This window comes from Halomonas alkaliantarctica (assembly GCF_029854215.1).
Classification (GTDB): Bacteria; Pseudomonadota; Gammaproteobacteria; order Pseudomonadales; family Halomonadaceae; genus Vreelandella; species Vreelandella alkaliantarctica_A.
This window is the reverse complement of record NZ_CP122961.1, coordinates 747,234-804,904: the sequence shown is the minus strand read 5'-3', so window position 1 is coordinate 804,904 and position 57,671 is coordinate 747,234. Positions and strand designations below refer to the sequence as shown.

The 57,671-nt window shown below is 55.7% G+C and carries 49 protein-coding genes and 3 tRNA genes (2 of these 52 cut by a window edge); 14 read left to right on the top strand and 38 right to left on the bottom strand.

All coding sequences use genetic code 11. The features are described 5' to 3' along the window. The 5 genes from QEN58_RS03655 to guaB form a co-directional block, all read right to left on the bottom strand. Nucleotides 1-1,509 carry the 5' portion of a DUF6883 domain-containing protein gene (locus tag QEN58_RS03655; protein ID WP_280105802.1) on the bottom strand. 48 nt of this gene lie to the left of the window's left edge, so the window shows 1,509 of its 1,557 coding nt (coding positions 1-1,509); its start codon is at nt 1,507-1,509; the stop codon falls past the left edge of the window. 368 nt (nt 1,510-1,877) lie between these two features. Beyond that, nucleotides 1,878-2,819: a sce7725 family protein gene (locus QEN58_RS03650; protein WP_280105801.1), complete on the bottom strand. Its 942-nt coding sequence runs from the start codon at nt 2,817-2,819 to the stop codon at nt 1,878-1,880. Nucleotides 2,820-2,838: 19 nt separating this feature from the next. Next, nucleotides 2,839-3,720 (bottom strand): sce7726 family protein, encoded by an 882-nt coding sequence (locus QEN58_RS03645; RefSeq protein WP_280105800.1) that lies wholly within the window; start codon nt 3,718-3,720, stop codon nt 2,839-2,841. An 89-nt stretch (nt 3,721-3,809) separates the two neighbouring features. Next, entirely contained in the window at nt 3,810-5,387 is a 1,578-nt protein-coding gene (guaA, locus tag QEN58_RS03640; RefSeq protein ID WP_280105799.1) for a glutamine-hydrolyzing GMP synthase, read from the bottom strand. Between the two features lie 94 nt (nt 5,388-5,481). Further along, nucleotides 5,482-6,951: an IMP dehydrogenase gene (gene guaB, locus QEN58_RS03635; protein ID WP_280105798.1), complete on the bottom strand. Its 1,470-nt coding sequence runs from the start codon at nt 6,949-6,951 to the stop codon at nt 5,482-5,484. 221 nt (nt 6,952-7,172) lie between these two features. Between guaB and xseA the strand changes: the two genes are divergently transcribed. Together xseA and QEN58_RS03625 are read left to right on the top strand one after the other, a co-directional pair. Next, on the top strand, nt 7,173-8,513 hold the full coding sequence (gene xseA / locus QEN58_RS03630; protein ID WP_280105797.1) for an exodeoxyribonuclease VII large subunit: 1,341 nt from the start codon (nt 7,173-7,175) through the stop codon (nt 8,511-8,513). A 44-nt stretch (nt 8,514-8,557) separates the two neighbouring features. Next, nucleotides 8,558-9,433 carry a hypothetical protein gene (locus tag QEN58_RS03625; protein WP_280105796.1) on the top strand — a complete coding sequence of 292 codons (876 nt, stop codon included), beginning with the start codon at nt 8,558-8,560 and terminating at the stop codon, nt 9,431-9,433. Between the two features lie 176 nt (nt 9,434-9,609). On the opposite strand, the gene QEN58_RS03620 is transcribed toward QEN58_RS03625, so the two are convergent. Further along, nucleotides 9,610-9,798, bottom strand: coding sequence for a hypothetical protein (locus tag QEN58_RS03620; protein WP_280105795.1), 189 nt, complete (start codon nt 9,796-9,798; stop codon nt 9,610-9,612). A gap of 388 nt (nt 9,799-10,186) precedes the next feature. Between QEN58_RS03620 and QEN58_RS03615 the strand changes: the two genes are divergently transcribed. Further along, the gene (locus QEN58_RS03615; protein ID WP_280105794.1) at nt 10,187-11,041 is read left to right on the top strand and encodes an SDR family oxidoreductase; all 855 of its coding nucleotides are present in this window, start codon (nt 10,187-10,189) and stop codon (nt 11,039-11,041) included. 92 nt (nt 11,042-11,133) lie between these two features. On the opposite strand, the gene QEN58_RS03610 is transcribed toward QEN58_RS03615, so the two are convergent. After that, nucleotides 11,134-12,021, bottom strand: coding sequence for a MurR/RpiR family transcriptional regulator (locus QEN58_RS03610; protein ID WP_280105793.1), 888 nt, complete (start codon nt 12,019-12,021; stop codon nt 11,134-11,136). A gap of 162 nt (nt 12,022-12,183) precedes the next feature. Here QEN58_RS03610 and QEN58_RS03605 point away from each other — a divergent pair, with 162 nt between their 5' ends. Beyond that, the gene (locus QEN58_RS03605; RefSeq protein WP_280105792.1) at nt 12,184-13,509 is read left to right on the top strand and encodes an aspartate aminotransferase family protein; all 1,326 of its coding nucleotides are present in this window, start codon (nt 12,184-12,186) and stop codon (nt 13,507-13,509) included. A 46-nt stretch (nt 13,510-13,555) separates the two neighbouring features. Next, nucleotides 13,556-14,122, top strand: a complete 567-nt coding sequence (locus QEN58_RS03600; RefSeq protein ID WP_280105791.1) for a carboxymuconolactone decarboxylase family protein — start codon at nt 13,556-13,558, stop codon at nt 14,120-14,122. A 37-nt stretch (nt 14,123-14,159) separates the two neighbouring features. On the opposite strand, the gene argA is transcribed toward QEN58_RS03600, so the two are convergent. From argA to QEN58_RS03585, 3 genes are all read right to left on the bottom strand, one after another. Further along, a complete protein-coding gene (gene argA / locus QEN58_RS03595; protein ID WP_280106892.1) occupies nt 14,160-15,473 on the bottom strand; it encodes an amino-acid N-acetyltransferase in 1,314 nt (437 codons plus the stop codon). A 217-nt stretch (nt 15,474-15,690) separates the two neighbouring features. Then, on the bottom strand, nt 15,691-16,956 hold the full coding sequence (locus QEN58_RS03590) for an inorganic phosphate transporter (protein ID WP_280105790.1): 1,266 nt from the start codon (nt 16,954-16,956) through the stop codon (nt 15,691-15,693). Nucleotides 16,957-16,966: 10 nt separating this feature from the next. Continuing rightward, on the bottom strand, nt 16,967-17,647 hold the full coding sequence (locus QEN58_RS03585) for a TIGR00153 family protein (protein ID WP_280105789.1): 681 nt from the start codon (nt 17,645-17,647) through the stop codon (nt 16,967-16,969). Nucleotides 17,648-17,784: 137 nt separating this feature from the next. Here QEN58_RS03585 and QEN58_RS03580 point away from each other — a divergent pair, with 137 nt between their 5' ends. Together QEN58_RS03580 and QEN58_RS03575 are read left to right on the top strand one after the other, a co-directional pair. Further along, on the top strand, nt 17,785-18,684 hold the full coding sequence (locus QEN58_RS03580; protein WP_280105788.1) for a CYTH domain-containing protein: 900 nt from the start codon (nt 17,785-17,787) through the stop codon (nt 18,682-18,684). Between the two features lie 51 nt (nt 18,685-18,735). Then, complete coding sequence (locus tag QEN58_RS03575; protein ID WP_280105787.1) at nt 18,736-19,638, top strand: ion transporter; 903 nt, start codon at nt 18,736-18,738, stop codon at nt 19,636-19,638. Between the two features lie 13 nt (nt 19,639-19,651). Here QEN58_RS03575 and QEN58_RS03570 read toward each other — a convergent pair whose 3' ends face one another. Together QEN58_RS03570 and QEN58_RS03565 are read right to left on the bottom strand one after the other, a co-directional pair. Next, nucleotides 19,652-20,275: an L-threonylcarbamoyladenylate synthase gene (locus tag QEN58_RS03570; protein ID WP_280105786.1), complete on the bottom strand. Its 624-nt coding sequence runs from the start codon at nt 20,273-20,275 to the stop codon at nt 19,652-19,654. Between the two features lie 71 nt (nt 20,276-20,346). Continuing rightward, on the bottom strand, nt 20,347-21,267 hold the full coding sequence (locus QEN58_RS03565; RefSeq protein WP_280105785.1) for a PHP domain-containing protein: 921 nt from the start codon (nt 21,265-21,267) through the stop codon (nt 20,347-20,349). 144 nt (nt 21,268-21,411) lie between these two features. Here QEN58_RS03565 and QEN58_RS03560 point away from each other — a divergent pair, with 144 nt between their 5' ends. Together QEN58_RS03560 and mnmC are read left to right on the top strand one after the other, a co-directional pair. After that, nucleotides 21,412-21,711: a YciI family protein gene (locus QEN58_RS03560; RefSeq protein ID WP_280105784.1), complete on the top strand. Its 300-nt coding sequence runs from the start codon at nt 21,412-21,414 to the stop codon at nt 21,709-21,711. Between the two features lie 158 nt (nt 21,712-21,869). Then, complete coding sequence (gene mnmC / locus QEN58_RS03555; protein WP_280105783.1) at nt 21,870-23,903, top strand: bifunctional tRNA (5-methylaminomethyl-2-thiouridine)(34)-methyltransferase MnmC2/FAD-dependent 5-carboxymethylaminomethyl-2-thiouridine(34) oxidoreductase MnmC1; 2,034 nt, start codon at nt 21,870-21,872, stop codon at nt 23,901-23,903. Nucleotides 23,904-23,912: 9 nt separating this feature from the next. Here mnmC and QEN58_RS03550 read toward each other — a convergent pair whose 3' ends face one another. The 13 genes from QEN58_RS03550 to ccmA form a co-directional block, all read right to left on the bottom strand. Further along, complete coding sequence (locus tag QEN58_RS03550) at nt 23,913-24,188, bottom strand: YheU family protein (RefSeq protein WP_280105782.1); 276 nt, start codon at nt 24,186-24,188, stop codon at nt 23,913-23,915. Then, nucleotides 24,185-26,209, bottom strand: a complete 2,025-nt coding sequence (gene ligA / locus QEN58_RS03545) for an NAD-dependent DNA ligase LigA (protein WP_280105781.1) — start codon at nt 26,207-26,209, stop codon at nt 24,185-24,187. Before ligA ends, QEN58_RS03550 begins: the two co-directional genes overlap by 4 nt. Nucleotides 26,210-26,375: 166 nt before the next feature. Continuing rightward, nucleotides 26,376-28,244, bottom strand: a complete 1,869-nt coding sequence (zipA, locus tag QEN58_RS03540) for a cell division protein ZipA (RefSeq protein WP_280105780.1) — start codon at nt 28,242-28,244, stop codon at nt 26,376-26,378. A gap of 579 nt (nt 28,245-28,823) precedes the next feature. Beyond that, nucleotides 28,824-32,318, bottom strand: a complete 3,495-nt coding sequence (gene smc / locus QEN58_RS03535) for a chromosome segregation protein SMC (RefSeq protein ID WP_280105779.1) — start codon at nt 32,316-32,318, stop codon at nt 28,824-28,826. Between the two features lie 24 nt (nt 32,319-32,342). Beyond that, nucleotides 32,343-33,581: a c-type cytochrome biogenesis protein CcmI gene (gene ccmI / locus QEN58_RS03530; RefSeq protein ID WP_280105778.1), complete on the bottom strand. Its 1,239-nt coding sequence runs from the start codon at nt 33,579-33,581 to the stop codon at nt 32,343-32,345. Next, nucleotides 33,578-34,048 carry a cytochrome c-type biogenesis protein gene (locus QEN58_RS03525; RefSeq protein WP_280105777.1) on the bottom strand — a complete coding sequence of 157 codons (471 nt, stop codon included), beginning with the start codon at nt 34,046-34,048 and terminating at the stop codon, nt 33,578-33,580. The genes ccmI and QEN58_RS03525 overlap by 4 nt, the downstream gene beginning before the upstream one ends. After that, nucleotides 34,039-34,566, bottom strand: coding sequence for a DsbE family thiol:disulfide interchange protein (locus QEN58_RS03520; RefSeq protein WP_280105776.1), 528 nt, complete (start codon nt 34,564-34,566; stop codon nt 34,039-34,041). Before QEN58_RS03520 ends, QEN58_RS03525 begins: the two co-directional genes overlap by 10 nt. Then, on the bottom strand, nt 34,563-36,584 hold the full coding sequence (locus QEN58_RS03515) for a heme lyase CcmF/NrfE family subunit (protein ID WP_280105775.1): 2,022 nt from the start codon (nt 36,582-36,584) through the stop codon (nt 34,563-34,565). Before QEN58_RS03515 ends, QEN58_RS03520 begins: the two co-directional genes overlap by 4 nt. A 26-nt stretch (nt 36,585-36,610) precedes the next feature. Next, nucleotides 36,611-37,120, bottom strand: a complete 510-nt coding sequence (gene ccmE, locus QEN58_RS03510) for a cytochrome c maturation protein CcmE (protein WP_280105774.1) — start codon at nt 37,118-37,120, stop codon at nt 36,611-36,613. Next, nucleotides 37,117-37,308, bottom strand: a complete 192-nt coding sequence (gene ccmD, locus QEN58_RS03505; protein WP_280105773.1) for a heme exporter protein CcmD — start codon at nt 37,306-37,308, stop codon at nt 37,117-37,119. Before ccmD ends, ccmE begins: the two co-directional genes overlap by 4 nt. Next, on the bottom strand, nt 37,308-38,075 hold the full coding sequence (locus tag QEN58_RS03500) for a heme ABC transporter permease (RefSeq protein WP_280105772.1): 768 nt from the start codon (nt 38,073-38,075) through the stop codon (nt 37,308-37,310). The genes ccmD and QEN58_RS03500 overlap by 1 nt, the downstream gene beginning before the upstream one ends. 14 nt (nt 38,076-38,089) lie before the next feature. Then, nucleotides 38,090-38,782 carry a heme exporter protein CcmB gene (gene ccmB / locus QEN58_RS03495; protein ID WP_425270304.1) on the bottom strand — a complete coding sequence of 231 codons (693 nt, stop codon included), beginning with the start codon at nt 38,780-38,782 and terminating at the stop codon, nt 38,090-38,092. Nucleotides 38,783-38,872: 90 nt separating this feature from the next. Further along, a complete protein-coding gene (ccmA, locus tag QEN58_RS03490; RefSeq protein ID WP_280105770.1) occupies nt 38,873-39,493 on the bottom strand; it encodes a cytochrome c biogenesis heme-transporting ATPase CcmA in 621 nt (206 codons plus the stop codon). A gap of 197 nt (nt 39,494-39,690) precedes the next feature. Here ccmA and QEN58_RS03485 point away from each other — a divergent pair, with 197 nt between their 5' ends. Beyond that, nucleotides 39,691-40,095, top strand: coding sequence for a LexA family protein (locus QEN58_RS03485; RefSeq protein ID WP_280105769.1), 405 nt, complete (start codon nt 39,691-39,693; stop codon nt 40,093-40,095). Beyond that, nucleotides 40,095-40,712: an IMPACT family protein gene (locus QEN58_RS03480; RefSeq protein WP_280105768.1), complete on the top strand. Its 618-nt coding sequence runs from the start codon at nt 40,095-40,097 to the stop codon at nt 40,710-40,712. The genes QEN58_RS03485 and QEN58_RS03480 overlap by 1 nt, the downstream gene beginning before the upstream one ends. Before the next feature lie 90 nt (nt 40,713-40,802). Here QEN58_RS03480 and QEN58_RS03475 read toward each other — a convergent pair whose 3' ends face one another. The 3 genes from QEN58_RS03475 to QEN58_RS03465 all read right to left on the bottom strand — a co-directional run bounded on the left by QEN58_RS03475 (nt 40,803) and on the right by QEN58_RS03465 (nt 44,306). Continuing rightward, a complete protein-coding gene (locus QEN58_RS03475; RefSeq protein ID WP_280105767.1) occupies nt 40,803-42,125 on the bottom strand; it encodes a sodium ion-translocating decarboxylase subunit beta in 1,323 nt (440 codons plus the stop codon). A 10-nt stretch (nt 42,126-42,135) separates the two neighbouring features. Continuing rightward, nucleotides 42,136-43,956: a sodium-extruding oxaloacetate decarboxylase subunit alpha gene (gene oadA, locus QEN58_RS03470; RefSeq protein ID WP_280105766.1), complete on the bottom strand. Its 1,821-nt coding sequence runs from the start codon at nt 43,954-43,956 to the stop codon at nt 42,136-42,138. Between the two features lie 92 nt (nt 43,957-44,048). Further along, the gene (locus QEN58_RS03465) at nt 44,049-44,306 is read right to left on the bottom strand and encodes an OadG family protein (RefSeq protein WP_280105765.1); all 258 of its coding nucleotides are present in this window, start codon (nt 44,304-44,306) and stop codon (nt 44,049-44,051) included. Between the two features lie 161 nt (nt 44,307-44,467). Here QEN58_RS03465 and QEN58_RS03460 point away from each other — a divergent pair, with 161 nt between their 5' ends. After that, complete coding sequence (locus QEN58_RS03460) at nt 44,468-45,466, top strand: tRNA dihydrouridine synthase (RefSeq protein ID WP_280105764.1); 999 nt, start codon at nt 44,468-44,470, stop codon at nt 45,464-45,466. A gap of 171 nt (nt 45,467-45,637) precedes the next feature. Here QEN58_RS03460 and QEN58_RS03455 read toward each other — a convergent pair. The 9 genes from QEN58_RS03455 to QEN58_RS03415 form a co-directional block, all read right to left on the bottom strand. Beyond that, nucleotides 45,638-45,714 (bottom strand) — tRNA-Arg (locus QEN58_RS03455). A gap of 83 nt (nt 45,715-45,797) precedes the next feature. Continuing rightward, a tRNA-Arg gene (locus QEN58_RS03450) sits at nt 45,798-45,874 on the bottom strand. Nucleotides 45,875-45,922: 48 nt separating this feature from the next. Then, nucleotides 45,923-46,015: transfer RNA gene (locus QEN58_RS03445), tRNA-Ser, on the bottom strand. 133 nt (nt 46,016-46,148) lie between these two features. Further along, the gene (csrA, locus tag QEN58_RS03440) at nt 46,149-46,337 is read right to left on the bottom strand and encodes a carbon storage regulator CsrA (RefSeq protein ID WP_240717140.1); all 189 of its coding nucleotides are present in this window, start codon (nt 46,335-46,337) and stop codon (nt 46,149-46,151) included. Nucleotides 46,338-46,531: 194 nt separating this feature from the next. Beyond that, nucleotides 46,532-47,782 (bottom strand): aspartate kinase, encoded by a 1,251-nt coding sequence (locus QEN58_RS03435; protein ID WP_280105763.1) that lies wholly within the window; start codon nt 47,780-47,782, stop codon nt 46,532-46,534. Nucleotides 47,783-47,867: 85 nt separating this feature from the next. Beyond that, nucleotides 47,868-50,477: an alanine--tRNA ligase gene (gene alaS / locus QEN58_RS03430; protein ID WP_280105762.1), complete on the bottom strand. Its 2,610-nt coding sequence runs from the start codon at nt 50,475-50,477 to the stop codon at nt 47,868-47,870. Between the two features lie 214 nt (nt 50,478-50,691). Further along, nucleotides 50,692-51,156 (bottom strand): regulatory protein RecX, encoded by a 465-nt coding sequence (locus QEN58_RS03425; RefSeq protein ID WP_280105761.1) that lies wholly within the window; start codon nt 51,154-51,156, stop codon nt 50,692-50,694. Nucleotides 51,157-51,210: 54 nt separating this feature from the next. Beyond that, a complete protein-coding gene (gene recA, locus QEN58_RS03420) occupies nt 51,211-52,284 on the bottom strand; it encodes a recombinase RecA (protein ID WP_280105760.1) in 1,074 nt (357 codons plus the stop codon). Between the two features lie 100 nt (nt 52,285-52,384). Next, on the bottom strand, nt 52,385-52,924 hold the full coding sequence (locus QEN58_RS03415; protein WP_280106891.1) for a CinA family protein: 540 nt from the start codon (nt 52,922-52,924) through the stop codon (nt 52,385-52,387). A gap of 83 nt (nt 52,925-53,007) precedes the next feature. Here QEN58_RS03415 and mutS point away from each other — a divergent pair, with 83 nt between their 5' ends. Next, entirely contained in the window at nt 53,008-55,569 is a 2,562-nt protein-coding gene (gene mutS, locus QEN58_RS03410; protein ID WP_280105759.1) for a DNA mismatch repair protein MutS, read from the top strand. A gap of 319 nt (nt 55,570-55,888) precedes the next feature. Next, on the top strand, nt 55,889-56,212 hold the full coding sequence (gene fdxA, locus QEN58_RS03405) for a ferredoxin FdxA (RefSeq protein ID WP_007111508.1): 324 nt from the start codon (nt 55,889-55,891) through the stop codon (nt 56,210-56,212). A 529-nt stretch (nt 56,213-56,741) separates the two neighbouring features. On the opposite strand, the gene eno is transcribed toward fdxA, so the two are convergent. After that, nucleotides 56,742-57,671 carry the 3' portion of a phosphopyruvate hydratase gene (gene eno / locus QEN58_RS03400; RefSeq protein WP_280105758.1) on the bottom strand. Its footprint extends 360 nt past the window's final position, so 930 of the gene's 1,290 nt are visible here — the last part of the coding sequence; the start codon falls outside the window, past its right edge; it ends in the stop codon at nt 56,742-56,744.

The window sequence follows — 57,671 nt, the reverse complement described above, 5'->3', positions numbered from 1 at the left end:
CACGCGCGCGAAAGCATCGGCATACGCCATGGCAGATTCAGCGGACTGGGCAATACGTTCAGCAGAAATTACATAACCAGATTTATAATGGCTGTAACCTCGCCCATTATTTCTGAGCCACCGCGCAAAAGACTTTCGCCCGTCCTCAAGAACGATAGAAGCTCCGCCACAATCACCTTCCATATAAACCTGGTTTTCGACCACGAGCGGCTTAGGAATACATGCATTCATAGCCTCTAACCCGGATGCATGCGCAAGGTCGTAAAGCGTTTTCCAGCGTTCATTACCTTTCAGGTTATCGGAAAGCAGCGGAGGGATACTAGCCTTCTTTTCAAGTTCAGGATTTTTCTTGCCAGGATAGGCGGTAACAAACGAGGCTCGCTCACCGAGCCGCACAATCCAGATTGTTTCGATAGTCGCTGTCTCTCCATTCTTACCGATGACAGGCAAATTCGCCTTAAAGCGAACCCCGTATTCATCAATGCCCACATCTTCATAGATGACATTACGAAGAGCGTCTACAAGCTGGCAGTGAAGATAGGTCTTATCTGATTTAATAATTCTTAGATGGTCTTCAAAAAACTTTGCCTTACCTCCATTTTTCTTGTGGTCAGGATTGAGCAGATAGGCCACAATCTTACTGGCCTGAATATTGACTTCTTCTAAAGCATCAGGTAGCTGAGAAATATCCCATTCAAACTCTCGGTTCAGATCGCATAGTGATCTGCTAAAGCTTAAGTCATGCATGACCTTCTGATGAACATCAAGCGCCATTCGCTGCTCCATCCGCATTTTGCTAACTAGGCCACGGGCACTTAGGCCTGAGGGAAGAGCTAGCGGAGGTGCAGCATTATCGAACTGATCATAGGGAACGATGCCCAGCCCTGAAGGAGAAAATTCCTCGGCACCAATGAAAAAAGCATCGTCAGTTCCAGGATAACCGCCTTCTACATACACACGCCCACCACGAAGAAACGCGTCCTTAAACATAGCCTCAATAAACAGGTAGCAGTGAAGCGGATTGCCTAGATCAGGTGAAACAGCACCTATATAAAGCGGATGGGAGCGTAGCTTCTGATCCATCTTTGAGGCGATATTCTGTGCAAGCATCGGCACGAACGTGGCATCTAGTGAACGTCGACCTACTTTTTCCCAAAAGCTCTCACGATCTACCGTATGCCACCGTTCAAGGCACGTCTCGACAAAATCTCCGACGAGAGTAGCATAAAGATCCAAGTCAGGATGCTTGGTTAGGCTCGTCTGAAAAGTTACCGCGCTATTAGGTTTTTGATTCTTGGCCGACTCGATTTTAATCGTTCCAGGCTTATAGCAAAGCTGTTGCAGCAGCACACCACCACGATAAATCCGTGTTTCCACTTTACCCTTTGGGTCGGCAATCTTCAGCGCGCGAAGAAATGCCTCATCTAGCCACTCCTCTATCTCTTCAGAGCCAAGAGGTGCAGCGAACAGAAAAGCAACAGGGGTTGTTTCGTGTGAATTTACAGACACTCTATACCACCTTTTTTGCTGTGCATGCCTTACAAGCCATTTCTACGTTTAAGAACCACAACCTCTAAGGTACTCATGGCAATCGTAACCATGTGGATTGAACGAGTGAAAGCAACGTAGTGCTACATGCGCGAACCTATCTTGTCTTCAATAGACTACTTACTCAATAGCCAAGTCGAAGCGCATTTAAATATTGACCATTAAAAAAGCGTCGACTACAAGCATTACCGTGCAACTTTCACTTCTAACCAAACTAATCTAACCGACACAGACTTCCATCTTCAAGCCAACCAAAGAAAAGCAATAGATATTGCCTTTTTGACTTACATAAAAGCAACAACTTATAAAAAATTTGTTTATTTACACATTTAAACAAAAGCCACTCTTCCATTTGAAATAATTCGATCAATCATTTCCACATGATGTTTTATGGAGCACTTTTTCGGAAACCCTAATGCCTTATAAGAACCAGAAACGTAATTGTTCACATAGTCATAAACACCTGAAGTGTTAAATGGTTGTGAAGGTGGGTTTCCTACATATTGCATAAGCTTGCCTAGTGCATCCCAATACATATCCTCAGTAGAAGACCCAGGCGCAGAGGATGATACAAAATGGTTGCAAATAATGTTTTTGCTTCTTTCTTCAGTCAAATGCAAAGCCACATGGGCTGGATTCCCGCCTCCTTTAGCATAATAGTCCCCAACGGATGCACAATCTCCAAAGCCATTAAATCCTAAAGAATTATAGTTGTAGACAAGATCATCAAAATTAGATTGCGCTGGATAATCACCATTAACGTTTTGGCGAGAAAAACCATCCCTTATTAAAACTCTACTATTTTTCTGGAAACCATTTATAATATGAGAAGGTGCTTCCCCAGAATGAAAAACATGCACTGGGGAAATAAAATTAACAATCTGAGACTGTATTCCTGCCTCATTAAACAAGTGATTCCTGTGTACAAAAACAGTTTGCACGCCGTTAAACATCGAATCAAATACTTTAATATCCTTAATATTTGTAGTAGATGAAACCTCTAGTGCAGGAAAAATAAAACCCGGATTTCGAGTGATTAAATCACCAACAATTCTCAAAACTTCCTGAGACTGAGGAATAGGATCACCTTGATCAGAATTTACGACAATTGAAACTCTTAATCCACTATCAAGAATAGACTTAATTCTATTTTCAAATGCATACAATGTCACTGGCTTGAATATTGGCACTACTAAAGGACTAAGGTTTACGGCTAAATCTCTAAACGCCAACACTTCATTTTGTTTTGATCTAAGGTATGGCCAATACATATAAACCCCTTGAATTGAATTATATTATAATAGGCTTGTCGAATCTATCTATCAAACTTAACCAATCGCACTTTCTTATCTTATACTCATAAAAAGCAGCAATTAGCGAGTCTGGTATAAAATCAACAATACTAGGCTTAACATTATTTTCAACCCTATCACTTAGAACAGACAATAATGCCGTATGCATCTTTATGGGTGACTCTTTCGAAAAAAGATCTCTTATTCTTTTGCATCTTTCAAATTTTGAAAAACTTAATATATCTAGCTCAAGCGAACAAGCTAAACTTTCGTATTCCTTTTTTTTCAAAAGATCAAACATACTTGCACTATCAAGCAAGCCAAAAAAATCTTTCGACTCCCTTACTACACTGACAGTTTTATTCTTGGTGAGTACGTTAATACCCACGCTCTCTGGAACATAGTCTGCCACTTTACTTTTATGTTTCGAATCAACCACTAATACCACATTTGAGAAACACCGATAATATGCCTGAACCTGATCACGTAAGCGAGAAAGGCTATCTAATTCTGTCTTGATTTCATATACCACAGCTTTTTTATTTTTATTAACAAATATAGCATCAGCTCTTGCACCAGCTATTTTCACCTCTGGAATCCAAATTGTTGTCTTAGGGCTATAAGTGCCATATATCTTCTTTTTTATCATTGTGTTTTTGTAGACGTATTCGCTTCTTCTATGGTTTAAGAGAATACAGTATACGCAGTCAAAAAAATCTCTTAACCCCATTTTCTTATCAACGATATATTGTCTAGATAATACATTAAAAATATAGTTATTGTTTTCGGTACTGCCATACCAGGCTGTCTCATTTATATTTCTAGAAGAGAAAACGCTTGAACATGCTTTTAAGAAAGCCGTATCTTCATAATAGGCCATATCGTTCACCATGAATCAATAGCCTCACAATCACATCAAAATTAATTAAAAGCAAGGGCTGCCCCCTTGCTTTTTAAATTTAGGCAAACTCACTCCCACTCAATAGTAGCAGGCGGCTTACTACTAACGTCATAAGTCACCCGCGAAACCCCTTCCAACTCATTGATAATCCGGTTGGAGACCTTCTCCAGCAGCTCGTAGGGCAGGTGCGCCCAGCGGGCGGTCATGAAGTCGATGGTTTCTACCGCGCGTAGTGCGATGACCCATTCGTAACGGCGGCCGTCGCCTACTACGCCTACGGATTTCACCGGCAGGAACACGGCGAAGGCTTGGCTGGTTTTTTCGTACCAGCCGGAAGCGCGTAGCTCTTCGATGAAGATGGCGTCGGCATCGCGGAGGATGTCAGCGTAGTCTTTCTTTACTTCACCCAGAATACGCACGCCCAGGCCGGGGCCAGGGAACGGGTGGCGGTAAACCATATCGTAGGGCAGGCCGAGCTCCAGGCCAAGTTTGCGCACTTCGTCTTTAAACAGTTCGCGCAGCGGCTCGACCAGCTTGAGCTTCATGGTTTCCGGCAGGCCACCCACGTTGTGGTGAGATTTGATCACGTGTGCTTTGCCGGTTTTAGAGGCGGCGGATTCGATCACGTCCGGGTAGATGGTGCCCTGGGCCAGGAAGTCGACGCCGTCGATCTTGCTGGCCTCTTCATCGAACACGTCGATGAAGGTGTTGCCGATGATCTTACGCTTGGCTTCCGGGTCTTTCTCGCCCTTTAGCTTGCCGAGGAAAAGGTCTTCGGCGTCTACGCGGATCACCTTCACGCCCATGTGCTTGGCGAAGGTCTCCATGACCTGGTCGCCTTCCGCTTTACGCAGCAGGCCGTTGTCGACGAATACGCAGGTCAGCTGGGTGCCAATGGCTTTGTGCAGCAGCGCGGCAACCACAGAGGAATCCACACCGCCGGAGAGGCCGAGCAGTACGTGGCGGTCGCCCACTTGCTCGCGCACGCGCTGTACCTGGTCTTCGATGATTTGCGCAGGTGTCCACAGCTTTTCGGCTTTACAGATATCCAGCACGAAGTGCTCAAGAATCCGCTGGCCCTGCAGGGTGTGGGTCACTTCCGGGTGGAACTGTACGCCGTAAAACTGCTTCTCTTCCCAAGCCATGGCGGCAATCGGGCAGCTCGGTGTAGAGGCGGTCACGGTGAACTCGGCGGGCGCTTCAGCCACCTTGTCACCGTGGCTCATCCATACGTCCAGCAGGGCTTTGCCGCTTTTAGCGTCTACGTGGTCTTTGATGTCTTTGAACAGGGCATTGTTTTCGTCAATCTGAATCTGCGCGTAGCCGAATTCACGCTGGTTGGAGCCTTCTACCTTACCGCCCAACTGCTCGGCCATGGTCTGCATGCCGTAGCAGATACCAAACACCGGCAGGCCCATTTCAAACACGCACTGGGGCGCGCGCGGGGAGTCCAGTTCCGTCACGGATTCTGGGCCACCGGCCATGATAATGCCGTTCGGGTTGTACTCGCGGATCTCTTCTTCGGTGATATCAAACGCGCGGACTTCGGAGTAAACACCGATCTCGCGAACGCGGCGGGCGATCAGTTGGGTGTATTGCGAACCGAAGTCGAGAATCAAAATCTTATGGGCGTGAATGTCACTCATGGCGGGGTCTCGGTTAAGCGGTGCGGGTGCCGCTGGTAAGGCCAAAAAGCAAGCGGCGAGCAATGCCCGCCGCCGTTTTAACTAAAAGTGCTGGTTAGCTCACCCGGTAGTTGGGGGCTTCCTTGGTGATCTGCACGTTGTGGACGTGGGATTCATTAAAGCCAGCGCCGGTAATCTGTACAAACTCCGGCTTGGTGCGCATTTCCTGAATATCGCGGCAGCCGGTGTAGCCCATGGAAGCGCGCAGACCGCCCATCAGCTGGTGGACGATAGCGCCCATCATGCCTTTATAGGGTACGCGGCCTTCAATGCCTTCCGGCACCAGCTTCTCGGCACCTTCGCTCTTATCCTGGAAGTAGCGGTCGGCACTGCCCTGATTCTGGGACATGGCGCCCATGGAACCCATACCGCGGTAGGCTTTGTAGGTACGGCCTTGGTAAAGTTCGACTTCGCCCGGTGCTTCTTCGGTACCGGCCAGCAGGCCACCGACCATCACGGCGCTCGCGCCAGCGGCAATCGCCTTGGCCAGGTCGCCGGAGAAACGGATGCCGCCGTCGGCAATCAGCGGAATGTCGTACTCTTTGAGCGCTTCGGCCACGTTGGAAACCGCGGTGATTTGCGGTACGCCAACGCCTGCCACGATGCGCGTGGTGCAGATCGAGCCAGGGCCGATACCGACTTTCACGGCGTCCGCACCAGCTTCGGCAAGCGCCCGGGCCGCGCCAGCGGTGGCAATGTTGCCGCCAATCACCTGAATATTGGGGAAGTGCTCTTTGATCCAGCGTACGCGATCAATCACCCCTTTGGAGTGACCGTGGGCGGTATCGACAATGATGACGTCGACACCGGCTTCGGCCAGTGCCGCGACGCGATCCGGCGTTTCCGGGCCGGTACCCACCGCCGCGCCGACTAACAAACGGCCGTCGCTGTCTTTAGCGGCCATTGGGTAGGTGCGGGCTTTTTCGATATCCTGGAAGGTGACCAGGCCGCGCAGGTGGAACTCGTCATCGACGATCAGCATTTTCTCGATACGGTGTTCGCGCATCTTGGCTTTGCTGGTTTCGAGATCGGTGCCTTCCTTGACGGTCACCAGACGCTCGCGGGGAGTCATGATGTCCGCGACGCTGTCACCGTGGTTGGGCTGGAAGCGCATGTCACGCTCGGTCACAATACCCACCAGGGTTTCGCCTTCTACCACCGGGAAACCGGAGAAGCCGTTTTCACGCGCCATGGCGAGCAGGTCTTCGAGCTTGGCTTTGGGGCTAACGGTAACCGGGTCCTTCACAATCACGCTTTCGTGCTTTTTGACCTTACGCACCTCAGCGGCTTGCTGGGTCATGGCCATGCTCTTATGGATGATGCCGATGCCGCCTTCCTGGGCCATCGCAATCGCTAGACGCGCTTCGGTAACGGTGTCCATCGCAGCGGAAAGTAGCGGAATATTGAGCGAAAGATTGCGGGTCAGGCGGGTTTTGAGGCTGACATCCTTGGGAAGAACATCGGAGAAGCCGGGAACGAGGAGTACGTCATCGAACGTTAGTGCTTCTTGGGCCATACGTAGCATAGCGGCAACACCCTGATTGAGAGGAAGTGGGGCGTGAAAGGTTAATCGCCTATTATAGCGTTTTGAGGGGTGTCCCAGCAATGCAGTCAAGCTGTTGTGCTTATACCAAATGCTAATGACGTATGCTGTTAGGCTTAATGGGCTGCTGTTTATTAACGAAAGTCCGCTATTTACTGACACGTTTTAGACACAGCCCGACTTTCTTGAACAAGGCATTTTTTATGCAAGAAGCTGCAAAAGCCCTCACCGTCAGCCAACTCAACCAACGCGCCAAGCAGACCCTTGAGCGCGATGTGGGCGAAGTGTGGGTGGAGGGCGAGCTTTCTAACGTTTCCCGCCCCGCTTCTGGGCATGTCTATTTCACGTTGAAGGATGACCGGGCGCAGATCCGCTGCGCACTGTTTCGACAGCGGGCACGGTTTGTGTCGGCACCCATGCGCGACGGTGATCAGGTCAAGCTGCGCGGGCGGGTGTCGCTGTTCGAGCCCCGCGGCGATTATCAACTGATTGCCGAGGCCGTTCAGGCGGCAGGCCTGGGCGAGCTGCTGGCGGCCTTTGAGCGTTTGAAAGCGCAGTTGGAAGGCGAAGGCGTGTTTGCCAACGCCCGGCCGCTACCCTTTCCACCCCGCAAGCTGCTGATTTTAAGCTCGGCCACCGGAGCGGCGATTCGCGATGTGCTGGCAGTGCTGGAAGCGCGCTGGCCGCTGGCGGACGTCACGCTGATTCCGGTGCCGGTGCAAGGCGCCGAAGCCGCCCCGGCGATGATATCGGCGCTGGCACTGCTTAACCGTCAGGCACGACTAGACCCGGAGCGGGACGTGATTTTGATCACCCGCGGCGGCGGTAGCCTGGAAGACCTCTGGGCGTTTAATAATGAGCATCTGGCACGGGCAATTTTTCACTCCCGGCTGCCGGTGATGTCGGCGGTGGGCCACGAGGTGGACATCACCCTGGCGGATTTTGCCGCGGATATGCGCGCGCCTACCCCCTCGGCCGCCGCCGAACGCTTGGTGCCGGATCAAAACACCCTCAAGCGCCAGCTTGAACATCAACACAGCCGTTTGCAGCGGGCTATGCAGGCACGCCTGGAACGCGACAGCCAACGGCTGGATACCCTGCGGGCCAAGCTGCGCCACCCCGGCGAACAGCTCAACCGTCAGCGCCAGCACTTAACCGCTCTCAACCAACGTTTGAATCGCGCCATGCAGCAAGCGCTCGGCCAACAAAAAGCGCAGGTGACGCAGCTGAGCAGGCGTTTAGCCAGCCAGGATATGCGGCGGTTGCATCGTGCGGAAAGTGAACGCGTGAGCCAGTTACAGCGCCGTTTGGCTTCTGCCATGCAGCGCCAGCTAGAGAACCGACAGGCACGCTTGAAAGCCGCAGCGCGGGAGCTCAATGCGGTCAGCCCGCTGGCGGTTTTAGGACGGGGCTATGCGATTGCCCAGGATGAGCAGGGGCAGGTGATTCGCCGCGCGGAAGATACTCAGCCCGGTCAGAAGCTGAAACTGAAGCTTGGCGAAGGCAGGCTCAGCGTGGAAGTTAAGCGACGTCTAAAGACCTAAGTTAAATGGCCGATATCTTCTAACAATGAGGTGAGGATACCGCCATGAAGATAGGATTTTCGTCATTTACACTGATTCAACAGCGCCAAGATAAGCCGCAGTTTTTAACGCCCACCCGCGTCGCCCCGCAAAAGAGCGCGCCTGCTGAAGACGACCCGTTCACAAAGCGGGTTAAAAAGCAGCAGGAGGCTCTGGAGAGTTTAGCGTCGCTACCGACTCCCAAAGAGGCCTCCCAGCAGCAGGCCAGCGATAAAGTAGGCTTTTTGCGCCAGCGGATTGAAATGCTGAAAGCCATGATGGCCTTCGCCTCTCCTGAACAGCTTAAAAACATGGCCAAGGAGCTCAAGAGCATTGCGCGTGAGCTTGCCGGTGCGGCTAAGCTGCTGAACAGCCAAGGGGGCGGTGGTGCCGGCATGACGGCTATCCCCTCTGTGGTTTCGACGACAGCAGTTGCATCGCCAGCAGCTCCAACGGCAGCAGTTCCAACAGCGGTAGCTCAACCCAGCGGAGCCGAATCAGCTGCGGCCCCGACGGGTGGCGATGAGAGTGCCCCGGCAACCGTATCAAGCTACGCCCCAAAAGCCGAGGCCAGCGCACAAACAGCCGAGGAAAAAGCTGAGCAAGAAGCAGAGAAAGCAGCGGGCGAGCCTGAAGGTGATGAATCCACCGAGCTCGGCGTCTTACCTAGCCTGCCCAACCTCATTCAGAATGAAGACGACCGCTCGAAGTCCAATAGCCCTAGCGCAAGTGAACACGCACTACGCGGCGCACTGACTGACGCCCAAAAAGCGCTGCGTGAAGCGGTTAACGAACTTAAGGTTCGGCTGAGAGAAGAAGACAAGGAAGCCCGTAGGGAGCTAAAGAAAGCTGAAGAATCCATGGAAAAAAACGGATCGAGCGGTTGCAGCCTCCTCTTCTGAGGCCCTCTACTCCTCATTGGGACAGTTGTTGCCTACCTCGCTAGGTGACGTTTCCGTTTCAACGCCCTCTATCAACATAGAGGTTTAGCGCTGAAAGAAAAGGCGCTACCGGAAGTAGCGCCTTTGTTGTTTAGCGTTGGCCTAAACAATTCTGCATAGAAACAATGTTGCGTAGCTTATTTCTTGGAACCTTTGCCTGACTTTTTATCGTCATCGGACTCCGGGTTTACATGATGGGTGTCCGGCATCGGGTTGGCTTCATCATGATGGTCGTCCTTCTCTTTAGGGGCTTTTTTATCATCTCCGGGAACTTGAGTCATCGCTTCTTCCTTACCGTTATGGGTGAGCGAAAGGGTTGGAGGCATTTGTGTTGCCTCCTATCCTGGCTGACTTAACTGTAGTGTTTCCTCTTCAACTTGCAATTCACCCCCATGCTGAATCGACAACACAGCCACCTCTACCGTTAATTAAAAAACTAATTAAAACAAAAACTTAAAATTAAAAACGACATTACACCAAGTATATGAGCAAACTTGATAGCATTAATAATCTTTCGCTATCAGGTCTGTAGGTGACCTACCGTTTTATCGCTATGCGTTTGCCCCCAGTTTGCCGTTATTACCACCCTGGTCTACGTTAACAGCGTGAAGGCATTCGAGGATACGAGGGCCTGAGCAGTGGTTAATCAGTGATGTTTTACGATGGCTAACCGTATGTAAAAACCAACGTGTGCCAACAAAGGAGTGACCGCACATGAGTGATCAACACCAACCACCCCAGCATCAGGATAAACAGCCGGGCGACGAACACGCCATGCGCCCTGAGCCTGAATATATCCGTGACAGCTACCGCGGTACCGAAAAGCTGCTGGATAAAGTAGCGATTATTACCGGCGGCGACAGTGGTATCGGTCGGTCAGTGGCCGTGCACTATGCCCGCGAAGGTGCCGACAGTGTGATCGTTCATCTGAAAGAGACCCAAGATGCGGAAGAGACCAAGCGGCTGGTGGAAGCTGAAGGCCGTCGCTGCTTGGTTTTGAAAGGCGATGTGGCAGCGCCAGCGTTTTGCCGTGAAATTGTTAAGCGTACGCTCGACCACTTCGGCAAGATCAATATTGTGGTCAATAACGCTGCCGAGCAGTACGACTGGGACGACATTACCGAGATCCCCGATGATCAACTGCTGCGCACCTTCCAGACCAATATCTTCAGCCACTTCTATCTCACCAAATCAGCCCTGCCGCATCTCAGCGAAGGCGACACTATCATTGCCACCTCATCGATCAATGCCTTTAAGGGCAACGATACGCTGATCGATTACACCGCCACCAAGGGCGCTATTCAGGGTCTGGTGCGCTCGCTGGCGATGTCACTGATGGATCGCGGTATCCGCGTGAACGCCGTAGCACCGGGGCCGGTTTGGACGCCGCTGATTCCCGCCAGCTTTGAGGATGAAAAAGTGGCGTCGTTCGGTGGTCAGGTGCCTATGAAGCGCGCTGGGCAGCCCAGCGAAATGGGGCCTGCGTATGTCTATTTGGCCAGCGAGGAGTCCTCCTATATGAGTGGCCAGACCATGCACCTGAATGGCGGCGTAATCTTAAATACTTAAGCTAACCAGCCGATTAACAGGGCGGCTTAGCGCCGCCCTTTACCCTATTGCGAGCGCACTAGTCAGTAGCCAAACGTTACTGGCTGCGCTTCTCAATCCCGCCGAGGGATAGCCGTCGAGTAGGTATTGAGATGCGAGAGGTGTTCATCCGCTTGCTGCAAAGCGTCTAGCGTCTTAGGCCGGTCGAATTCCGCCAATAAACTGCACAGCACTTCGGAGATGGCTAATGCCGGGGTTAGCGTATGGAAAAAGCTATCGCTTTCCGTGGGGCAAAAAACGGCCTGCTCTGACAGCGCTACCAGCGGCGACACCTCGCTATCGGTGATAGAAACAATGCCCACCCCCTGCTCTTTTGCCAGCTGGGCAAGCTCCAGCGCCCCTGTTGCATAAGGCTTGATGGAGATAACGAGCATGACATCCTCAGGCGTAGCGCGAATTAACGCGTCTCCGCCGGTTCCTCCAGGCCCATCCAGGTGAACCGAACGCTCGCCCAGTAGGGTCATCACATAATGGAAGTGCCAGGCAACGGCATGGCTGGAACGTAATCCCAGCACGTACACCTTTCTCGCTGACCTCAACCTATCGGCTGTCGCTTCCAACCGCCGCAGCGAATCGGGCTCACAGAGCTTCGCAAGCTGGGCACTCAGCCCTTGAAGCATATGCAAGGCGGTATCGCTTGCTCCCCTTTCACTGCCTTCATTGACCCGCTGGCGAACCTTGGCCGCAAAGCCATCCCCTCCCTGACGTAAAGCCGCCGCATGCTGCGCCCGGAGTTCGTCGTACCCTGCTAACCCCAAGAACTTGGCCAGCCGAGTCATGGTGGCGGGCTGCACACCCGCCAGGCGCGCCACCTCGCGCATGGACACCAGCGCCACTTCCTCCGGGTGCTCCAGCACGTAGCGAGCGGCCTGTTGCAGCTGCGCAGACATGGCATCGTACTGGGCAATCATCTGCTCTCTCAGCGAATCGCTCGGCTGCATAGTGGTTGGCTCTGTGAAGAAATAAGGGTTGGTTGTGTGAATAAATGATCCGCGTGTTTCACACTATATTAAAATGATTTATTTGTTGCAAACATCTTTATGAGTGTGCCAATCTCCTTGTTATATAAATTTCTAACCGTTTGATAATGAGGGTCATGGGCTATGACGCGTATTCTTCACCGCAGTATCGGCGGGGCCCTGCCTCATGCCGCGTCGGCACAGGGCGTCTATATCACCGATACCAAGGGGCGTCGCTATCTGGATGGTTCGGGAGGCGCTGCGGTCACCAGCGTAGGGCACGGCCACCCGGAAGTGCTGGCTGCCATGCGCGCACAGATCGATAGCCTCTGTTACGCCCACACCTCCTTCTTCACTACCGATGCCGCCGAGGCGCTTGCCGAAAAACTGGTGGCTTTAGCGCCCGAAGGGCTGGATTACGTCTACCTGGTGTCGGGTGGGTCGGAGGCCGTTGAAGCGGCACTAAAAATGGCCCGGCAGTACTTTGTCGAGATTAATCAGCCCCAGCGGCGGCACATCATTGCCAGACGCCAAAGCTACCACGGCAATACCATTGGCGCGTTGGCCACCGGTGGCAATGCCATGCGGCGCCAGCAGTTTCAGCCCATCCTGCCCGAAACCCACCATGTATCGCCCTGCTATTCATATCGCGACAAGGCCACCGATGAGACGCCCGAGGCCTACGCTGCACGGCTTGCCGAGGAGCTTGAGGCGAAGATTCTGGAACTTGGCCCTGAAGAAGTCATGGCCTTCGTTGCCGAACCCGTGGTCGGCGCTACCTTAGGGGCGGTCGCCTCTGAGGCGGATTACTTCAAACGCGTTCGGGCTATTTGTGATAAGTACGGCGTACTACTGATTCTGGACGAAGTGATGTGCGGCATGGGAAGAACCGGCACCGTCTTCGCCTGCGAACAGGATGGGGTAACGCCGGATATCGTTACGATCGCCAAGGGCTTGGGCGGCGGCTATCAACCTATCGGCGCGGTGATGCTATCGGCCAACATCTATGCCAGTTTCGCCAATGGGTCTGGGCTGTTTCAGCATGGACATACCTATTTGGGCCACCCTGTGGCCGCTGCGGCCGCTAACAAAGTGGTTGAGATCATTGCACGGCCGGAGACGCTGGCTAACGTAAACACCATGGGCATGAGACTGCAGAGCGGCCTGGAAGCGGCGCTCGGCGCATCGCCCTATGTGGGCGATATTCGCGGCAGAGGCTTGTTTCGCGGTATCGAGCTGGTGGCGGATAGGGAAAGCAAAACGCCTTTCGATCCGACTAGAAAGATTTACGCCAAGATCAAGCGGCAGGCCATGGCGCGTGGCCTGATCAGCTACCCAATGGGCGGCACTATTGATGGTATTCACGGCGACCACATCTTGCTGGCACCGCCTTATATCATTGCGCCAGACGAAGTAGACCTGATCATTGAGCGTATTGCCGAGGCCATAACCGCCGCCATCGCCGAGTAATGACACAATAAACGACTATCTGAATAATGATCTGAATGGAGCCCCCATGACCCCTTCTCCCTGCCCGCCTATTTCCGACACCGACTGGCCTAAAGAGATCGCTGATTTACGCGAAGGCTTTGCGGGCGCACTCAACGTTTATCGCACCATGGCCCACCACCCGGCCCTGCTTAGCGCATGGGCACCCTTGCGCCAACACGTTGTTAAGGAGAATGCGTTAGGCCCGGAACTGACCGAAGTGGTGATTTTACGCGCGGGCCTGCGTATGGGGTCAGCCTACGAGTGGGCGCACCATGTTAGTCGTGCACGCGCACTGGGATTTTCTGAGCATCGGATTAATGCAATTCGCGGTAACCCAGAAGGCGTTGACGGTTTGATCGTTAACGCCGTGGATGCGTTATTCGATAAGCGCATGTTGGCCCAGGAGCAGGAGGCAGAACTTGCCGAGGCGATCGGGCGCGCGGCGGTGATCGACCTGATCGCTATGGTGGGTTTCTATTCGGTGTTGGGCTATCTGCTTAAAACCTACGACACGCCAATCGACGACGCTATCCAGCAAGAGGCGCAAGCAATGCCCGCGCTGTTTTCAATAGCGCCGGGTTCCAGCTCATAAAACAGTCGTGCTAACGGTTACCCCTTTTAAAAGCGCATTACGCTAATTGCTTAACCAACACCTTCGATTTACGGGCATGGTTGTAGGTTTCGCGTTTCAGCGGGGGTAGGTCTTCCAGGCTGGCGGCGCGGAAGCCGCGCTCGACAAACCAGTGGGCGGTGTGGGTGGTCAGCACGAACATTTCGTTTAACCCGCGCTGACGGGCGCGGCGCTCCATGGCTTCCACCAAGCGCTCGCCGCGCTCGCCGCCGCGGTAGCTGTCGTGCACCGCCACACAGGCGAGTTCGGCAATACTAGTGTCGGTAAACACATGCAGCGCGGCGCAGCCGATCACCATGCCGTCGCGCTCGATCACCATGTAGTCATCGATTTCGTGTTCCAGGCGCTCCCTTGAGCGTGCGACCAACATGCCCCGCCGCTCTAGCGGCTCCAGCAGTTCCAACAGCCCCGCCACATCGTTCAACGTCGCCGGGCGCAGCTGTTCGTAGCGGTGCTGGGTAATCATGGTGCCCACGCCGTCGCGAGTGAACAGCTCGCCCAGCAGGGCATCATGGTTGTGCCAGGAGAGCAGGTGCGTGCGTGCCACGCCTTCCCGTGCCGCAGTGCAGGCGGCCTGCAAGTGACGGGCTAACTCACTGCCCGGTGCAGCATGGGTTAAACGCGGCTCTGCTTCCGCTGGCGAGAGCTGGCGCAGCAGCGCGCCGTGCTCATCTTCCAAGCCTTCGGACTCACCGAGCAGAATCAGCTTGTCGGCTTTCAGCGCCACGGCGGCGTGTTGGGCGACTTCCGAGGCGTCCAGATCGAACACTTCGCCGGTACTGGAGAAGCCCAGTGGCGGCAGCAGCACCAGCGAGCCTTTTTCCAATAGGCCTTCAATGGCGCTGGCCCGCACCCGGCGCACTTCACCACTATGGTCGAAATCAACGCCTTCACGCACTCCAAGTGGCTTGGCAGTGACCAGATTACCGGAGATAACGCTTAGCTCAACACCGTGCAGCGGCGTGCTGGGCAGGCCTAGCGAAAGCCGCGCTTCCAGCCACAGCCGCTGGTGGGCGGCCACCTGCTCTACATGGGCCATCACGTCGCGGTCGGCGACCCAGCGGCCATCGATACGCGTGGGCTCTACGCCTGCGGCAGTTAGCGCTTCATGCACCTGGGGGCGAATGCCAAAGACCACGACCAGGCGCACGCCTAGCGTATGCAGCAGCGCCAAATCTTGAATCAGTTGCTCCCCTCGGCCAGATGCCATCGCTTCGCCCTCAATTAAGATGACAAAGGTTCGCCCCCGGTGAGCATTAATGTAGGGGGAGGCGTTACGAAACCAATCAACAAAGGGGAAGCGCGTATCCAAGGGCCGCTCTCCGGCAGCAGGTGAAAGAAACATCAGACGTTTACCACGTCCAATGGGCTACTTTACCAGAGCACAAAAAACAGCGGCACCTTCTAATGCAAATCTGCTCAATCTAATGCAGATAAACATGAAGATGCCGCTGTGATTTTATCGCTTAGGTCGTTCTAGTTCTTAATGCGTTCGAGCGTTGGCGTACTGCTTGATTGCTAGCTATTTATTAGCCGAACATGCCTTTGAACATAAAGAAGAACAAAATCGCAAGACCCGCACCGGCAGGCAAGGTGATCAGCCAAGATGCCGCAATCGTACCGATAACCCGCAGGTTGAGGGCGGCCATCCCGCGCGCGAGGCCGACGCCTAAAATCGCCCCTACCAGCGTATGGGTCGTGGAAATCGGCAGACCGGTGCCTGAAGCCAGTACGACCGTCGTGGCCGCCGCCAGGGTAGCAGCGAAACCGCGGCTCGGCGTAAGTTCGGTAATGCCCGTACCTACCGTGGCGATAACTTTATGACCGTAGGTAACAAGGCCTACCACGATGCCGCTGCCGCCAAGTACCAGCACCCACCAGGGCACCAGCGCAGAGCTGCCAATTTCACCGCCGGTTTGGACCACGCTGATCACTGCCGCTAGCGGGCCAACCGCATTGGCCACATCGTTTGAACCGTGGGCAAAAGCCATGGCGCAGGCAGTGAAAATCATCAGCACGCCAAACACGCGCTCTACGTTGGCATAGCCGAAGTGATCATTTGTGTTGTGCTCGAACTTGATACGCCGCTGCATCACCAAACCAATGCCCATAATCACCAGCCCCAGCAAAATCGATAGCAGCAGGCTCTTATTAAAGGACAGGTCCAGCCCCACATGGGACAACCCTTTGGTCAGCGTGACCATCGAAACGATGAAACCTACCAGAAACACATAGCCCGGTACGTAGCGTTTAGCGGCCGTAAACGGATTGGCATCTTCAAAAATCAGATGATGCACCGATTTAAACAGCACAAAGCCGATCGTACCCGCCAGCAAAGGAGAAACGACCCAGCTAGCGGCAATCGTGCCCACCGCGCCCCAGTCGACCGTTGCAGGGCCTAACCCCGCGACCGCGAAGCCAACAATCGCGCCGACAATCGAGTGGGTAGTAGAAACGGGCCAGCCTTTCATGGACGCTACCAGCAGCCATGTACCCGCAGCCAGCAGGGCTGCCAGCATGCCGTATACCAGCAGTTGCGGGTCATCCCGCAGAAGCTCCGGGTCGATAATACCTTTACGGATCGTATTGGTAACTTCGCCGCCAGCCAACCAAGCGCCGAGAAATTCAAAAACAACAGCGATAAGAATGGCTTGTTTGATGGTGATCGCTTTCGACCCCACCGAGGTTCCCATCGCATTGGCTACGTCATTCGCACCAACGCCCCATGCCATAAAGAAGCCGAACAAACAGGCCAGAATAATGAAGATTTCACCGTACTGGGCAATAATCAGCATGTAGGTCCCCTTAGCGGGCAGTCAGGATCTGCAGACGGCTACCCACACGCTCTGCGCGATCAGATAGTTCGCCAACCCATTCAATGATCTTGTAGAGAAAGATCACATCTACTGGCGGTAGCTGGCTCTCAAGCGTGAATAGCTGGCGGCGAATCGTCACCTGCTGATCGTCGGCTTGATGCTCGAGGGTGTGCAGTTCACGGATCATTTTCTGCATCACATCGGAAACGTTTTTTCCAAAGCCCGATTCGAGCAGATCCTTGAGCTCTTCCAGGGCTTGGCGCGCCTGGGCAACACAAGCAACGCTGGTGCGGATGTAATCACGCATTGGCTCGGCCAACTCGTCCGGCACGCGCATTTTACGTCCCAGCATAATGCCGGTAATGTCGCGCACCTTATTGGCGATTTTGTCCTGCACACTGATCAGGTCGAGCAGATCAGAACGCGATACCGGTAGGAACATGGTATTGGGCAGGTTCAGCCGCAGCTCTGTTTTCAGCGTATCGGCGTCATGCTCTAAACGGGTGACGTTTTCGCGCAGTTCGGCCGCTTTGTCCCAGTCATTGGCAAGGGTTGCTTCAAAAAACGGCAGCAGTTGATCGGCGCACTCATTCGCCTTGACGATATGGGCCAATAGCGGCTGGAATGGCGAGCGGCCAAACATCGAAGAAAAAGGATTGGAGGTAACCATAATGCCTTTTAGCCTATTTTCGGGGAGCCGGGAAATGGCGGCGCCAGTATAAAGAGTGCGCCCGCCGCCGTCATGAAAAGTTCACAAATGTAATCAAATATTCATCTAAATGTCACGATAACGAGGTGGCTAGTGTCATGAAACGTCTAACCCCCATGGAAGTGGAACTTAAACTGGCCCTTGCCCCTTCAGGGCCTGCGGCACTTATTCAACACCCGCATCTCGCTTCACACACCGCGCGTAAGCAATCGCTGACCAACACCTACTTTGATACCCCCCAGGGCGATCTGGCCAAGGCACGTATTGCGCTGCGCCTGCGCCAAGTGGACGACCAAGTGCTGCAAACGGTGAAAACCGCAGGCCAGGGCGGCGGTGGGCTATCGCAACGAGAAGAGTGGGAGTGGCAGATTGCCGGTCCAGAACTGGACCTCGCCTCAATCGCCAAGCTTCCCCCTTTTCAAGGTGAGCTAAGCGGTGTACTAGATGCCCTCGCCCCGCAGCTTAGCACCGACTTCACACGGCGAAGCTGGCAGCTAAAGGAGGGTGCAAAAGAACAGGAGAGTCATATCGAGCTGGTATTGGATGAGGGCGAAATTATCAGCGGTGGATACCGCACGCCCATTCGTGAAGCCGAGCTCGAATTAAAAGACGGCGAGCCAGAAGCACTGTGGGCACTGGCATTAACGCTTGCCGAGCAGGTACCGCTGCGGCCCTCGGACAGTAGCAAGGCGTCCCGTGGCAACGCGCTTAGCACCCAGCAGTGGCTGCTACCCGAAGCGCACTCCCCGGCGGAGTGGCTGCACCGTGCCACACTGGCGCTGGATGCCTACCATGACAGCCAACAGGCCAGCTTTCTTGGCAACGCCCAGCAGGCGCTGGCCACCCTCGCCGACCATCCCGCACTGGATGGCACTGCGCGGGGCTATGCCCAAGTGCTTCCCAGCGCGCTTGATAAGCATGGCCAGCCCAACACGGCCTACGGTAAAGCGGCGTTGGCACTGGCCCATCGCTTGACGTACCAAACCGCGCTACGCTAGCGCTTAACGCTCTATTGAGAACGGCATTGAGGCTCACTTCAGGATGATGCAATGAATTTTCACCTAACCCCCGGCGCAGAAGGCCTACGCACCCGCCTGTTTCATATCATATTTGAGTCTGACACGCCGGGGGCAAAAGCCTTTGACATCGCCTTGATCGTGGCGATTCTGATGAGTGTCACGATCATAATGCTGGACAGCATCGAGATTTATGCCGAACGCTATGGTGAAGTATTTTTCTACCTTGAATGGACGTTTACGCTGCTGTTCACCATTGAACTGGCGCTACGTATCTACTGCCTGGAAAAGCCAACGCTCTATCTAAGAAGCTTTTACGGGATCGTCGACTTGATTGCCGTGCTGCCCACATGGCTAGTGCTTTTGGTGCCCGGCGCCCATGGGCTGGTGATTGTTCGTCTTCTGCGGGTACTGCGCATTTTTCGTATTCTGCGCCTGATGGAGTTTGTCGGAGAAGCGCGACTACTGCTGGATGCACTGAAGCGGAGCCTGCGTCAGATTCTGCTATTTTTTAGCGCTATCTTTATGGTCATCACGCTATTCGCGGCGTTGATGTACACCCTTGAGTCCCCCGAGGCGGGCTTTACCAGCATTCCGATGTCGATGTACTGGGCTATCGTCAGCATGACCACCGTCGGTTACGGCGATATCGTGCCCGCCACCGCGCTGGGCAAGGCCATCACCATGATTCTGATGCTACTAGGCTACTCGATTATCGCCGTGCCTACCGGGGTCTTCTCTGCTCAGGTGATTCGCTCGATACGTGAAGAGCGCTACTCCGAAGAAGCATGCCCCGGCTGCGGGCACGAACGCCATGAAAAGCGCGCCCGCTATTGCTTGCGCTGCGGGACCTGGCTGGACGAACACAGCGAAGACCCGCGCAAAAAAGACGAGACACACGAGAAAGACGAAAAAGCAGATCCCGCTTCTGACTAGCTAACGTCTAACCCTATGCCTGGAAGGGCGTGATATCCCCGCGCCCTTCACGGATTATGATGGGGGGCAGTTCGCGCAGATCGATAACGCTGGTGGGGTCTAAATGGCAGGCGCCACCGTCGATAATGGCATCCAGATGCGCGCCAAAACGCTCGCGTATCTCTTCTGGGTCATTCATGGGCCGGTCATCGCCCACGGGGATCAGCGTGACGCTCATCAACGGCTCACCCAATGCGGCCAATAAGGCGTGAGTAATGCGGTGATCCGGCACCCGCACGCCAATCGAGCGACGTTTAGGGTGCAGCAGCAGACGCGGCACTTCAGACGTGGCATCCAGAATGTAGGTGTAAGGCCCTGGGGTGTGGGCTTTCAACAGCCGAAATACGTCGTTATCCACCTTGGCGTAGGTGCCAATTTCCGAGAGATCGGAGCACACCAGGGTGAAGTTGTGTTTATCGTCCAGTGAACGCAGCCATTTGATCTTCTCGATGGCTTTCTTCTCACCCAGGTGGCAGCCAAGGGCGTAGCCCGAATCAGTGGGGTACGCGACCACCCCCCCTTTGCGAATAATCGCAATCGCCTGATCGATGAGGCGCTTTTGGGGGTTTTCCGGGTGAATCTGAAAATATTGGCTCATACGTGACTCCTATTCGTAGACTCTTCTTATACAGCACTCACATAACAAACACAGTGTAAGCGCTGAGCGAGTTACTCTGCAGCTAGCTTTCCTGCAGGCGCATCGCGCAGGTGTACCAATCGCGGGTGCTGCCATATGGGCGGTGCCGCCGTGCGCGGCACTAGGCTCATGCTGCCGGGGGCCGCATGGCTGCCTGGGAAGTGAAAGTCGCTGCCCATGGAGGCGTAAAGGTCGCGCTCCACTAGCTGACGCGCCAGGTCGCGGGTGCTGTCCGGGTTCTGCTGACCGCTGACCAGTTCAACTGCCTGGCCGCCCGCCGCCTGAAAGGTATCCATCAATAGGCCCCGCTTACGCCGGGTTAGGCCGTGGCGCAGTGGATGAGCAATCACGGCCACCCCGCCGGAAGCGACAATCCAGCCCACCGCTTCGCTGATTTCCGGCCAATGGGCTTTAACATCGCCCTTTTTGCCGCTGCCTAAATAGCGTTTGAAGGCACTGGCCCAGTCGGGTACCACGCCTTCAGCCACTAGCGCGCGGGCAAAGTCCGGGCGGCCTAGGGGGCGGTCGCTGCCTGCGTGCAGGCGCGCTTTTTCCAGCGCGTTGGATAAACCGACTTTTTCCAGCCTTTCGGCAATCACTTCAGCACGCTGTATGCGCGCTTCACGCTGCTGTATCAAGCCTTCTACCATCGGCCCCTGTATGCCGCCGGGCATCAGCGCCACGACATGGATATTGATACCCTGCCAGCGTGTGGATAACTCACAGCCGGGGATAAGACACAGCCCGGCTTGCTCCGCCGCGCGGCCCGCCTCCTCAATGCCGTCCATGGTATCGTGATCGGTAAGCGACATGTGCGTCAGCCCGCGCTCGGCACACAGGGTTACCAGCTCGGTGGGCGTTAAAGCGCCATCGGACGCGGTTGAGTGCATGTGCAAATCAACCGGGTAGCGCTGATCGGCATCAAAGGTAGTGGGAAGTCGGGGCATAAGCATGACGCCGTGTGGCCAGTTTGTCAGAATGCGCTTTTCAGCTGTGAATGAACCCTTCTTAATGGGTAAGATATGGTGCGCGCTTATACCAGTGCGGTCAATTAACGGTCACTTTGCATCCTCGTCTTATCAAGGAGTTATACCCCAATGCTGTATGCCATTATGAGTGAAGACGTACCCAATAGCTTAGAGCGTCGCTTGGCGGCTCGGCCAGACCATTTGGCGCGCCTGGAAGCGTTGCGCGATGAAGGCCGCGTGGTACTGGCGGGGCCCCACCCTGCCATCGATACTGAAAATCCTGGCGATGCAGGCTTTTCCGGCAGCCTGGTAGTGGCGGAATTCGACAGCCTGGAAGACGCCAAGGCATGGGCCGACGCCGACCCCTACATGATTGCCGGGGTCTATGCCAAGGTAATTGTTAAGCCGTTCAAAAAAGTTATGCCTTGACGCCAATAGGCGAGTGTGGAGGGCCCATCAGCTTTTTCACAGAGCCTGTGGAAAACTCTGTGCAAACCCGGCGGACGCTTTGCGCTAAGCCAGAGATAACGCCCTCGCCGACAAATTGATCATTTTTTAACCACCTGTTCATCAATACGGATACCTGCGTGACCCAACGTTCAAACGCTTTGCCTTCGCTTGCAGCATTAACAGCGCCAACCCTTACCTGGAACGATGGCGCCCCACACGCTACAGCGTTTGATGACATCTATTTCACCCGTGGCGACGGGCGTGCAGAGACGGAGCATGTATTTCTGGGTGCCAACCACCTACCCGAACGCTTTGCCGCCTGGGAAGCCGCGCGGCCCTTTGTGATTGGCGAAACCGGCTTTGGCACCGGGCTCAATATACTCTGCGCCTGGGCCTGTTTTGAACAACATGCGCCACCCAGTGCACGACTACACCTGTTATCCACAGAGAAGTTTCCCCTTGAGCTAGGCGCCCTTGAACAAGCATTAGCGAGCTGGCCCTCGCTGGCGACTTATGCACAGACACTCTGCGCCCAGTGGCCCGCCGCTGTGAGCGGCATTCACCGCCTGCACTTAACCGATCGCGTCACCCTTGATCTGCATTTTGGCGATACCACTGAGCGCCTGGAGCAGTTGGATGGTCGGGTCGACGCCTGGTTTTTAGACGGTTTTGCGCCGTCTAAAAACCCCGATATGTGGCAGCCTGAATTGTTTAACGCCATGGCCGCGCGTTCTCGCCCCGGGGCAACTTTCGCCACCTTTACCTGCGCAGGCATCGTTAAGCGGGGCCTGAAAGCGGCGGGCTTTAACTGGAAGAAAGTGCCGGGCTATGGCCGCAAGCGGGAAATGCTAGCGGGCAGTATCGAAACCCCGCCTGCGGATCACCGACGCCAGGCCACGCCCTGGTTTACCCCACCGCCTGCGGCTTTCTCAAAGCATGCTGAGAAGCACGCTGCCATGCATGTCGCAATTGTCGGCGCCGGGTTGGCGGGAAGCAGCGTAGCGGCAGCGTTGGCACGGCGGGGCATTAAGGTAACGGTGGTCGAGCGCGAGGCGCCCGGTGCAGGCGGTTCGGGTAATCGCCAGGGCGCGCTGTATGTAAAGCTCGCCGCCGAGACCAACCACCAAAGCCGGGTGTATCTCGCTGGGCTGCTGTATAGCCAGCGCTGGTTGGCGCAACAACACGCCACCCAAGCCTTATGGCAGCCTTGCGGCGTGGTGCAGTTGGCAAGCAGCGATAAAGAGGCCCGCCGCCAGCAGCGTTTTATCGAGCAACACCCGCTGCCAACTGACGTCGTCACTGGCATGGAGAACCCGGCGTTAACCGAGACGGCGGCAATCACCCTCAATGCCCCTCACGGACTTTATTATCCACAGGCGGGCTGGGTAAGGCCTAAGGCGCTGTGTGAGCATTTGCTTAGCCAGCCAGGCGTGAGTGTGCAGCAAGGCGACGTCAGCTCCCTTAACCAGCAAGAGAACGGCTGGCAGCTCAACTTAGCCGATGGACGCATGCTGGAAGCGGATCAAGTGGTGATTGCCAGCGCCCATTTGGCTAACCGCTTTACGCAAACGGCGGAATTACCGCTACAGTCGGTGCGCGGCCAGATAAGCGAGCTAACGCTACCCGATGCGGTGGCGGGCCCTAAACGCGTCGTCTGTGCTGGCGGCTATGTGGCGCCCGCTTTAGATGGCGTGCTGACCTTCGGCGCTAGTTTTGTACCCAACAATGCGACCACTGACGTGACGGATGACGACCATCAGCGCAATATCGATGAGCTGCGTCAGACGCTGCCCGCCTTGGTAGCGGAATTGGAACAGGCAGGTATTGAGCTGAGCCCAGAGAAACTTCAGGGCCGTGCGGCGGTGCGTGCGGCAAGTCCCGACAAGACGCCTTACGCAGGCCCAGTGCCGGTCGCAGAGGCATGGAGGACAGACTATTCACTGCTAAGCAAGGATGCCACCCGCGTGGCGGAGATACCTGGCAGGCACCATCACGGCCTGTGGATATCCACCGCCCACGGCTCGCGAGGCCTCGCCAGTGCGCCGCTGTGTGCCGAGGTAATCGCCTCACGAATCTGCGATGAGCCAATGCCGCTGGAAACGCCGCTGGTCGATCACCTGCACCCTGGGCGGCGGATAATCAGCGCGATTATTCGGGGCGAGAACAAATAGGGTAAAGGCTTAAATATCGCCCTCTTCCTCGTCGTCAGCGACATCGCGCCCAAACGAGCGCCACTGGGCCAGAGTCATCACTTCGGTCATCTCTAGCTCTAGGTCGTGAGCGATGATCAGTTCATTGCGCTCAAGCTGCTTTTTCAGCTCGGCGACCCAGCCGTGCATGCCCTCGCCCGTGGTATCAGTGGTGTCGTAGCCCTGGCGGGTCACAAACGCCTCCAGCAGGGCATTGAGGGTCTCCGGTGGCAGCATTCTGGCGGGGACTTCTATAAAGCGGCTCATTCACTCTGCTCCCACTCTGCCAAACGTTCGATAAAGGTGGCTTCGTCCACGACTTCCACGCCCATCTGTTCGGCTTTGGTAAGTTTGCTGCCCGCCGCTTCACCAGCGACCAGGCAGGTAGTCTTCTTCGATACGCTACCCGCGACCTTGGCACCCAGCGCCTGCAAACGCGCTTTACCCTCGTCACGGGTCATACTCTCCATCGAGCCCGTAAGCACCCAGGTCTGGCCTTCCAGCGGCGTGGGGCCTTGGGTGACTTCCGCCTCCTGCCAGGTAATGCCCGCATCAATCAGCGCGGCAATGGTTTCCTGGTTGTGCGGTTGGCGGAAGAAAGTATGCACATGGGCGGCTACAATCGGGCCGACATCGTTGACCGCTTTCAGCGCTTCCAACTCAGCGGCCTGAATGGCGTCAAGGCTACCAAAGTGGTTAGCGAGATTGGCCGCCGTCGCCTCGCCTACCTCACGAATACCTAAGGCGTAAATAAACCGCGCCAGCGTGGTCGATTTAGCGCTTTCAAGCGCGTTGACCAAGTTGGTGGCTGACTTTTCGCCCATACGCGGCAAGCTTTTAAGCTGCTCAACAGTCAAATGAAACAGCGCTGCCGGGGATTCCACCCAATCCAAATCCACTAGCTGCACGATCAGCTTTTCGCCCAAGCCGTCAATATCCAGCGCTTTGCGACTAGCGAAATGCTTGAGCGCTTCTTTTCGCTGCGCCGCGCAGTAAAGGCCGCCAGAGCAGCGCGCCACCGCTTCACCTTCAATACGCTCGATATCCGAACCGCACACCGGACAGTGTTCGGGGAAAACGATCTCCCTGGCATCCACTGGCCGCAGCTCGGTATGCACGCTCACCACTTGGGGGATCACATCACCGGCCCGGCGAATCGACACCGTATCGCCGATCATTACATCCAAGCGCTTGATCTCATCAGCGTTGTGCAGTGTCGCGTTAGACACCGTCACACCGGCGACGGTGACCGGTTCCAGGCGGGCCACGGGCGTAATCGCTCCGGTACGGCCGACCTGGAACTCCACATCATTAAGCGTGGTGACCTCTTCCTGAGCCGGGAACTTAAACGCCACTGCCCAGCGCGGCGCGCGGGCAACAAAGCCTAGTTCACGCTGGTGGCGCAGATCGTTCACCTTGATCACCACGCCGTCGATATCAAAACCTAAGTCGTCGCGCTTTTCGCCCAACTGCTCACAGTAATCGGCAACCGCCTGCGGGCCTTTGACCACCTTCAACTCTGAACTGGCGCGAAAGCCTAACGTGGACAAACGCTGCATTAATTCGCTGTGCGCAGTATCCCCTAAGTCTGGCTCCAAGCGCGCTGCCTGGTAAGCGTGAAACTCTAGCGGGCGTTTTGCAGTAATGCGGGGATCCAACTGGCGCAGGCTGCCTGCCGCCGCGTTGCGGGGATTGGCAAAGACCTTGCTGCCCTCTTCCCGGGCGCGCTCGTTCAGCGCCTCAAAGCCCGCATGCCGCATTATGACCTCGCCCCGTACTTCTAACAGCGCGGGCACGTTTTTACCCATCAGCTTGAGCGGTACAGAGCGCAACGTGCGCAGGTTAGAGGTAATGCCTTCGCCGGTGCGGCCATCACCCCGGGTCGCACCACTCACCAACATGCCCTGCTCATAAACTAATGAGACGGCCGCACCATCCAACTTTGGCTCGCAGGTAAACTCAAGATCGTCTGCCGTGCATTCGAGGCGTTCGGCCACGCGTTCCGCAAAGGCGAGGATATCGTCACGGCTAAAGGCATTATCCAGCGACAGCATGGGGATAGCGTGAGCCACCGACGGAAAACCATCCGCGGGGGCAGCACCCACGCGCTGGGTAGGGGAATCGGGGGTAATCAATTCCGGATGTTCAGTCTCTAGCTGCTGCAAGCGTTGAAATTTACGATCGTAGTCAGCATCCGTCAGCGTCGGTTCATCCAGCACGTAGTAACGGTAGTTGGCCTCGTCCAGGGCGGCCCGCAGTTGGGTAATCTCTTCCAGAGGTTGACGCATTAAAGTGGGTTCCAGTACTAGCAAAAACGGCAGCGAAAACGCAGAGCCTAAAAAAATAAAACAGAGCGTGTCTAAAAGTAGCGCTTATTGAACAGAAACACCCGCCTTCTGGCAAGAAGGCGGGTGTTTCACAGCAAGTACCGCTTCGACGGTTAGCGGGCGACGATTAGCGTGCCTGCAGTTGGCGATGCAAGCGATGGCGACGCTCAAATTCACGTACCCGCTGACGGGCAAATTCGATCGTTTGTGCTGTCATCACGCTGCGGTTTTCATCTTTGAGTTCACCGCCCATATGGCGTACCACTACCATAGCGGTTTCGACCATCGCCTCAAAAGCAGCGGCGCTATCGATGGCGCCAGGCAATGGCATCAGCAGCGTGATACCGGGCGTCATGAACTCACCCATCTCTTCGATGGGGAAAGTACCCGGCTTAACCACGTTCACCATCGAAAACTGCAGCTCGCTATCGTCGCTCTCGGTTTCAAAGCGGTGGAAAACGCCCATCGCGCTGCTGTAGCGCAAACCACATACCATCATCAGCTCAAGCAGCTTGGTGCCATCAAAGCCTTCTGGATCACGGGACAGAACGCTAATCACCACGACTTCTTCAGCATTGGTTAGCGTTTCTTTGGCGTGTTCACCGCTCACATCGTGTCGCAGCGCTTTTTCTAACGTTGGGTGTACACGGACTCGCTCATCCACCCCACGCTCGTCGGCAGCTGCGTTGTCATAAGCATCAGCCTCGAAACTATCTTCAAAACCATCTTCGTGAGCCGCATATGCAGCGCTTTCGTAGCGACGCGATTCTTCGTCAGCAGCACGCTGCTGAGCAGCAAGCTTTTCTGCGGCTGCCGCATTGGCCGCTGCTTCTTCCTCACGAGCTTGGGCCTGCTCTTGCGCAAGGCGGGCACGCTCTGCATCCGCGGCTTCTTTGGCTTCGCGACGCTGCTCTGCTTCCAGCGCTTTGCGCTCAGCTTTCTGCTGGGCCAAGGCTTTATCACGCACCGCCTTCTCAGCTTTTTTGCGCTGTTTCTCTTTACGCCGTGCGATCAAACGACGCTTCAGCGAGCGCCCCATGCCTTCAAAGTCGACTAAGCGATACTCATCAACTTCGTCATCATCCAACTCGTCGTATTCGCCTGCTGTATCAGAACGCAACTGACGGCGTTTGGGGGAGTGCTCATTGGCATGTTTGGCAAATACGGCATCTTCTGGCTCAGCCCGCAGTACCGGTTCTGGCTCATGTTCTGGCATTTGTTCTTGCTGAGTGCGTGGCTGTGCCGCCATCTCGCTATCTTTTTCACTGGCAGCGGCTTCATTGGCAACTGTTTCATTGGCAGTAAGCGATATGGCATCAGAGGCGGCAGGCTGAGTGGTTTCAGCATTAGCTTCGGTTGCCGATGCACGGGGCATCTCAGCAGAATAAGCTGGCTGCTCGGTGTATGGTTCAGGCTGCTGAGGCACCGCTGTCCTGACCTGCGGGGTCTCTGTTTGCGGAGAGTCGGCGATGGAGATACTTGGCTCGCGGCGCTCATGTTCAGTCGGCGCATTCGCATTGTTGCTAGCATAGCTCGTAGAAGTAGCTGTGGCAGAAGTAACTGGCTGCGCTCTCTTGACCTCTAAGTCGGGCTTAACAGCTACGCTTGGCGATGGCTTGGCAATTGATGCCGCTTTATCTTCTTTATTTGCCTTATCTGATTTGCGCTTGGCCGCTTTAGTAGAGACTGAACGCCTAAACTCAGAAAGCACCCTAGAAGGACCAGGATGCTCTTGACGTTCTAACTTGGGTTTATTACCTAACCCACTATAGTCAGCGGGCTTAACAACTCGAGCACCGCCATTAGGAAGTTCCCAATTGATCTCCGCGGCTTTAGCTGCCTCATCGGGATCATCTAGCGAACTGCCAGAAAGATCTTTCTCCACCTGATCCAGGCGGGGTACACGACGCTGGCGTTGAAGTCTTCGCGCACCATCAATAACGATGAGCGATACCAGCGCCAGCCCTAAAATAATTAGCCACTCTCTTAGTTCCATGTCGAACGTTCCATGGTCGTCTTACCGGTTGCTAAGGCACGGTGTCTAAAAGTCATGCCTGAAAATGGGTAACGGCTATTGAATAATTATCTGCTATCAATAAGACCAAGCATAGCGCGATTACTATGAAAATGGCCAATTTTTGCTGCATTTAACGCGATTTTCACGTGTTGGCAAAATTTCACCACTGTTTAAAGCGAAAATTTCTGACCTTAACTTCAAACAAAAGTGCCACAATCATTAGATCAAATATCTATAAATAGCTTTATAAAGGAATCCTAGAAGCAAGAAAAGCGGTTTTGACAACCGTCTCACCACCAGTGCGTATTCCCTCTATAAGCCGTTTAACCATCTCTAGCGCGCTATTAGTAGGGGTAATATAGTTAAGTTGAACGCTTTAGGACATTTTTTTACGCATTTAACCAACAAAAGATTATCCGCTTGGCTTTTATCGCGCCTGCTTTGCTCAATGCCCTTTTGCTCACAGTGCTCACTACAAACACTCAGACCTCCAATACATTTCCCCTGGGATCAATCAGAAGACTTTCGCTAATTTGCTGGGAGAGATAGCAAGTGGCGTTAGTCAACCAGCGCCGCGGCCTCTTCAATACCCACCGAGACTAACCGTGATACGCCGGGCTCCTGCATGGTGACCCCCATTAAGCGCTCGGCGGCTTCCATGGCAATTTTGTTATGGGTGATATAGATAAACTGAACGTTTTCAGACATCTCTTTCACCAATCTAGCGTAACGCCCCACATTGGCGTCATCCAAGGGGGCATCCACTTCATCCAGCATGCAGAAAGGCGCGGGGTTAAGCTGAAAAATTGCAAATACCAGCGAAAGCGCGGTCAGCGCCTTCTCGCCGCCCGAGAGCAGATGAATAGTGCTGTTCTTTTTACCCGGCGGACGGGCCATGATCGCCACGCCGGTTTCCAACAGGTCATCGCCAGTTAGCGTTAACCATGCGGCACCGCCGCCGAATACGCGAGGGAAAAGGGTTTGTAGACCCGTATTGACCTGGTCAAAGGTTTCTCGGAAACGCACGCGGGTTTCTTGATCAATGCGTTTAATCGCCCTTTCGAGAGTTTCCAGCGCCTCGGTCAACTCAGCGTGCTGCGCTTCCAGATAATTTCGCCGCTCGGCCTGCTGATCGTACTCCTCAATAGCGGCGAGGTTGATTGCCCCCAAGCGGCGAATTTTATCCGTGGTGCTTTCAAGACTTTCCTGCCAACGGCTTTCCGTCGCTTCCTCGGGCAACTGTTCGGCGAGGGTTTCGACGTTATGGCCAAGCTCAGTTAGCTGCTCATCTTGCGTAGCGGCTTTAAGCGCCAGCGCCTGTACATCCATACGCCGCTGTTGGAGCTGCTCGCGGCTCTGTTCCAGGTTACGCTCGTGCTGCTGGCGGGCTAGTTCGTCATTACGCAGCTGTTCTGCCAGTGCCTGGGCCTGCTGACGAGTGGCGTTCAAGCGCCCTTCCTGCTGCTCGCGCTGATGAAGCAGCTCTTCGAGTTCTTCCCCGGCCAGCTCGTCGGGTTCGATCAGCATTTCCCGGGACTCTTCCAGCTCGGCAATACGCAGCGAGAGTCGCTCTTCGGAGTCACTTGAACGCGCCTGCTGGGAGCGCAGGCTATCGCGCTCGGCACTTAAGCGTTCCCGCTCCAACGCCAACGCCTGTTGCTGCGCTTTGAGCGGGGCGTGCTGCTGGGTCAACTGGTCACGCGCTTCACGCTGACGGTTGCGCTGCTCGGCGCTGACTTCCCTCGTTTGCGCCGCATTTTCAAGCTGCTCCATGGCCACATGCCAGCGGGCCCGCTGCTCGTCGATGGTGAGCGCTAACTCCGCTTCATCCTCTTGCAGCTGGGCAAGCTCTTCATCAAGCTCAGTGGCGCGACTTTCAAGATGTTCCAGACGCTGGGCCAGGCTGCGCTCTTTTACCGCCAGCTGTTGCAGAGTGGCGGCGTGGGCGCGCTCCCGTTCGGCCTGCTGCTCACGGGCCTGCTCCAGCGTTTCAATACTCTCACTGGCCGCTTCACACTGCTCTTCGGCCAGCGCCAGCGCTTCTTCTTCACTTTCGCGCTGGGCGGTCAGTTCGGCGTAGCGGCGGCGCGTTAATAGCAGCCCGTCGATACCTTCGCCGTTGGCCTGCTGGTTAAGCCATCCGCGGCCCAGCCAAACGCCATCCTGGCTTACCACGCTTTCACCGGGTGCGAGGTGCGCTACCTGCGCCTTCGCCTCTTCTGCCGTTTGCGTATAGTGAATGCTTGCTAACCATTCGCCCAACGCCCCGGCGCCTTTGACCAAACTGTCTAATCGCTGGCCAGAGGTTGAGGCGGCTGGCGGTGTTTGATCAATCAGCCGCCACTCCGTGGTTAGCGCTTCAGGTAAAGCGGCCAGTTGGTGGCGATCCACCAGGCGAGCATTGAGCCAGGGCGCGAGCAACCAGGAAGTAAGTGCTTCCCAACCGGGCTCAACCTGCAGCACTTCACCCAGCTGCGGGGCATCCGCTAAACCATACGCTTCCAAGGTCGTGCCAATAGCTGGATCGTGATCCACCAGGGCAGCGTCAATCAACGCTTGAAGTGAGGCCAACTCACCCTGGCGCTGACTGAGTTCAGCGCGCTGATTGTCCCTAGACTGGGTGGCCTGCTGGTAGGCCGCTTTGGCATCGCCGTAGCGCTGCTGCCATTGATCGCGCTGGGTTTGAAAACCTTCCGCCTGCTCTTCGGCCTCGTTCAACTGCGCCTGGCACACCGCGTGCTCTTCGCGCAGTGCAGTGAGATCAGCTACCTCGCTGCGCTGCTGACGGCGGCGCTGATTTTCAGCCTGCAGGCGCTGGATACGCTGTTCAAGGTCGCGCAACTGATCCTGGCTGCGATCCGCATCGCGGCTGGCATCCCGCCAGCGGGTTTCGGCATCGGCCCACTGCTGCTCAGCGGTTTCCAGCGCCGGAGACGCGTCGGCTAACGCCTGCTCCAGGCTTTCGAGCTGCTCCTCCAGCGCTTCGTGTTCGGGGAGCAGGTCGTCAAAGCGATCGTCAATCGCGGCTAAACGTTCATGATCGCCTTCGCTAACACGGCGCTGTTCGTCCAACTCGCGCCGAGCCGTAGCGATGTCGCTGGCCAGCTGGGTTTCACGGCTGCGCCGATGGGCCTGATCCTGCTCTAAACGCGCGATGCGCGTGGTGGTTTCGAAGAACTGCTGCTGGTGGCGGTCGAGCACCTCTGAGAGTTCGTCGTGCTGCTCCCGGGCCTGTTCCAGACGGGTTTCGCACTGGCGGACGCCGAAGACATCCTTTTCTACCGCGATTTCCAACTCACGGACGCGGCTCTCTTGGTGCGATTGCTCGGCACGCAAGGTGCGCCCACGCAGCAGCGCCAGCTCGCCCTTGAGCCGATACTCCTGCTCTTTCAGATCTTGATAGCGCTTGGCGGCTTCAGCCTGACGTTTGAGGCGCTCTAGCTGTTTATCCAGCTCTTCGCGAATATCGTCCAGACGCTCCAGGTTCTCCTGGGTGCGCCGCATGCGGTTTTCGGTTTCCCGGCGGCGCTCCTTGTATTTGGAGATACCCGCGGCCTCTTCAAGCGTCGAGCGCAGGTCGTCGGGGCGGGCTTCGATCAGCCGCGAAATCATGCCCTGGCCGATAATCGCGTAGGAGCGCGGCCCCAGGCCGGTACCCATAAACAGGTCGGCGATATCACGCCGACGGCACTTCTGGCCGTTAAAGAAGTAGTTGGATTGTCCGTCGCGGGTGACCAAGCGCTTAACGGCAATTTCCGCGTACTGGGCGTAAACACCGCCCATGCCGCCATCGCGGTTGTCGAACTTGAGTTCTATGGACGCCTGACTGATCGGTTTACGGCCGGTGGAGCCGTTAAAGATAACGTCGGCCATGGATTCGCCGCGCAGTGTTTTGGCGGAGGACTCCCCCATCACCCAGCGCACGGCGTCAATAATGTTGGATTTACCGCAGCCGTTGGGGCCTACGATAGCGGTCATATTGCCATCGAAAGGCACCGTGACGGGGTCTACAAAGGACTTAAACCCGACTAAGCGAATCGACGTTAAGCGCATACCGAGGCGGCGTTCCCGTTGCGATTATTCAAAAACACGGTTAATCACCACTTCAACCGCCTCTGCGTCATCAATAGACCCGACGCTGACGCTCTCAAGGTCACCGAACAGATCCCCCGGCTGGGGCATTGCTTGGCCAGAGGGTGAAACACGCACCACTAAACGGGCTTCCTGAACCTGGGAGATTTGCGCCTGTGGCGACATCGCGGCACTGTTATCTAGCGTCACGGTCATGGGCAGCTCGGATACCTGCGCCCGCACCACGGCCAGGGGCGGTAACTCGCCTTCAATATCGCGGGCGGTGATAAAGACGCTGGCATCGCCATCTACGCGCCCGACGAGCTCCTCATCCAGCGAGACACGGACACGAATGCCGGTGCCCTCGGCGACGGTTTCTTCAGGTTCAACGCCCAAGCGCTCCTGAGCCACGCGAATGCCGTCGCGCAGTGAGGAGACGGTGTTGGGATCCTCGATATTGGCAATTGCCCGGCGCCAGTGATCAATGGCCTGCTCGTAATCGCCGCTGTCAAAGGCATTAATACCCAGCAAGCCCAGCACGGTGGGCTGGCGAGGATCCTGCTCCAAGGTCTCATCGACCAACGCCTGCACTTCGTCGGTAAGCTCGCGCTCGGCCATAAAGAAACGAATTTGCGCCAACTGGGCGAGCAGCGGTGGAATGCGCCCTTCAATCTCGATCAGGCGCTCCAGGGCGTCCACCGCCTTGGGCATTTGTCCGGTTTCACGGTAGAGCGGAAACAGCTCGCTCCACACATTGGGATTATCAGGCTGGCGTTCGGCCTGCTCCTCCATGCGCTCGATGTACATGGCAAGCGAACCATCAGGGTCATTCTGAACTTCTTGCTGCACGGCCAGCAGCACCAGGTCGCCCTCGGCGCCCTCGTGCTGGTACCAAATAACGCTAACAGCGACCACAGCGAGCATCACCACGGGCACGACAATACGGCCGGCGCCGGCAGCCTTTAGCGGCCTTCGCTCGCGAAAAGCGGTATCGTCCAGCAGACTGCGCTCAAGCTCCAGCCGGTCTTCCTCAAAGCGTGCAGCATCTATATCGCCGCGTTCCCGGGCCGCTTCCAGTGACGCCAAGCGGCGCTTGAAAATCGCCACGTTCTGCTCGGCGGAGGTGTCGTTGGCTTCAAAATCGCGCTGCTGGTCATGCAGTGCACGTGCCTTTCTGAGCGGCGAAACCAACAGCCACAGCGCGGGGAGCAGTAGAACGGCAATGGCAATCCAGAGCAGCGTCATGAAGACCTCTTACGGTTAGTCAGCGCATCTATACGCTGGCGCTCTTCGGCGCTCAACGCTTTAGCAGAGGCGTTGCGGCGGGCGCGCACCATCAGTACGACCACAATAACGCCTAGCAACACCAGGGCGATGGGCAAGCCCCAAAGCAGATAAGTACGGCTCTCTAAACGCGGGTTGTAGAGAATATATTCGCCAAACCGCTGCACCATATGGTTGATAATTTCGATATCCGACTGCCCTTCTTGCAGCAGTTGATAAACCCGATCGCGCATATCTCCTGAAATGGGGGCGTCGGAATCGTCAATGGCCTGGTTTTCACACAGCGGACAGCGCATGGAGGCGGTTAAATCGTGATAGCGCTTCTCCATGACCGGGTCGTCAAATTCGCGCAGTTCGATACCACCCGCCATTGCGCCAAACGTTATGACCAGCAGTAGTAACGCTGTCATGGTTCGTATTAGCGCCATTTTTCCACCTCCGGCAGAATTCGCTCGCGCAGGTCTTGCGGTGATACGTAGCCTTTATGGTGATAGCGAATGACCCCGTCGGCATCGACCAGGAACGTCTCTGGGGCACCGTAGACGCCAAGATCAAACCCTAGCTCGCCTTCCGGATCAAAAATATTAACTTCAAACGGATCGCCAAATTCATTGAGAAACTGCATACCTTTCTCGCGGGTATCGCGGTAGTTAACCCCGACCATGCGAATGCCGTTATCAGCCAGTTCCAGCAGTTGCGGCATTTCCTGTTTACAGGCGGGACACCACTCGCCCCACACATTCACCAGGGTCACTTCACCCTTTAACAGCGTTTGGTCGACCTGCCGATTCTCATCACGCAGCGTGGTGGCTTCAAAGGTCGGGAACTCGCGTGCCATCAGCGCAGAATCGCGCTGGGAGGGATCCAACGAGAGGCCTTGGTAAAAGAACAGCGCCATGCCTAAAAAACACACCGGCAACAGTAATAGCAGTAGCCGTCGCTTCATACCGTGGCCTCCTGTGCGCTGTTCTGAGCACTATCGCCTTGGCTACCCACTTTGGACGCTTCACGGGTTACCGTAGCGCGGCGGTAGCGCTTGTCGAGCACCGCCAATACACCGCCGAACGCCATTAGTAGTGCACCCAGCCAGAGCCAGCGGACGAACGGCTTATACTGCACCCGCATTGCCCAGCTGCCATCCCCAAGGTCTTCGCCCATTGCGACATAGAGATCCCGAAATAACCCTGGCCGTAAGGCCACCTGCGTCATCGGCATGCGAGTCGCCAGGTAGAGACGCTTCTCTGGACGCATGGTAAAACTATGCCCTGAGTCACCGCGCTGAACTTGCAGAACCGTGGTATCAGCAAGGAAGTTAGGCCCTCGGCGCTCGGTTAACTCGGTCATAGTAAACTGGTAGCCCGCCACTTCTACTGTAGTGCCCGGCGCCATGCGCACATTGCGCTCAATGTTGTAGTTGGACACTACCGTTACGCCGACGATAGTCACCGCAACACCGACGTGCCCCAGCACCATGCCCCAGTAAGCCAGGGAAAGCTTGCGGACACCGGCCACAAACGAACTGGCGTGACGGGTCTTATCGAATATATCGCGCACCATCGGCAGTACGATCCAGAGTGCGGAGACGATACCCAGGGAGACAAACAGGTTCCACTCGCCGCGATACAGCAGCGGCATTAATATGCCTAGCGCCAGCGCGGCCACGCCTGCCAACCACAGTTTACGGATCAGATCCCGTGCCGCCATGCTTTTCCAGCGCGTTACCGAGCCTAGCCCCATAAAGATACACATCATCACGGTAAGCGGGACAAACAAGGCATTAAAGTAAGGCGGCCCCACGCTGATTTTCCCCAGCCCCAGAGAATCCAGAATCAACGGATAGACGGTACCCAGCAGCACGGTAACGGTCATAATCACCAAAAAGATATTATTGACCAGCAGCAGCGCATCCCGGGAGAGCCAGTTAAAGCCTACTTTATGACTCACCCGCGGCGCGCGTAGGGCAAACACCAGCAGCGACAGCGTTACCGTAGTGGCCAGCAGCATGAGAATAAAGAAACCGCGGGCCGGGTCGTTAGCAAACGCATGCACCGAGGTCAGCACACCAGAGCGCACCAGAAAGGTACCCATCAGCGACAGCGAAAAGGTCGAGATCGCCAGCAGCACGGTCCAGCTTTTAAATGAGCCGCGCTTCTCGGTCACGGCTAGCGAGTGAACGAGAGCAGTACCCGTCAACCAGGGCAGCAGCGAAGCGTTTTCGACCGGGTCCCAGAACCACCAGCCGCCCCAGCCAAGCTCGTAGTAGGCCCACCAGCTGCCCAGTGCAATCCCCACGGTCAGAAACGCCCACGCCAGGTTTGTCCAAGGCCGTGCCCAGCGCGTCCAGGCGGCGTCTAAACGTCCACCCAACAGCGCCGCAATCGCAAATGCAAACACCACGGAAAAGCCTACATAGCCCATGTAGAGCATGGGCGGATGAACCACTAGCCCGAAGTCTTGCAACAGCGGGTTAAGGTCGGCGCCATCCTGGGGCATACCGGGCAGTAGCCGCTCGAAGGGGTTTGATGTCATCAGAATAAACAGTAAGAAGCCTACGCAAACCATGCCCATTACGCCCATTACTCGGGCGACCATATCCCGCGGCAGGTTGCCGGTAAACAGGCTGGCCGCAAACCCCCAGCCCGCGAGCATAAAGCTCCACAGCAGCACCGACCCTTCATGGTTGCCCCATACCGCGCTGAACTTGTAGTACCAGGGCAGCAGCGAGTTGGAGTTATTGGCCACGTTCGCCACGCTAAAGTCGTCCAGCATATAGCTGGCCGTCAAACAGGCGTAGGCAATGGCAATAAACACAAACTGCCCCACCGCCATGGGCTGACCATAGGCCATCCACAGAGGACGCCGGGTGGCGGCACCGGCCAGCGGCATCACTGCCTGCACCGCTGCCATCAGCAGTGCGATAATGAGGGCAAAGTGGCCAATTTCAGGAATCAGTTTGATCAGCATGCGTGCTCCAAATTGGGCTATCTACCCTAGTATTCGCTTGCCTGGGGAACGCCGTCTTCGTCCAGGCGTTTGCCCACTTCGGCGGCTTTGGCCTGGTAGTCGGCGGGCGAGTAGCCCGCTTCTTCGAGCGCCTGGGCGACTTCGGGGGGCATATAGTTCTCGTCGTGGCGCGCAAGCACCTTGTCGGCATACAAGCGTCCATCGGCCTGAAGTTCACCGACGACCACCACGCCTTGGCCTTCACGGAACAGGTCGGGCAGGATGCCGCTGTAGTAGACCTCCAGGTCATCGACGTAATCCGTCACGGTAAATTCGACGTCCAGGCTTTCGGGGTCACGGGAGACCGAGCCCTCTTTCACCATGCCACCGGCGCGAATCTGCCGCTCCATGGGTGCATCGCCCTGGGCGATCTGCACCGGGCTAAAAAACAGATTAATGTTAGCGCGCAGCGCGTACAGGGTCAGCCCCACGGCAATCGCTGCCAGCGACACAAGGCCTAGAATAATAAAGAGCTTCTGTTTACGTTTGGGCGTCATTGGGTGTTTCCCCTTGCGCTGTTTGCGCGTTTTGCGCGGCGTCTCAAGCCTTTGAGCAGTTGGCGCTGTTCAGCACGCGCATGCCATACGCTGGCGATCAGCAGTAGCGCTGTCACGCCCCAGGCAGACCATACATAAGGCGCGTGGCCACCCATGGCGAGAAATTCGGAAAATGAGTCAAATGCCATTAGCGGGCCTCCTCCGCATTCGCGTTCACTACCTGGCCTTTAACCAGATCCTGTACCCAGCGTTTGTTAGCTTCGCGGCGCAGAATTTCGCTACGTGTGCGCATCAGCGTCAAGGCAATAAAAAAGCTGTAGAAACCCAGCACCATAATCACTAGAGGCAGCCACATTTCGGTAGGCATGGCCGGGCGCGAGGTCAGCGTAAATGAAGCCGGCTGGTGCAGGGTGTACCACCAATCTACCGAGTATTTGATGATGGGAATATTGATCACCCCCACCATAGCCAGCACCGAGGCTGCCCGTGAGGCGCTATCGCGGCTGGTAAAAGCGCCACGCAGCGCAATGACGCCCAAGTACAAAAACAACAGAATAAGCATGGAGGTTAGCCGTGCATCCCACATCCACCAGGTTCCCCAGGTGGGCACGCCCCATACGGCGCCGGAAAACAGCGCGACAAAAGTCATGGCCGCGCCAAGAGGTGCCATCACCGCCCCCGCCATATCGGCGACTTTAATTTTCCAGACCATAAACACCAGGCCGGAAACCGCCATAGCGATAAAAATGGACTGGGCTAAAAAGGCCGCCGGCACATGGACGTAAATAATTCGGAAGCTATTACCCTGTTGGTAATCCGCCGGGGCAAATGCTAACCCCCACAGCGAACCGGTGACGATCAACAGCGCCGCCGCGGCCCAGAACCAGGGCTGTAATTTGGCACTAATAGCGTAGAACCACTTGGGTGATCCCAGCTTATGTATAAAGGCCCACATAGCGTGTCCTATCCTTAACCGTTAATACTGATACGCAGCGATGCGGCAATCGCCCACGGCGCCAACATCAGTGAGGCGGCGAGCAGCGCGCCCAGGATAGCCAAATGTGCGGAGACACCGTCCCCGAAAATGGCCGCCTGCACCGCGCCTGCGCCAAAAATAAGTACCGGGATATACAGCGGCAGCACCAGCAATGAAAGCAGCACCCCGCCCCGCGCCAAGCCGACGGTTAACGCCGCGCCAATCGCGCCAATCAAACTCAAGCTTGCCGTACCCAGGGCAAGCGACAGCGCCAATATGGCGTAGCTACCCGCTGGCAGCGCCAGCATAACACCCAGTATTGGCGCCATCAGCGCCAACGGTAAGCCCGTCAGCAGCCAGTGCACGGCCACTTTGGCCAAACTTAAAGCGACTAGCGGCTGCGGTGCCAATAGCAGTTGCTCCAGACTGCCGTCGTCATAATCGCTACGAAACAGGCTGTCCAGTGAAAGCAGTGCGGCTAACAAAGCTGCCACCCACAGCAAACCTGGCGCAATCACTGCTAACAGCTCTGGGTCAGGCGAAATAGCGATCGGAAATAGGGTGATCACCAGGGAAAAAAACACCAGCGGGTTGAGCACTTCGCCACGGCGTCTCAGCAACAGCGTTAAGTCACGCACTAGCGTGGCTTTCACAGCGGTCATTAACCCACCCTTATGCTCACGCATTAGCACTGCTGAAACCTGTTGGGTGGTGTCTGAACCGTGTAAAGAGCTATGTGAAGCGCCATGTAAAGAGCTGTGCAACCCTTTCTCCTCCTACCCTAGGGATATCCGTCTCAACAACGGTGAAGCGGTTAACTCGTGGTGTGTCGTTACTAACACACAGCCGCCCGCCTGAGCGTGTGCAACCAGCTGCTTCTCTAAATCAGCGACGCCGTGGCGATCAATCGCGGTGAAGGGTTCATCCAGTACCCATAGGGCGCGCGGTGTAAGCGTTAAGCGCGCCAGCGCTACACGGCGCTGCTGACCTGCCGAGAGCTGACCTGCGGGCACGTCTTCAAAGCCAGCCAAACCAACCCCTTCAAGGGCATTCAGTCGCTGTTCTTCATTACCGTTCTCACCGCTTAACGCCTGATACCAGGCTAAATTTTCTAACGGAGAAAGTCCTGATTTAATGCCTGGGGCATGTCCTAAATAGAGCAAATTTGCCAGAAAATGTTCACGTGCCTCGTTCATCGCAGCGCCATTCCAGAACAGCTCGCCCTGATAGTCGCTGAGCTGCCCGGAGAGAATTTTCAACAGGCTGGTTTTACCACTGCCATTGGGGCCCTCAATACGCACAATTTCGCCGCTGCGAATATCAAGATCCAACCCTTGAAACAGCCAACGATCGTCGCGCTCACAGGCAAGCTGTCGGGCTTGTAGACACAGGCTCAAGCGTCTCTCCAGGCATATTGATTTCGCGTCGAACTCTACACGTAAAGCCCCTTTCTCGCCACTCACACAATGCGGCGCTGGGTCGCAGCATGATCTCCATCAGTATGGTGTAAGACTAATTATCTCTAGCACTGTATGCAAAAACAGGTCTACAATGAAAACCACTGTATGAAAGAACATGCAATGGAGATTCTCTAATGACCCTATCGATGGCAGCACCTAGCGCTACGTTCGGCCGTAGACAACCTGCACCGCGTCCATACGCGATGGCGCCTAGCGTAACCCGACGCAACACCTACGCGCTCAAAGTGCGCGGCAACGCACTGTGTGATTGCAACTTGTTCGATGGCGATGTCATTATTATCCGTCGCTATCAACATGATACCCAGACAGAAACCGCCGTTGCCGAAATTAATCAGCAAACAGTCGCTTTGAGGCAGCTCTCTATCAGCCGCTTTGGCGTGGAGCTATGGCCAGAAGATGCACTGCAGCCAGCGCTATTTTTGCACAACCGGGATATTCAGGTGCTCGGTATGGTAATGGGTGTCGAACCACATCCAAGAGCTTGCCAGAAAAATAAGCATACCTTCACGGAGCATTAATGCGCTATCGGGTTCCCGAGCTACCCCCTGAGTCATGGCACACGGCTGACATTGAAGTAGAAAAGAGCCATTTCATTACCTGGATCTGCCACGCTCCCGATATCAACGCATTCACTAATCTGCTGAATGCGGCGAAAACCGCGCACCCAAATGCCAGCCACCACTGCACTGCCTATATTGCCGGGCCACCCGGCGAGCAAAATTTGATCGGCTTTTCCGATGATGGCGAGCCTGGCGGCACCGCTGGCCGACCTATGTATCAGGTTCTCCAGGGTAGCCAACTGGGCCAGATAGGCTGTGTGGTCATTCGTTATTTTGGCGGCACTAAACTCGGCACCGGCGGCTTAGCCCGCGCTTACGCCCAGGCGGTTAGCCATTCCCTTGAGACGCTGCCTACCCGGGAAGTGGTTGAGCGCAACACCTATACCCTGCGACTCACCTTTGCCAATGAAGCGATTGCCCGCGCCTGGTGTGAAGAGCGCGATATCCCGATTGAACAAGCCGACTACGATGGTGATGGCGTGCGCCTGGCCATTGGCTGGCCACGGGACTACCCGCTTGACCTTACCCCGCTGGAAAACCGCATAAAAAGTGCTATTGAGATTCTCACTGACTAAACCTATCACTCATTAAAAAACGCGACATACCGAAAGTATCAGCATGCCGCGCTCGGATTAATCTCTTTCTAAGCATTAACCCATTAAGCTTCAGCCCAAGTATTTAATCATCACCCCAGCGGCTACCGCCGAACCAATGACCCCGGCCACATTGGGGCCCATGGCGTGCATCAGCAGGAAGTTATGCGGGTTGGACTCAAGCCCCACTTTGTTAGCCACCCGCGCCGCCATCGGCACTGCAGAAACACCCGCAGCACCAATTAACGGGTTGATGGGCATTTTGCTGACTAAATTCATTAGCTTTGCCATCAATACCCCCGCGGCTGTGCCGATGCCGAAGGCGACAATCCCTAAGCCCAAGATCCCCAGCGTCTCAAACGACAGGAAGCTATCGGCCATCAGCTTGGAACCCACCGACAGGCCGAGGATGATGGTGACGATATTGATCAGGGCATTCTGCGCGGTATCCGACAGGCGCTCGACCACGCCACATTCGCGCATCAAATTACCGAAACAGAACATGCCCAGTAGCGGTGCTGCATCAGGTAGAAACAGCGCGACCAATATCAACAGCACCAGCGGGAAGACCACCTTTTCCAGCTTGGAGACCGGCCGCAGCTGCGTCATCTTGATTTGACGCTCTTTTTGGGTGGTCAAAAGACGCATAATCGGGGGCTGAATTAGCGGTACCAGCGCCATATAGGCGTAGGCGGCCACAGCGATAGCACCCAGCAGTTCCGGTGCTAACATGCTGGCGACGTAAATGGAGGTCGGGCCATCCGCGCCGCCAATAATACCAATGGCGGCGGCCTGGTTAAGCGAGAAATCCATGATCCCCATCGAGCTAAGCACTACGGCGCCAAACAGGGTGGCAAAAATACCAAATTGAGCAGCGGCACCTAAAAAAAGCGTGCGCGGGTTGGCCAGCAGCGGACCGAAATCGGTCATGGCGCCCACACCCATAAAGATAATCAGCGGGGCAACACCCGAGGCAATCGCAACGCGATAGAAGCTGTAGAGCATGCCGTCGCCGTAACCTACACTCATGGCGATATCCCGCGCGGCACGCACCTGATCCGGCGCTGCGGAATCGTGGGCAAGCGCTTTTAGCGACTCCCGCCATACCTCTAAGTTCGACACCGGATCGAGAGTAGCACCCAGGGCGGCTGCTATCTGCTGCAGCACCACGGGTTTTGCCACCTCAATCGCTTGGTCCAGCGCTGAAATAGCCAGCCCCGCCTCGGGGATATTGGCCAGAATGCCACCAAAGCCAATCGGCACTAGCAGCAACGGCTCAAACTTCTTATAGATGGCCAGGTAGAGCAGCAGTAGTCCCACTACAATCATGACCGCTTGGCCAAGCTCAAGGTTATACAGCCCAGAACCTTCCCATAACGTTACTAATTTATCCATTACTGGGCCCTTAGAGTTCGATCAGCGTATCGCCTACGGCTACGCTGTCGCCCTCGCTGACGTTCACCTTAGACACAGTGCCTGCGCTGCTGGCACGCACTTCGGTTTCCATTTTCATCGCTTCCAGGATGATCACCACGTCACCTTCAGCGACCTGCTCGCCGGGACGGACATTGACCTTGAAGATATTACCGGCCAGCGGTGCATCAATGCTTTCTCCACTACCTCCACTGGGTGCAGGGGCTTCCTCTTTGGGTGCGCTGGCGCTGGCCGTTTGCTCCTGCACCTCCCCCAGCTCACCACCTTCAGACACTTCCACCACGAAGGCTTTGCCGTTGAGCTTAACGGTATAGGTTTCCGGGCCACTGCTGGCTACAGGCGCTTTGCTTTCCGCCTTGGCAGGTGTTTTTTCCGCGCTTGCTTCAGCCACCTGGGGAACAGGCTCAAAGGCGTCGGGATTGTCACGGTTCTTAAGGAATTTCAAACCAATCTGGGGAAACAGCGCATAGGTCAGGACGTCATCGACTTCGCGCTTGCCTTCAGCCAAGCGGATGCCTTCAGCGCTGGCTTTCTCTTTCAGCTCCGTGGCTAGTCTATCCATTTCCGGTGAGAGGTTATCCGCCGGGCGGCAGGTAATTGGCTCGCCGCCTTCTAGCACGCGCTTCTGCAGTTCGGCGTTAAAGGGGGCAGGGGCCGCGCCATATTCTCCTTTGAGCAGCGCCTGGACTTCCTTGGAGATCGACTTGTAGCGCTCGCCCATCATCACGTTCATCACCGCCTGGGTGCCGACGATTTGCGAAGTGGGCGTTACCAGCGGAATAAAGCCAAGATCTTCGCGGACGCGAGGAATTTCGCTTAGTACGTCGTCCAGCTTGTCGCCCGCACCCTGCTCTTTCAGCTGGCCTTCCATATTGGTCAGCATACCGCCGGGCACCTGAGCAATCAGGATGCGCGAATCAATACCGCGCAGCGAACCTTCAAAGGCGGCGTACTTTTTGCGCACTTCGCGGAAGTAACCGGCAATATCTTCGAGCAGCTCAAGATCCAGGCCGGTATCGCGACCGGTATCTTTGAGCATTGCCACCACTGACTCGGTGGGACTGTGGCCGTAGGTCATCGACATGGACGAGATTGAGGTATCGACGTTATCGATGCCCGCTTCTACCGCTTTCAAAATAGTCGATGTAGAGAGACCGGTGGTAGCGTGGCAGTGCAAGTGCACCGGTATCGATAGCTCTTTCTTGAGTCGTGTGACCAAGTCGAAAGCCGTGTAGGGCGTCAATAGCCCCGCCATATCCTTGATAGCCAATGAATCTGCGCCTAAACCGGCAATGGTTTTAGCGAGATCGACCCAGCTATCCAGGGTATGTACCGGGCTTACAGTGTAGGAGATAGTGCCCTGGGCATGGCCTTCCACGTCACGCACAGCCTGAATGGCGCGTTCGAGATTGCGCGGATCATTCATGGCATCAAAGACACGGAAGACATCAACGCCGTTAGTTTTCGCCCGCTCGACAAACTTATCGACCACGTCATCGGCGTAGTGACGATAGCCCAGCAGATTCTGGCCGCGTAGCAGCATGGCTTGGGGCGTATTGGGCATAGCCTCTTTTAAAGCACGAATGCGCTCCCACGGATCTTCACCCAAATAACGAATGCAGGCGTCATAAGTGGCTCCACCCCAGGTTTCCAGCGACCAGTAGCCAACGCGATCAAGCTTTTCAGCGATCGGCAGCATATCGTCCAGGCGCATACGCGTGGCAAATAGTGATTGATGGGCATCGCGCAGCACGACATCAGTAATGCCTAGAGGGCGTTTTATTTCGTTCATGGTCTTGGCTCACAGTAGTAGAGTTGTAAGTTTGTAGTAAAAATAACAAAAAAATAGCCAAAAGATGGCCAAAATGAAAAAAATTGAGAAAGTTAGCGACGCCGCGTTGAGCGGTAACGGTGCACTGCAGCACTGATCACTGCCATGACCTCGTCACTTTGAGCAGAAGGGGCCGAAGCTTGCGACGATTTTTTGCCTGTATCAACCGCGACGGGAACGGGTTGAAAACGCGCTATAAGCTTCGACATCAGCGTAACGCTAATAACCAAAATAGTAAGAAAAACAAACACTACACCCATGCCGAGCGCCATCAATGCCAACCCACCCTGCAATAATTCCAGATCCTGCATAAGGCACTCTCCTATGTCTTCAAAACTGTCTTTAACTATTGTTCTAGTACATTCTTACGCACATCATCATGCCAATACGAAGAAAGGCGCTTGGCGCAGTAAGGGGAATACACTAACCTGCCACACCCAGAATAGAATGCAATGGCGCGATAGTGGAAGTCATGGTTGTTAATTTACTACATAACGGCAGAATCGGCCTAGCCCCGATGGAAGGTGTGATCGACGCACTGACTCGCGATCTGTTAACCCGCCATGCCGGGTTCGACTGGACGGTCACCGAGTTTGTCCGCGTTGTTGATGCCCGCCTGCCACCCAGAGTGTTTTATAAATACTGCCCCGAACTTACGCAACCGTCTGTGGCCACACCAAGCGGTATTCCGGTGCATTTACAGCTACTGGGTTCTGACCCAGTCGCCCTGGCGGCCAACGCGCGCCAGGCGCTTAGCTTAGGCGCGGTGAGCGTCGACCTTAACTTCGGCTGCCCTGCCAAACTGGTTAACCGGCACGATGGCGGCGCTTCGCTACTGCGCCAGCCTGATCGCGTCTACCAAGCGGTTAAAGCCGTTCACGACGCTTTAGACGGCGAAATCCCCGTGACTGCCAAGATTCGCCTGGGCTTCGCCAATCGCCGCTTAGCGGTGGCCTGCGCCCAAGCCACCGAAGCAGGTGGTGCCGCACAGCTGGTGGTACATGCACGCACCCGAGACGAGGGCTACCGACCTCCGGCGCATTGGGAGTGGATCGGCAAAATCCGCCGCCAGGTGAGCATTCCGGTTGTCGCCAATGGCGATATCTGGACGCTGGAAGATTACTGGAAGGCCCGCACTCTGTCAGGATGTCGCGACGTAATGCTGGGACGCAGCGCACTGGCCGACCCTTGGTTGGCACCACGCATTCGCCATTGGCTGCGAACAGGCGAGCGGCTGCCCGAAAGCAGCTGGACGATGCGCGCCAATGTGCTCAAAGAGTACGCCGCCCTTCAGCGCCAGCAGTTGCCAGACCGTGTCGTGGTCTCGCTGGTAAAGCAGTGGCTAGCGCAAATGCGCCAAGGCAGCAGTGACGCTGAGCAGAATTTTCAGCGCGTAAAGCGCCTCACCGTGCTAGATCAACTGCTCGACAGCCTCGTCGTCGACGAACAGCACGCCGTACTACAGGCTTAGCCTTTCTGTTGCAGCTACCCATTTAACAGGCAAAAAAAAGCGCCCTACCGCAAAGCGGGGGCGCTACAAACGATCGCAAGACCGGGGCGCGAGCTACTTCCGGTCAGGCTGGAAACTGGTCAGGCTGGAAACAGAAAACCCGCTCTAAACAAGAGAGCGGGTTTTGGAATCTGGCGCGCCCGGGAGGATTCGAACCTCCGACCCCCTGATTCGTAGTCAGGTACTCTATCCAGCTGAGCTACGGGCGCGTGATGTTGCGTCGAACTTTTACTGATCTGACACTTTGCAACCACTTCATCTGCTACTGGATCGCCAACAAGTATCAAGAAGGTGGCGCGCCCGGGAGGATTCGAACCTCCGACCCCCTGATTCGTAGTCAGGTACTCTATCCAGCTGAGCTACGGGCGCATACCTTGTGACCACATACTTACTAACTCTAAGCACTGGCCATGCGATTGGCGGAGAGAGAGGGATTCGAACCCTCGATAGGGCTATAAACCCTATACTCCCTTAGCAGGGGAGCGCCTTCAGCCACTCGGCCACCTCTCCTCAACGGCACGGCGCGAATATTACCGATTTAGCCTTCTTGTGTCTAGTCTTCTACGGATTTTTTTCGCACCGGCCATATCTTACAACTAATTTTACGCTTTAAGCATCGTTTCATCGTGCGAGCCCGCCAGTCTTATTCCACTTCGTTTTCACTGCTTCGTTCACGCTGAATACGCTGGTAAATCTCTTCACGATGGACTGCTACGTCTTTAGGCGCATTTACGCCAATACGTACTTGATTGCCTTTCACACCTAGCACGGTGACGGTGATTTCATCACCGATCATCAGGGTTTCGCCAACACGGCGAGTTAGGATGAGCATGGCTGATCTCCTTTTCAGTCGTTTTATGCAACGGGATATGTCAGCCGGTGGCAACACCACGCCATTATGCGGCATAGTGCTGCCTGTCACCAATCACCCCGGCTTCATAACACCTTATACCTCCCGTTGAAAGAAAGCTCACCACCACAAGGCAGCAAGTACATCCTCAGCGTAGAAGGTTTAAGGCATAAATGTTATTCCGATTCGATATCTGCCTTATCTAGACCAAAAGCTTTGTGTAATGCGTTAACGGCAAGCTCCATATGTTTCTCATCAATAACGACCGAAATTTTAATTTCAGAAGTGGAGACCATACGGATATTGACGTTTTCGTCGGCTAGTACGCGGAACATTTTTGATGCCACACCCGCGTGAGAACGCATGCCCACACCCACTAAAGAAACCTTAGCGATATTGTCATCACCGCGCAGCTCACCGCCGCCCAGATCAGGGATCACCGTCTCTTCAAGCAGCTTCTTAGTGGCTTTGTAATCGCCCTTGGCAACCGTAAAGGTAAAGTCGGTATAGTCACCGGCTGGCGCCACGTTCTGAACGATCATATCAACTTCGATATTGGCATCGGCAATCGGACCTAGAATGCGCGATGCTACACCCGGCACATCCGGCGTATTGAGCAAGGTTAATTTTGCTTCATTTTTGGTAAAGGCGATACCGGAGATCAGTGGTTCTTCCATAGCGTCCTCGTCTTGGTCGGCTTCTGCAACAATTAGGGTACCGGGGCCATCTTCAAAACTCGACAGCACCCGCAGGGGCACGTTGTACTTACCGGCAAACTCTACCGCACGGATCTGCAGCACTTTAGAACCGAGACTGGCCAGTTCCAGCATCTCTTCGACGGTGATGCTCGTTAAGCGCTGAGCTTTGGAGCAGACACGGGGGTCAGTGGTGTATACCCCGTCAACATCGGTATAAATCTGGCATTCATCAGCACCCAGCGCGGCGGCCAACGCCACACCCGTGGTGTCGGAACCGCCGCGACCCAGGGTAGTGATATTGCCGTCTTCATCAACCCCTTGGAATCCGGCCACGACCACTACCTGCCCAGCTTCCAGGTCGGCCTTCAGGTCTTCGGTTTCAATGCGTTGGATACGCGCCTTGGTATAGGCGCTATCGGTGTGAATGCCTACCTGGGCGCCAGTATGCGAAGTGGCTGGCACACCGATTTGCTGAAGCGCCATAGCAAGCAGTGAAATAGTCACCTGCTCACCGGTCGACAGCAGCATATCCATCTCGCGCGGCGCGGGATCGTCGTTAAGCGCCTGCGCCATATCGGTAAGCCGATTAGTTTCGCCGCTCATGGCGGAGACCACGACCACTATCTGATGGCCTTGATCGCGGAAGCCCTTAACCTTTTCCGCTACGGCCTTGATACGCTCGACAGAGCCCACCGAAGTGCCGCCGAACTTCTGTACGTATAGTGCCATATGCCGTTTTTCCTATGCGTTCGGGAATGGAGGGTGAAATTGTCACAAATAAGGCCGGTAACAATAATGCCACCGGCCTTATGGTTTAGCTAAGCGCGTTTTCCAACCATGCTGGGACGCTCTTCAACGCATCTGGCAAGGCATCGGGTTGACTACCTCCCGCCTGGGCCATATCGGGGCGACCGCCGCCCTTCCCTCCCACCTGGGAAGCAACATGGTTGACCAGTTCACCGGCTTTCACTCGGCTGGTCAGATCCTGGGTTACCCCGGCGATCAGGCTCACTTTGCCCGCCGCCTGGTCGGCAACGCCGAGGATAATCACCCCAGAGCTTAGCTTGTTCTTTAGCTGATCAAGCACGCCGCGCAGATCTTTGCCTGACACGCCATCCAGCTGCGTCGCCAGCAGCTTAACGCCGTTAATCTCCTGCACCTGACTGAGCATATCGCTACCGGCAGCACTGGCTAGTTTGGCCTTGAGCTGCTCAAGCTCTTTTTCCAGGCTACGGTTGCGCTCAACCAGTGATTCTACCCGCGCTTCGACCTGCTCAGGTTTGGTCTTCAAGCGTTCCCCCAAGCGTTCGAGGCGGGCTTCCTGCTCACGGAAGTAGGCCAGCGCATTTTCGCCGGTAATCGCTTCGATGCGGCGCACACCGGAAGCAATGCCTACTTCGCTCATCACATGGCAGCAGCCAATATCGCCGCTGCGCGCCACGTGGGTACCACCGCACAACTCAATAGAAAAGTCGTCGGCACCAATGGTCAGTACGCGGACGTTCTCGGCGTATTTGGCCTCAAACAGCGCAGCAGCGCCCTTGGCCTTGGCTTGATCCAGGCTCATCTGCTCGATCCTGGTCGGTGCATTAGCCAGAATCTGCTCGTTGACCAGCCGCTCGACTTCCGCCAGCTGTTCGGCGGTCATCGGCTCGAAGTGGCTAAAGTCAAAGCGCAAGCGCTCGGCGTTAACCAACGAACCTTTCTGCTGCACGTGATCACCCAACACCATGCGTAGCGCTTTATGCAGCAGGTGGGTGGCCGAGTGATTGCGGATAGTGGCTGTGCGCAGGCTGGCATCCACTTCGCCGCGCACGCTGGCACCCACGCTTAGCGAGCCTTCTACCATCATGCCCTGGTGGAGATGATGACCGCTCTGCTTCTGGGTATCCGTGACCTGGAAACGCCCCCCATCGACATACAGGTAGCCGGTATCGCCCACCTGGCCGCCTGACTCGCCGTAAAACGGCGTGCGGTCTAGGACCACGACGCCCTTCTGACCCGCTTCCAGCGCGGCCAGTGCATTGCCTTCGCTATCGACCAGCGCCGTTACCTTGGCCTGATCTTCCAAGCGGTCGTAGCCGGTGAAGGCCGTTTCACCTTCTAATTCGATAGAGGCGCTGTAGTCGGCGCCGAACTGGCTGGCTGCCCGTGCGCGTTCGCGCTGGGCCTCTAACGCCTGCTGAAACCCCTCTTCGTCCAGGGTAACGCCGCGTTCACGACAGACGTCGGCGGTGAGATCGAAGGGAAAGCCGTAGGTGTCGTAAAGCTTAAACACTGTTTCACCCGGCAGGACCTTGCCATCGAGTTCGGCCAGGGCCGCATTCAATAGCCCCATACCGTGATCCAGGGTGCGCGCGAACTGCTCCTCTTCTTTCAGCAGCACTCGGGCGATTTGATCGCTCGCTTCACGCAGCTCCGGATAGGCATCGCCCATCTCGGCGTCGAGCGCTTCAACCAGCTTGTGGAAGAACGGCTCTACTGCGCCAAGCTTGTGGCCGTGACGAATCGCGCGGCGGATGATCCGACGCAGTACATAGCCGCGCCCTTCGTTGGAAGGCAGCACGCCATCGGCAATCAGGAAGGCGCAGGAACGGATATGGTCGGCAATTACGCGCAGCGAAGGCGTGGCGGTATCAGGGTGACCAGTGGCTTTAGCCGCAGCCTGCAGCAGGTTCTGGAACAAGTCGATTTCGTAATTGGAGTGCACGCCCTGCATCACGGCGGCGACACGCTCCAGCCCCATACCGGTATCGATGGAGGGCTTAGGCAGCGGGTTGAGCGTGCCCTGGGCATCGCGATCAAACTGCATGAACACCAGGTTCCAGATTTCGATATAGCGATCGCCGTCCTCTTCCGGACTGCCCGGCGGCCCACCCCATACCTCTGGGCCATGGTCGAAGAAGATTTCCGAGCTAGGGCCACAGGGTCCTGTGTCGCCCATCTGCCAGAAGTTGTCTTCATCCAGCTTGGAGAAACGCTCTGGGTCGATGCCGATCTCATCTTTCCAGATGCGCTCAGCTTCATCATCACTGATATGAACCGTTACCCATAGTTTGTCTTTGGGGAGTCCCAGCGTTTCGGTTAAAAACACCCAGGCAAAGCGAATGGCGTCACGTTTGAAGTAGTCACCAAAGCTGAAGTTACCCAGCATTTCAAAAAAGGTGTGGTGGCGAGCGGTATAACCGACGTTGTCTAAGTCGTTATGCTTTCCGCCCGCACGAACGCAGCGCTGCGCAGAGGTGGCGCGCACGTAAGGGCGCGGGTCGCGGCCCAGAAATACATCTTTAAACGGCACCATACCGGCATTGGTAAACAGCAGCGTCGGGTCATTGCCCGGCACTAAAGAGCTGGTGGGCACAATCGTATGCCCCTGCTCTTCGAAGAAGGTAAGAAAGGCCTGTCTAATCTCTGCGCTTTTCATAGGGTATCCGTAACAAGAAAGCGTGATGTCCCAGGGCGCTGTTGCCGCTACCCTCAGGGGTCGCAAAGCAGCCATTATAGCGCAGTTGTCAAACGACTAAAGCCGCACTTAGTGGCAGAAAGGCAAACAGCGGTGTGGACAACCAGATGAACAAGCGTATTAGAGCGCAATTAGAAATGTAAGAGGGGGAGTTTTACAGGCTGGGGAAAACGTATTAAAGACAAGAGAGTGCGTAGCGAATTTGTTCAAAATCAAAACCGCGACTGGCGAGAAAACGTTCGCGCCTAGCGCGCTCTTTGGGTGTCTCACCGGGGCTATCAAAGCGCCGCGCCAGGGTTTCCCGGGCTAGCTCAAACCAATCGACCTGCTCGCCCTCTTCCACCTCTTCAAAAGCGGTATTAAGGGTTTCCTGGTCAACGCCGCGTTGACGCAACTCGCCTTTAATACGAATCACACCTTGGCCACGCAGAATGCGCGAGCGCACGAAGCTAGCCGCAAAGCGAGCGTCGGACTGCAGCCCTTGTTCAACCAAGGCGTCCAGGCACTCATCAATAGCGGCATCTTCGAAGGCTTTTTTCTTCAGACGCTGGGCAAGCTCGGCGCGGGAGTATTCGCGCCGAGCCAGTAAGCCAATAGCGATATCACGAGGCGTGGCATCACGCTGGGAGGTGAATGCCATCAGCTTGCTTTAGACAAAATCAGCTTAGACAGCGTCGGCTTGGCTAGAATCGGCTTAAAGCAGATCGTCATCACCCGCATCCAGCTCTGCCGCTGCTTCGGCAGGTGCATCTTCCTTCTCCTTTTTAGGATCGGGCTTGGCCAGGAGCTGTTCACGAATCTGTGTTTCGATTTCGAGCATAATGTCCGGGTGCTCTTCCAGATACAGCGCTGAATTGGCTTTACCCTGACCGATTTTCTTACCTTTATAGCTGTACCAGGCACCGGCTTTGTCGACCAGATTGCACTGAACGCCCAGGTCGATGACCTCACCGGCGTGGTAGATACCTTTACCGTAAAGAATCTGGAATTCAGCCTGACGGAATGGCGGTGCCACCTTGTTTTTGACTACTTTCACGCGGGTTTCGTTACCGGTGACTTCATCACCCACTTTCACCGAGCCGGTACGACGAATATCCAGACGCACGCTGGCATAGAACTTCAGTGCGTTACCGCCGGTAGTGGTTTCGGGGCTACCAAACATGACGCCGATCTTCATGCGGATCTGATTGATGAAGATCACCAGACAGTTTGCGTTTTTGATATTACCGGTGATTTTACGCAGCGCCTGGGACATCAAACGCGCCTGCAGGCCAACGTGGGAATCACCCATTTCGCCTTCGATTTCAGCGCGGGGAGTTAGTGCAGCGACCGAGTCAATAACGATCACATCAACACCGCCGGAGCGTACCAGCATGTCGGTAATTTCCAGCGCCTGCTCGCCGGTGTCTGGCTGGGAAACCAGCAGGTCATCCAGGTTAACGCCCAGCTTTTCTGCGTAGCTGGGGTCAAGGGCGTGCTCGGCATCCACGAAGGCACACACTTTGCCCTGCTTTTGCGCCTGAGCAATCACCGAAAGGGTCAGGGTCGTTTTACCCGACGATTCCGGGCCAAAGATTTCGCACACCCGCCCAAACGGCAGGCCGCCGATGCCGAGAGCGATATCCAGACCCAATGAACCGGTGGAAACCGACGGCATGACGACACGCGGCGCGTCGCCAAGACGCATAACGGTGCCCTTGCCGAACTGACGGTCGATTTGGGTGAGTGCTGCGTTTAGCGCTTTAGTGCGGTTGTCATCCTGAGCCATTCAGAGATTCCTCATAACAAGCTGTATAATTAGCCAGTAGTATGCCAAAGATTGCGTCGTAAACAAATCATTGATCGCGCTTTCTCACAACTATTTTTTCTTACTGCTGCTTTGTCTTACTCGACTTCTCGCGCTCATTCAGGCGTGCTACCAGCCCCACCAAGGCTTGACGCACAGCCTGCTCTCGCACTGCTTGGCGGTCACCAGGAAAGTGGAAGCATTCGGCCTCCTGGACGGTCGTATCTCCCCAGGCCAACCAAACTGTACCCACCGGTTTCGTATCACTGCCGCCATCCGGCCCGGCCACACCGCTAACGGCAACGGCTAATCCCGCACCACTTTCTCGGCAGGCGCCTACCACCATGGCATTAACCACCTCTTCGCTTACTGCACCGTGTTCGGCCAGTGTGGCCTCCGGCACCCCCAATAAGCGCGTTTTAGCGGTATTCGCATAGGTCACATAGCCCGTCGTGAAATAGTCAGAGCTACCCGCCACCCCGGTAATTGCGCTGGCAATGCCGCCCCCCGTGCATGATTCAGCGACGGTCACTTCCACATTCAACTGCTTACACAGTCGCCCCAGCCGCTGAGCCAACAAGGTTAAATCAAGATTTTTCAGACTAGTTTCGCTGGGCACTATCGTCGCTCCTTCAAGTAAGTCGTCCGTTCAGCGTAGAATACTGTGTTTAACTTTCTCAAAGAAACTGCTCAATCAGGACGCCCATGTCACAGGCCATTCCCCCTAACACGCCAATGATCACGCAGTATCTAAAGATTAAACGCGAGCACCCCGAGGTATTGCTGTTCTACCGCATGGGGGATTTTTACGAACTGTTTTTCGACGACGCCAAACGCGCCGCCGCCCTGCTGGATATTACCCTCACCCAGCGCGGCCAGTCAGGCGGCAAGCCGATCCCGATGGCGGGTGTACCTTATCATAGTGCTGAAGGCTATCTGGCCCGCCTCGTCGCCGGTGGCGAGTCAGTGGCTATTTGTGAGCAAATTGGCGACCCCGCGACCAGCAAAGGGCCCGTCGATCGCCAGGTAGTACGTATCGTCACCCCCGGCACGCTCCACGATGAAGCGTTGCTCGATGCGCGACGCGACAACGTGCTGGTATCCGTTTCGCCCGGAAAAGAGAGCTGGGGCCTTGCCTGGCTGGAGCTCTCCAGCGGCCGCTTCAACGTACTTGAAGTAGCCAGCGAAGCCGAAATGCTCGCCGAGCTGACGCGCCTCTCCCCGGCTGAACTACTAGTGCCCGAAAGCCTGACGCTACCCGAGGCCTGGTCGCAGAAACGCAGCCTGCGCCGCCAGGGCGAGTGGCTGTTTGATCTGGAGAGCGCCACCCGTAGTCTGTGCGACCAGTTTGAAGTGCAGGATTTACGCGGCTTTGGCTGCGCGCATTTAACCACCGCGCTGATTGCCGCGGGGGTACTGATCGATTACGCCCGGGACACCCAGCGCTCGCGACTGCCCCACGTGACCGCGATCAGCGTTGAAAACCGCGACGACGCGGTGGTGATCGACGCCGCCAGCCGCCGTAATCTGGAAATTGATATCAACCTGGGCGGCAGTAGCGACAACACCCTGGCCAGCGTGCTGGATACCTGTACCACCGCCATGGGTTCGCGGCTGCTCAAGCGCTGGCTCAATCGCCCGCTGCGTCAACGCGAGATTGTCCAGGCCCGTCATGCAGGGGTGGCGTTGCTAAGCCTGGATGCTGCCTATATGCCGCTGCGCGAGACGTTGAGCGCGGTGGGCGACGTGGAGCGAATTCTGGCCCGGGTAGCGTTGTATAGTGCCCGCCCGCGCGACTTGGCGCGGCTGCGCGATGCACTGGTAACACTCCCTGAACTGGAGCAGCAGCTAAGCGAGGTAGAAAGCGGCAGCGCGCTGGACAACTTGCGCCCGCATATTCGCCCCTACCCAGAAATGGCCGATATGCTCAGCCGGGCGCTGGTCGAGAACCCACCGGTGGTGATCCGCGATGGTGGCGTAATTGCCGACGGCTTTGATGCCGAGCTGGATGAGCATCGCGGCATGGCAGAGAACGCCGGCGACTACCTAATTCAGCTAGAGATACGCGAGCGTGAGCGCACGGGGCTAGCCAATCTCAAAGTGGGCTACAACCGGGTGCACGGCTACTTTATCGAACTGCCCCGTTCCCAGGCTCAGCAGGCTCCCGCCGACTATATTCGCCGCCAGACGCTTAAAAACGCCGAGCGGTTTATTATTCCCGAGCTCAAAGAGTTTGAAGATAAGGCGCTCTCCGCTAAATCACGCGCGCTGACGCGTGAAAAATGGCTTTACGATCGCTTGTTGGGCGATCTCAACGAAAGCCTTCACGCGCTGCAGAGCACCTCGCAAGCGCTGGCAGAACTGGATGTGCTGTGCGCCTTTGCCGAGCGCGCCGAGGCGCTGAATTGGGTACGCCCAACGCTAAGTGAATCCACCGGCATTCAAATTGACGCTGGACGGCATCCTGTCGTCGAACAGGTAAGCGAAACGCCCTTTGTGCCCAACGACGTGACGCTCAATCCTGACCAGCATATGTTGATTATTACCGGCCCTAATATGGGCGGTAAATCAACCTACATGCGTCAAACCGCGCTAATCGCCCTTCTCGCCCACTGCGGCAGCTTTGTGCCCGCTGACGCCGCCGAGATCGGCCCATTGGATAGGATCTTTACCCGCATTGGCTCATCGGACGATTTGGCCGGCGGCCGCTCCACCTTTATGGTCGAGATGACTGAAACCGCGAACATTCTCCACAATGCCACCCAGCAAAGCTTGATTTTGATGGATGAAATTGGCCGCGGCACCAGCACCTTTGACGGTCTGTCACTCGCCTGGGCAAGCGCAGAGTATTTGGCGAAAGGCCGTGCGCTAACGCTGTTTGCAACCCACTACTTTGAAATGACGGCGCTGCCTGAACATATGGAAGGGGTTGCCAATATCCACCTCACGGCGACCGAACATGGCGATAACATTGTGTTTATGCACCGCATTGAGGCGGGCCCGGCCAGTCAGAGCTACGGCTTACAGGTGGCGCAGTTGGCGGGTGTCCCAACTCATGTAATTAAGCGGGCTCGTGAAAAGCTGATGAGCCTGGAACAGCGCGATATGGATAACACGGCACAGGCGCGGCGGACCACGCCCCAGCAAAACGACCTGTTCGCCGCTGCGCCGCATCCGGTGGTTGAGGCATTGGAAAATGTCGATATGGATGACTTAACGCCGCGGGAAGCGCTATCGCTGTTGTATCAGTGGCGAGACCTGATCTAATGGTGCTTATAGAATAAAGTCTATAACTGAGATTCAGGTGTCAGGACAGGTTGAAGCGAGGGTATTTCGACAGGGCCGGAAAATGTTCCCGACTATTTCGGCATTTCCGCCATCCATGGCGGTCAGATGTCGAAAGTAGTGCTCCCGCGGAAACCTGTACTGGGATTGCTACCAACTGGAATCATATGGCGCTTGCCGCCAGGTAAGCGCACCTCTAGAATGTCGCTCAAACTTTTAGCTTATAAAAAACGGCTGATTTATAACCATTCACGATTGACCATGGCTGGGAGTGTCCCGGCCCTGCAAGAGGGATAGCAAGATGACGTTTGTCGTTACCGAGAACTGCATCCAGTGCAAATACACCGACTGTGTGGAAGTCTGCCCGGTCGACTGTTTTTACGAGGGCCCAAACTTCCTGGTCATTCATCCTGACGAGTGTATCGACTGCGCGCTGTGTGAGCCTGAGTGCCCCGCCGAGGCGATATTCTCCGAGGATGAGCTGCCGGATGGACAGGAGGCCTTTATCGAGATTAACGCTGAAATGGCCGAAGTATGGCCTAACATTGCCGAGCGAAAAGATCCGCTGCCGGATGCCGAAGAGTGGGACGGCAAGCCAGGTAAGCTGGAGAAGCTAGAGCGCTAGGCATCGCGGCGATCAATGCTCCTGTTTAAAACCAGCGCTTGTTTTTAAAACAGCGCTGGTTTTTATTGTGCCGTCGAAAATCGGTCGCCAAAAATGTGTTCCCAAATCGCGGGCAAAAAAAAGGCGACCCGTAGGCCGCCCGCTCCAAGCACTTCCTCTGACCACTCCCTGGATCAACCTCCTCAGATGACTTCCTTGCCGGGGCTCACCTCACTGTATCACCCGGCGCATCTGACCTTACATCCCGTTGCATCCTGACTAAAGCATCCCTGCCTCCCCTTGTCCTGCGTCCATTGTGGCAGATCACGGCGGCTTCTCAACAAGGTCAAAATGCAAAAAGGCGAGTCAATATGACTCGCCTTTTAACAAAAACTGACTAAAAAACAATAAGTTAAGTTTAAATTAGTGGCAAAAAACACTATTTTTACTTTAACCCGAGCGATTCTCGTCGGTATTTGTAAGATATCTCTTACAAAATCTTGAGACATCTCTTACAAGCCGGACTAAAAGCTCGCTCGGTATTGGCGTTTTATTGCCCCTTAATGGCTTTCAAACCTGGGTAAGTCACATCGCCCAGTTCCGCTTCAATCACCAGCAAACGGTTATACTTGGCGACCCGATCAGAGCGGCACAGCGAGCCCGTTTTAATCTGACCGGCGCAGGTGCCCACCGCCAAATCGGCAATGGTGGTATCTTCGGTTTCACCGGAGCGGTGCGAAATGACCGCCGTAAAACCTGCATCCTGCGCCATCTTAATTGCGTCCAGGGTCTCGGAGAGCGAGCCGATCTGGTTGAACTTGATCAGGATAGAGTTACCAATTTGCTCATCGATACCGCGCTTGAGAATTTTGGTATTGGTCACGAACAGGTCATCGCCCACCAACTGCACTTTATCACCGAGCTTGTCGGTTAGCGCTTTCCAGCCCGCCCAATCGGATTCATCCATGCCGTCTTCGATGGACACGATGGGATAATCGGCGCACAGACCTGCTAGATAGTCGGTAAAGCCCTCGGCGTCGTAGCTTTTACCTTCACCGGAAAGGTTGTACTGACCGTCTTTATAGAATTCAGAAGAAGCACAGTCCAGCGCCAGCGTTACGTCTTTACCCAGCTCGTAGCCTGCATCGGCAACGGCTTGTTTAATCACCGCTAGCGCATCAGCGTTAGATGCCAGGTTAGGCGCAAAGCCGCCCTCATCGCCAACGGACGTGGAAAGGCCTTTCGCTGAGAGCACTTTCTTCAGCGCGTGGAAAATTTCCGCGCCCATGCGCAACCCTTCACGGAAGTTAGGCGCACCCACTGGTTGCACCATAAATTCCTGGATATCGACGTTATTATCCGCATGCTCGCCGCCGTTAATGATGTTCATCATCGGCACCGGCATGCTGTACTGGCCAGGTTGACCGTAGAGTTCAGCAATGTGGGCATACAGCGGCACGCCTTTGGCGTTAGCAGCGGC

Excerpts from the sequence above, each read along its gene's own strand:
- QEN58_RS03580 (WP_280105788.1), top strand. The coding sequence starts at position 17,785 with ATGAAACGTCTAACCCCCATGGAAGTGGAACTTAAACTGGCCCTTGCC.
- recA (WP_280105760.1), bottom strand. The coding sequence starts at position 52,284 with ATGGCTCAGGATGACAACCGCACTAAAGCGCTAAACGCAGCACTCACC.
- QEN58_RS03550 (WP_280105782.1), bottom strand. The coding sequence starts at position 24,188 with ATGAGCCGCTTTATAGAAGTCCCCGCCAGAATGCTGCCACCGGAGACC.
- QEN58_RS03575 (WP_280105787.1), top strand. The coding sequence starts at position 18,736 with ATGAATTTTCACCTAACCCCCGGCGCAGAAGGCCTACGCACCCGCCTG.
- mutS (WP_280105759.1), top strand. The coding sequence starts at position 53,008 with ATGTCACAGGCCATTCCCCCTAACACGCCAATGATCACGCAGTATCTA.
- QEN58_RS03525 (WP_280105777.1), bottom strand. The coding sequence starts at position 34,048 with ATGGCGCTAATACGAACCATGACAGCGTTACTACTGCTGGTCATAACG.
- QEN58_RS03585 (WP_280105789.1), bottom strand. The coding sequence starts at position 17,647 with ATGGTTACCTCCAATCCTTTTTCTTCGATGTTTGGCCGCTCGCCATTC.
- oadA (WP_280105766.1), bottom strand. The coding sequence starts at position 43,956 with ATGAACGAAATAAAACGCCCTCTAGGCATTACTGATGTCGTGCTGCGC.
- smc (WP_280105779.1), bottom strand. The coding sequence starts at position 32,318 with ATGCGCTTAACGTCGATTCGCTTAGTCGGGTTTAAGTCCTTTGTAGAC.
- ccmB (WP_425270304.1), bottom strand. The coding sequence starts at position 38,782 with ATGCGTGAGCATAAGGGTGGGTTAATGACCGCTGTGAAAGCCACGCTA.
- QEN58_RS03605 (WP_280105792.1), top strand. The coding sequence starts at position 12,184 with ATGACGCGTATTCTTCACCGCAGTATCGGCGGGGCCCTGCCTCATGCC.
- QEN58_RS03560 (WP_280105784.1), top strand. The coding sequence starts at position 21,412 with ATGCTGTATGCCATTATGAGTGAAGACGTACCCAATAGCTTAGAGCGT.
- QEN58_RS03500 (WP_280105772.1), bottom strand. The coding sequence starts at position 38,075 with ATGTGGGCCTTTATACATAAGCTGGGATCACCCAAGTGGTTCTACGCT.
- QEN58_RS03590 (WP_280105790.1), bottom strand. The coding sequence starts at position 16,956 with ATGCTGATTATTGCCCAGTACGGTGAAATCTTCATTATTCTGGCCTGT.
- csrA (WP_240717140.1), bottom strand. The coding sequence starts at position 46,337 with ATGCTCATCCTAACTCGCCGTGTTGGCGAAACCCTGATGATCGGTGAT.
- guaB (WP_280105798.1), bottom strand. The coding sequence starts at position 6,951 with ATGCTACGTATGGCCCAAGAAGCACTAACGTTCGATGACGTACTCCTC.
- QEN58_RS03515 (WP_280105775.1), bottom strand. The coding sequence starts at position 36,584 with ATGCTGATCAAACTGATTCCTGAAATTGGCCACTTTGCCCTCATTATC.
- ccmI (WP_280105778.1), bottom strand. The coding sequence starts at position 33,581 with ATGACGCTGCTCTGGATTGCCATTGCCGTTCTACTGCTCCCCGCGCTG.
- QEN58_RS03435 (WP_280105763.1), bottom strand. The coding sequence starts at position 47,782 with ATGGCACTATACGTACAGAAGTTCGGCGGCACTTCGGTGGGCTCTGTC.
- QEN58_RS03625 (WP_280105796.1), top strand. The coding sequence starts at position 8,558 with ATGAAGATAGGATTTTCGTCATTTACACTGATTCAACAGCGCCAAGAT.
- QEN58_RS03475 (WP_280105767.1), bottom strand. The coding sequence starts at position 42,125 with ATGGATAAATTAGTAACGTTATGGGAAGGTTCTGGGCTGTATAACCTT.
- alaS (WP_280105762.1), bottom strand. The coding sequence starts at position 50,477 with ATGAAAAGCGCAGAGATTAGACAGGCCTTTCTTACCTTCTTCGAAGAG.
- zipA (WP_280105780.1), bottom strand. The coding sequence starts at position 28,244 with ATGGAACTAAGAGAGTGGCTAATTATTTTAGGGCTGGCGCTGGTATCG.
- QEN58_RS03620 (WP_280105795.1), bottom strand. The coding sequence starts at position 9,798 with ATGCCTCCAACCCTTTCGCTCACCCATAACGGTAAGGAAGAAGCGATG.
- QEN58_RS03425 (WP_280105761.1), bottom strand. The coding sequence starts at position 51,156 with ATGGCATTCACCTCCCAGCGTGATGCCACGCCTCGTGATATCGCTATT.
- QEN58_RS03615 (WP_280105794.1), top strand. The coding sequence starts at position 10,187 with ATGAGTGATCAACACCAACCACCCCAGCATCAGGATAAACAGCCGGGC.
- QEN58_RS03485 (WP_280105769.1), top strand. The coding sequence starts at position 39,691 with ATGACCCTATCGATGGCAGCACCTAGCGCTACGTTCGGCCGTAGACAA.
- QEN58_RS03610 (WP_280105793.1), bottom strand. The coding sequence starts at position 12,021 with ATGCAGCCGAGCGATTCGCTGAGAGAGCAGATGATTGCCCAGTACGAT.
- xseA (WP_280105797.1), top strand. The coding sequence starts at position 7,173 with ATGCAAGAAGCTGCAAAAGCCCTCACCGTCAGCCAACTCAACCAACGC.
- ligA (WP_280105781.1), bottom strand. The coding sequence starts at position 26,209 with ATGCGTCAACCTCTGGAAGAGATTACCCAACTGCGGGCCGCCCTGGAC.
- fdxA (WP_007111508.1), top strand. The coding sequence starts at position 55,889 with ATGACGTTTGTCGTTACCGAGAACTGCATCCAGTGCAAATACACCGAC.
- guaA (WP_280105799.1), bottom strand. The coding sequence starts at position 5,387 with ATGAGTGACATTCACGCCCATAAGATTTTGATTCTCGACTTCGGTTCG.
- ccmD (WP_280105773.1), bottom strand. The coding sequence starts at position 37,308 with ATGGCATTTGACTCATTTTCCGAATTTCTCGCCATGGGTGGCCACGCG.
- ccmE (WP_280105774.1), bottom strand. The coding sequence starts at position 37,120 with ATGACGCCCAAACGTAAACAGAAGCTCTTTATTATTCTAGGCCTTGTG.
- QEN58_RS03465 (WP_280105765.1), bottom strand. The coding sequence starts at position 44,306 with ATGCAGGATCTGGAATTATTGCAGGGTGGGTTGGCATTGATGGCGCTC.
- QEN58_RS03520 (WP_280105776.1), bottom strand. The coding sequence starts at position 34,566 with ATGAAGCGACGGCTACTGCTATTACTGTTGCCGGTGTGTTTTTTAGGC.
- QEN58_RS03650 (WP_280105801.1), bottom strand. The coding sequence starts at position 2,819 with ATGTATTGGCCATACCTTAGATCAAAACAAAATGAAGTGTTGGCGTTT.
- QEN58_RS03600 (WP_280105791.1), top strand. The coding sequence starts at position 13,556 with ATGACCCCTTCTCCCTGCCCGCCTATTTCCGACACCGACTGGCCTAAA.
- QEN58_RS03570 (WP_280105786.1), bottom strand. The coding sequence starts at position 20,275 with ATGAGCCAATATTTTCAGATTCACCCGGAAAACCCCCAAAAGCGCCTC.
- QEN58_RS03565 (WP_280105785.1), bottom strand. The coding sequence starts at position 21,267 with ATGCTTATGCCCCGACTTCCCACTACCTTTGATGCCGATCAGCGCTAC.
- QEN58_RS03645 (WP_280105800.1), bottom strand. The coding sequence starts at position 3,720 with ATGGCCTATTATGAAGATACGGCTTTCTTAAAAGCATGTTCAAGCGTT.
- QEN58_RS03460 (WP_280105764.1), top strand. The coding sequence starts at position 44,468 with ATGGTTGTTAATTTACTACATAACGGCAGAATCGGCCTAGCCCCGATG.
- QEN58_RS03480 (WP_280105768.1), top strand. The coding sequence starts at position 40,095 with ATGCGCTATCGGGTTCCCGAGCTACCCCCTGAGTCATGGCACACGGCT.